Genomic DNA, 56478 nt, shown 5'->3' with positions numbered 1-56478 from the left:
CGCCGACGGCAAGACCGGCGATGGCGCCGGCATCCATGTCCAGGTGCCGCAGTCCTTCTTCCGCGAGCATGTCGGCCGCACCGGCCATCCCGAGCCGGCGGGCCTGATCGCCGTGGGGCAGGTGTTCCTGCCGCGCACCGACCTGGAGGCGCAGGAGCGCTGCCGCTCCATCGTCGAGACCGAGATCCTGAAGTGGGGCTACACCATCTACGGCTGGCGCCAGGTCCCCATCAACATCGGGGTGATCGGGGAGAAGGCGAACGCCTCCCGGCCGGAGATCGAGCAGATCATGATCGGCACGCCGCGGCCGGTCGCCGCCGGCGGCAAGGAGGCCGACCAGCTCGAACGCGACCTCTACATCATCCGCCGCCGGATCGAGAAGGCGGTGATCGCGGAGCAGGTGACCGGCTTCTACATCTGTTCGCTGTCCGCCCGCTCGATCATCTACAAGGGCATGTTCCTGGCGGAGCAGCTCACCGCCTTCTATCCGGACCTGCTGGACCCGCGCTTCGAGTCCAACTTCGCCATCTACCACCAGCGCTATTCGACCAACACCTTCCCGACCTGGTGGCTGGCGCAGCCCTTCCGCACCCTCGCCCACAACGGCGAGATCAACACGCTGAAGGGCAACGTCAACTGGATGAAGGCGCACGAGACGCGGATGGACAACGAGATCCTCGGCCCGCATGTCGAGGACGTGAAGCCCGTCATCCCGGCCGGCGGCTCCGACAGCGCGGCCCTCGATTCCGTGTTCGAACTGCTGGTGAAGGCCGGCCGCTCCGCCCCCATGGCGAAGACCATGCTGGTGCCGGAGGCGTGGTCGCACACCGAGACCATGCCGAAGGAGCACCAGGACCTCTACAGCTACGTCAACGCGGTGATGGAGCCGTGGGACGGCCCGGCGGCGCTGGCCATCTATGACGGCCGCTGGGTCATGGGCGGCATGGACCGCAACGGCCTGCGCCCGATGCGCTACGTCGTCACCGGCGACGGGCTGCTGATCGCCGGCTCCGAGGCGGGCATGGTCAAGGTCAACGAACCGACGGTGGTGGAAAAGGGCCGGCTGGGGCCGGGCCAGATGATCGCCGTCGATCTGGCCGAGGGCCGGCTCTACAAGGACCGGGAGATCAAGGACAAGCTGGCGGCGCAGCGGCCCTACGGCACCTGGGTGAAGAACATCACCGTGCTGGACGATCTGGTGAAGCAGGCCCCCGTGGAGCCCGCGGAGCTGACCAAGGAGGAACTGCGCCGGCGCCAGACCACCTATGGCGTCACCCTGGAGGATCTGGAGACGATCCTGCATCCGATGGTGGAGGACGCAAAGGAGGCGATCGGCTCCATGGGCGACGACGGCCCGCTGGCCGTGCTGTCGGAGAAGTACCGCGGCCTGCACCATTACTTCCGGCAGAACTTCAGCCAGGTGACGAACCCGCCCATCGACAGCCTGCGCGAGCGCCGGGTCATGACCCTGCGCACCCGGCTGGGCAATCTGGGCAACATCCTGGAGGAGGATGCGAGCCAGACCCGCCTGCTCCAGCTCGACAGCCCGGTGCTGACGACAGCCGAATTCCGCGCCATGCGCGGCTACATGGGCGACACCGCGGCGGAGGTGGACTGCACCTTCGACGCCAAGGGCGGCGAGACGGCCCTGCGCGACGCCCTGCGCCGGGTCCGCCAGGAGGCGGAGGACGCGGTGCGCGGCGGCGCCACCCACGTCATCCTGACCGACGAGCGCATGGGGCCGGCGCGCGCCGCCATCCCCATGATCCTGGCGACCGGCGCGGTCCACACCCACCTGATCCGGCAGCAGCTCCGCACCTTCACCTCGCTGAACGTGCGCTCGGGCGAATGCCTGGACACCCATTACTTCGCCGTGCTGATCGGCGTCGGCGCCACCACGGTGAACGCCTATGTCGCGCAGGAGGGCATCGCCGACCGGCACCGCCGCGGCCTGTTCGGCGAGCTGACCCTGGAGCAGTGCCTGCAACGCTACAAGCAGGCGGTGAACGACGGCCTGCTGAAGATCATGTCCAAGATGGGCATCTCGGTCATCAGCAGCTACCGCGGCGGCCTGAACTTCGAGGCGGTCGGCCTGTCGCGCAGCCTGGTCGCGGACTTCTTCCCCGGCATGGTCAGCCGCATCAGCGGCATCGGCCTGATCGGCATCCAGGAGGAGGTGCTGGAGCAGCACAAGCTCGCCTGGGACGAGGAGGTCGTGGCCCTGCCGGTCGGCGGCTTCTACAAGTTCCGCAAGGGGGGCGACCGCCACGCCTGGGAGGGCGGGCTGATCCACACCTTGCAGACCGCCGTCGCCACCGACAGCTATTCCACCTTCAAGAAGTACTCCGACGGCATCCACAAGCGCCCGCCGCTGGCCCTGCGCGACCTGCTGGACTTCAAGCCGTCGCAGGGCGCCGTGCCGCTGGACGAGGTGGAGAGCATCACCAGCCTGCGCAAGCGGCTGGTGACGCCGGGCATGTCGCTGGGGGCGCTCAGCCCCGAGGCGCACGGCACCCTGAACGTCGCCATGAACCGGATCGGCGCCAAGTCCGATTCCGGCGAGGGCGGCGAGGACCCGGCGCGCTTCAAGCCCGACCGCAACGGCGACAACTGGAACAGCGCGATCAAGCAGGTCGCCTCGGGCCGCTTCGGCGTTACGGCCGAGTACCTGAACCAGTGCCGCGAGATCGAGATCAAGGTCGCGCAAGGGGCGAAGCCCGGCGAGGGCGGCCAGCTTCCCGGCTTCAAGGTGACGGAGCTGATCGCCCGGCTGCGCCATTCCACCCCTGGCGTCACCCTCATCAGCCCGCCGCCGCACCATGACATCTACTCCATCGAGGATCTGGCGCAGCTCATCTACGACCTGAAGCAGATCAACCCCGACGCCAAGGTCTGCGTGAAGCTGGTCGCCCGCTCGGGCATCGGCACGGTGGCCGCCGGCGTCGCCAAGGCCGGCGCCGACGTGATCCTGGTGTCCGGCCACAACGGCGGCACCGGCGCCTCGCCGCAGACCTCCATCAAGTTCGCCGGCGTGCCGTGGGAGATGGGCCTGTCGGAGGTGCAGCAGGTGCTGGTGCTGAACCGGCTGCGCCACCGCGTCGTGCTGCGCACCGACGGCGGGCTGAAGACCGGCCGCGACATCGTGATGGCCGCCATGCTGGGGGCGGAGGAGTTCGGCATCGGCACCGCCGCCCTGATCGCCATGGGCTGCATCATGGTGCGCCAGTGCCATTCCAACACCTGCCCGGTCGGCGTCTGCGTGCAGGACGAGACGCTGCGGCAGAAGTTCACCGGCACGCCGGAGAAGGTCGTCAACCTGTTCAGCTTCATCGCCGAGGAGGTGCGCGAGATCCTGGCCTCGCTGGGCTTCCGCAGCCTGACGGAGGTGATCGGCCGGACCGACCTGCTGCATCAGGTCAGCCGCGGCGCCGCCCACCTGGACGATCTGGACCTCAACCCGCTGCTGGCCCAGGCGGACCCGGGCGAATACGCCCGCTACTGCACCCTGGTCGGCCGCAACGAGGTGCCGGACACGCTGGACGCCCAGATGATCAAGGACGCCCGCGCCCTGTTCGAGGACGGCGAGAAGACCCAGCTCCAGTACAATGTGCAGAACACGCACCGGGCGATCGGCACGCGGCTCAGCGCCATGATCACCCGCAAGTTCGGCATGACCGGGCTCCAGCCGGGCCACGCCACGGTGCGGCTGCGCGGCTCCGCCGGCCAGTCGCTGGGCGCCTTCGCCGTGCAGGGGCTGAAGATCGAGGTGTTCGGCGACGCCAACGACTATGTCGGCAAGGGCCTGTCGGGCGGCACCATCGTCGTCCGACCGCTGACCGCCAGCCCGCTGAAGTCGAACGAGAACACCATCATCGGCAACACGGTGCTGTACGGCGCCACGGCGGGCAAGCTGTTCGCCGCGGGCCAGGCGGGCGAGCGCTTCGCCGTCCGCAACTCCGGCGCCGTCGTGGTGGTGGAAGGCTGCGGCTCCAACGGCTGCGAGTACATGACCGGCGGCACCGCCGTGATCCTGGGCAAGGTCGGCGACAACTTCGCCGCCGGCATGACCGGGGGCATGGCCTTCGTCTATGACGAGGCGGGCGGCTTCCCGAAGTCGGTCAACGGCGACAGCGTGATCTACCAGCGCCTCCAGGTCTCCTACTACGAGTCCCTGCTGAAGGAACTGATCGAGGAGCATGTGGCCGAGACGGGCAGCCGCTGGGCCAGCCGCCTGCTGAACGACTGGGAACTGGTGCGCGGCCGCTTCTGGCAGGTGGTGCCGAAGGAGATGCTGAACCGGCTCAAGGTCCCCGTCGTCCCGCCCCAGGCGCTGAGCGCCGAATAGGCGGCGGCCGGGGGCGGTCCCGCGCGCAGAGCTGCCCCGACGGAGCCCGGCCCCGGGCTCCGTCGGGCGGCGCTCCCTTCAAGGCCCGTTACTGCATGGCGTTGTGGAAGCAGAACAGCGCCAGCAGCAGCTCGTCCAGGCCATCAGAGCTGGCCCGGTCCCGCACCGTGCCGAAATAGTTGCCGAAGTCGAAGGCGGTGCCGTAGACGCAGCAGCCGCGGAAGTAGCCGGCCAGCATCGCCAGATCCTCCGGCTTGTCGGACAGGTGGGGGTCGGTGACGATCGCCGTCAGGGCGGTCAGGTCGGTGACTACCTTCTCCCTGCCGGGAATGACCGGATAGGGCGTATAGGTGGTCTTCACGGACAGGTACGGTTTCGCCAGCATCTGAACCAGATTGGCGGTATTCGCCCCTTCCAGGATCACCGGGAAGCGGCTGATCTGGACAAGGATCTGGAAGACGGGCTGCGGCAGGGCCGGGGGCGTGTGGAAGACCACGGGCGAGTCCCCGGGTCCCTCCAGGATCTCCATGAGGATGGCCAGGGCCTGGGGGTCCGTGAGGGCGACGGGCCGGCCGCCGCACTGCTCGACCACCGGGGCCACGTCCATCTTGGAGATCACCAGCGGCACCGCCGGCGCCGGAAGTGCCGTCCCCTTCCCGGCTGCCGCCAGCCCGGCCAGGATGTTCGTCAGGGCGACGGCCGGGTCCGGCGCCTGATGGATGCCGTAGACCGTCATGGGGCAGATCGCCCCCTTCCCTGCCCCCTTCGCCGCCGCGGCCATGAAGGCGTCCAGGAACGCCGCCACGCCCTTGTCGGCCAGCCCGCCCAGGATGGCGGCATAGTCCTGCGGCTCGATGGGGTCGATCAGATAGGCCGCCTCCAGCGGCAGCGGCAGCGGCCAGGGGGGCCGCCCGTCGGCGCAGAGGCAGCGCAGGTGCGGATACCAGCAGTAGGGTTCCAGCAGCATCAGGGCGGGGGTCCGCAGGATCTCCCGGCGGTAGGCATCCGTTTCCGGGAAGGAGCGTTCCGCCGCCGCGATCAGGCCCAGGCAGGGCGTCGCGGCGGGATCGGTATCGAACGCCGGCTTCGCCACGAAGCTCGTGTTCTTGCCGTACAGGGGATTGGTGGCGTAGCCGGGATCGAGCAGGGCCACCTTGTCCCGCACGCTGATCTCCGCCACGCTCTCGATCCGGACGGTGAAGTGGACCCGGGCCGGGTCCAGGGGCGGGTTGTCCAGCGGGCGGTTCCAGCCGGACTTCTGCCCCGCCGGGGTCGTGCCCTCGAACCTGGAACAGGCAGGCAGGTTGGTGAAGATCGCCTGGAGGAACGGCTTGTCGTAATGCTCCTCGCCGTTCGTGTTGTCGGTGAAGACGACCTCCACCTGCAACGGATCGGTGCCGGTCTTCGTCTGCACCCGGGTCGGGACCAGCCCCGCCGCCGCGGCGCAGGCTTTGGCGACGGCGGTGCAGCAGCCCGCATCGTCGTTGCCCCGCGGCGTGGCGAGGATCGCCAGCCCGGTCAGCTCGAAATGGTCCAGGGTCGGGTCCGGGTCGAGCAGGACCTCGATCGGCCCGGCATAGCCCAGCCGGCGCAGGTTCCGCAGCAGCAGCAGGCCGGCGGCCTGGTTGCCCAGGTTGGGGCCGACATCGACGCCGACACGGATCAGCTTCTGCGCCGTCAGCACGCCGGCCGCCACGGCGGCGATGTCGCCCGGCAGCTTCGGCACCAGGGGGGCGAGACCGACGGTCAGGACGATGGCCTTCTCCAGCGGGGCCGCCACCGCGTCCGACAGGTACGGCCCCGGCACGAATCTCTCGCCCGTGACGTAGTAGCCCGGCAGATTGAAGGAGAGCTTGAACTGCACCGCCGCGAAGGTGCCGCGGCCCAGCACGGCCGTCCCCTCCGCGTCCGTGGTGACGCTCGCCGGCGCAAGCTTCGCCGAAACCCCGCCCGGGATCAGGGTGAGCACGACGCCGGGCAGGGGCGCGCCGCTGAACTCGTCCACCAGACGGATGCGGATATCCGCCGCCCCCTCGGCGTTCATCACCACGACCGTGACCGGCACCCGTCCCTCCGTCCCCGCCGGGGGCGGAACACCCCCCAGGAAAGACGCGCGCCCGGCCCGGCTGTGACGGACCCCGCCTACACCCCGGCCCACTGGCGCAGGGCGGCCAGGGGGCGGCGGAAGAGGGACCGTCTTCGCGCGTCCCGAAGGCGCCCCTGCCGCTCCCGCGGGAGGCGAGCGACCGGCATCAAGGGCAGGGCATGATCGGGATGGCTGGGGTCCTGGAAGCTTATAGAACTTTTATGGTGTGCTCGCCTGAAATGATAGGTCGCTTCTGGATCCGGTGCAGACACCGATGAGCCGAAACCACCTTGCCGCATCACCGCTCCATATGTAAAATACACAGAGGATGGAAATCGAATTCGACACCGTCAAAGATGCCGCCAATCGGGAAAAGCATGGGCTTTCCTTGGCCTTCGGAGCGCGGATTTTCGATGATCCTGACGTCTTGATTTTATCGACGATCCGTAAGAAAGACGAAGAGGAACGTCACAAGGCCATCGGGATGGTTGATGGCAAACTTTATACCGCCGTGCATGTCTGGCGCGGGGATGCAGTGCGCTTCATTTCGGTGAGACGGAGTAACGACCGTGAAGAAAGGGCCTATCATAGCGATTGAAGCCGATACTTCCGATTCGGAAGATCGCCCAGTCAGCGCTGAGGGCCTTGAAAAAGCCCTGCAAGGGCGGCGCATCAGGCGTCTGCGGCAGCAGCTTGGTGTGAGCCAGTCGGAATTCGCGGAACGCTACGGCATTCCCGTGGCTAATCTCCGCCAATATGAAATCGGCCGCACCATGCCGCCCCCCGCCGTGCGGGCCTATCTCGCCGTCATCGAACAGGAACCCGAGACGACCGCTGCGGCGTATCGGAAGTCGCAGGCGGCGTGACGGAAATGGGATCACTTATCTCCATCCTGTCGGCTGCTGGCGTCGGCGGCATCGTCGGCGGCATCGTGACCAGTTTTCTTCAATCGTGGCTGTCGCGCCGGGCGGCGCTCGACGAACGGCGATTCCGGGAGAAGAAGGAAGCGTACGTCAATTTGCTGAATGCATTGCATCGGTCAGAGGTGGAGAGAACCCCTGAAGCCGCCTTGTATGTCGGTCATTGTCGAAATGTATGCGATCTCGTCGCATCGGCTGCCGCCCAACGCCACATTGACCAATTATTCGAGACCAATCCCTTGAGTGACGGCTCCCCGCACCCTCAGCGGTCAAAAGTGCAGGCGGACCTGAAGGTCGCCATGCGCGCCGATCTGGGAATCGCCGTACCCAAGGGGGAGTGATCGTATTTCAACGTGAAGTTGGCTGGGGCGCCAGGATTCGAACCTGGGAATGGCGGTACCAAAAACCGCTGCCTTACCGCTTGGCGACGCCCCATCCGCGGCGGGAGGCGGGGGTTATACCCGGACTCGCCGGTCCGCGCAACGGCCCGCGCATGTCACGGAAATCCGCCGCTGCCGGGGCATCGGCAGAGTGGCCACCGGGAGCATTCATGCTAGGGTGCGGTCGACCCGCCCCCCGCAATCGTGGAGTACGCCGGCAATGCGCCGGACTCTGGCCGTTCTGATCTGCACCCTGCTGGCCGCCGCCCCGGCCCTGCCCGCCCGGGCGGAGACGGCGACGAAACCGTCCGGTCCCGCCAAGCCCGTCCCGCCGGCCCGACCGGCGGTGGCGAAGCCCCAGAAGCCCCAGGCCGCGAAGACGGCCCCGGCGAAGCCGCAAAACAAGGCCGCGAAGCCACAGAACAAGGCCGCCGCGGCGAAGGCGGCGGGCAAGCCGGCGGCGAAGACCCTGGCGAAGAAGCGGACTGTCGCGGCAGCCCCGGCGGCGGTGGCGACCGCCGCGGCCCTGGCCGCCGCCGGGGCGAGACCCCTGCCGGGCGGCACCGACTCCGCCCTGCTGGGCCTTGAGGAGCGCGCCCGCGCCGGGGACGCGGCGGCGCAGCTCGAACTGGCGGACCGGCTCTCCTCCGGCTCGCTGGAGGGCGAGGCCGACCTGCCGCGCGCGCTCTACTGGTACGAGAAGGCCGCCGCGGCGGGCGAGGCGGACGCCTGCTGGTCGCTGGCCGCGCTGAACCGCGGCGGGCTGGGCCTGCCGGTGGACATGGACCGGGCGCTGGACTGGTACGTGAAGGCGGCCGAACTGGGCCATGCCGAGGCCATGTACGATCTGGGCCTGCTGTTCGCCGAAGGCGCGGCGGTGGAGCGCGACCCGGCGCTGGCGGCGCAGTGGTTCGAGCTGGCGGCCGACGCCGGGGTGGACCGGGCGCGCTTCATGCTCGGCATCCTCTACGAACAGGGGGTGGACGGCGCCCCCGACCTGGAAACGGCCGCCGCCTGGTACGCCCAGGCCGCCGCCGAGGGCGACAGCACCGCCGTGGCGGCCCTGAAGCGGCTGGCCGACGGCGGCCGCAATGTCGAGGTCGCGGCCGCCCTGCCGGCGCTGTCCCCCGCCGCGCTCGGAACCGGGGTGGCCGGCGACGGCGGCCCCCGGGCGCTGGACCGTGCCGGGGTGGCAGAGGTGCAGCGCCGGCTCAAGGCCCTGGGCTATCCCATGGGGCGGCCCGACGGGCTGACCGGACCGCGCACCGAAGCGGCCATCCGCGCCTTCCAGAAGGACCGCCGCCTGCCGGTGGACGGCCGCGCCACGGCGGCCCTGCTGGACCAGATCCGGGCCGCGGACGGCACCCGCTCCTGACCGGTCAGAACAACGGGTCCAGCCGGGGGTCCAGCCGGGGGTCCAGCCGGGGGTCCGGCCGGGAGTCCAGCGGGGCGGCCTGCGGGTCGGGCGGGTCCGACGGCGCGGCGGCGGGTCCGTCCGGCGGCGCTTCCGGCGCGGGCCGGCCGGCGCGGTCGGGCGAGAGCCACCACGACGCCTCCGCCAGCTTGCCTTCGTACAGTTCCAGCACCGGCTTCTGCAAACGGTCCACCAGATACATGTCGTGGGTGGCGACGACGACCGTGGTGCCCAGCTTGTTCAGCTCGATGAACAGCCGCATGATCTTGTGCGACATCTCGCGGTCGATGTTGCCGGTCGGCTCGTCCGCGACGATGAGCTGGGGGCTGGTGACGACGGCGCGCGCGATGGCGACGAGCTGCTTCTGACCGCCCGACAGCACCGGCGGCAGCAGGTGCATGCGGTCGCCCAGCCCGACCCAGGACAGCAGGTCGGTCACCGCCTCCTGGATGCGGCGGTCGGCCGTGCCGGCGATGCGCAGCGGCAGCGCCACATTGTCGAACACGGTCATGTGGTCGAGCAGGCGGAAGTCCTGGAAGACCACGCCGATGCGCCGGCGCAGCTCCGGCAGGGCGCCGCGCGGCAGCTTGGAAAGCTGCTGCCCGAACAGCGTGACCAGCCCGCGCGACGGCCGCTCGGACAGGGTCAGCAGCTTCAGCAGGCTGGACTTGCCGGCCCCGGTGGGGCCGGTCAGGAAATGGAAGGAGCCGGCCGCCAGCTCGAAGCTGATGTCGCGCAGCACCTCGGGCCCCGTCCCGTAGCGCAGGCCCACATTCTCGAACCGGACCAAGGTTCCACATCCCCCCGGAAACGCGCCGTCCCCGCCCCGGACCTGTCGGTGGACCGGTCAGCGGGCGGGGACGGCGGAACAGGTACGGCGGACGGGGTGTTCCGCGCCCGGCCGGTCAGTTGCTGCCGATGCCCAGGGGCTCCGGCTGCGGGCTGAACGGGGCGGCGGCCGGCGCACCGAACTGGCCGCCGAGCTGGGCACCGGGCATCAGGCCGGCACGCTCGAAGGCGGCCAGCGTCTCCGCCGCCCAGGCCTTGAGGTCGGTCAGCCCGCCATGGCCGGTCCAGACATCGATGCCGTAGCGCTTCTCCAGATCGACCTCGTTCAGCTTCAGCGCGTCGCGGACGGAGATGAACTCCTTCTCCAGCAGGCCCCAGATGTCCGACTCGCAGCGCTTCATCTGGATCAGGCCGACGCCCATGCCCTGGAACGCCTTGAGGCGCTTGAAGGCGGGATCGTTCTCATAGCGGCTGAAGCCGCCGGCGACCTCGTTCAGCACGACGAAGCGGCGCGCGAACGGCAGCCACTCGTTCTTGTCGAAGCTGTACTGCAACAGCGCGCGGGCATCCTCGATCGCCTGCGACTCCGCCTTGGTGGCGACGATCAGGTCGAGCGGGGCGGTGTTGCGGCGGCGCAGCAGGGCGCCGGCGTTGCGCGCCTCGGCCCAGGCGAACAGCTCGGCCGCCACGTTGGCGCCGACATCGATGACGAAGCCGCCGTCCAGGAGCGTGCGGCCGAACTCGTCCCAGTACTTGATGGCGAGGTTCGGATCGGTCGAGCTTTTGACCTTCGTCAGGTCCTCGCCGATGCCCAGCTCCTTCACGTTGGGGAACAGCCGGCCGAACTTGGAGCGCTGGTTGAGGGTGTCGCTGTCGGCGGCGGCCAGCTTCACCGGCACGCCCTTGATCTCGTGTTGCAGCGCCAGCATCTGGGCCACCAGGGTCTTGCCCTGTCCGCCCGTCTTCGCCATCGAAATGAATGTGCGGGTCATTCCTCGTGTCTCCTGCTCGCGTGCGGGCGGCTGTCCGTCTTTCGTCCGCCGCGGGACCGTCGCCCCCTTCGACGGTGCGCGCGCCGATTTCCGGCGTACCCCGGTCGGCATAGGTCCCCCTCTGGTCGGCGGCGAATCGTTACCCGGATTCCAGCCCTGCATCAACGCCGCTGGTCGCCACAGGCAACAGCCAACCGGCAAATTTCACACGGCAGCCGCAGGGCCGGGGCCGTCGGCTACCCCCCTTGCGCCCGATCGGGTCTTGCGCCACTCCAGTTTTAGATATATCTATTCATCGTCATATCGAATGCTGGAACGATGAGGACCCCATGAGGGAGATGATGATGAAGGCTTTTGCGATGCATCGGCGGGCGGGCCGCTGTGGCCTGCCCGGCCGCCGCTTCGCCCACGGCTTCGGCGACGGGGACGGCGGACCTTACGAGGGTGGACCTTTGGGGGGTGGCCCTTTGGGGGGCGGGCGCCCTGGCGGCGGCGAGGGGGACGGCCCCTGGGGCGGGCCCCGGGGGGGCCGGCATGGCGGGCGGCAGGGCGGCGGGCGGCGCGGCCGGCTGCTGGACCAGGGCGACCCGCGCCTGCTGGCGCTGCACCTGCTGTCGGAGAAGCCGCGCCACGGCTATGAGCTGATCCGCGCCATGTCGGACCTGCTGGGCGGCGCCTACAACCCCAGCCCCGGCATGATGTACCCGACCCTGAGCCTGCTGGAGGATCTGGGCTATGTCGCCCGCGACGAGAGCGGGGGCGGCCGTAAGCCCTACACCCTGACCCCGGCCGGCGCGCTGTTCCTGGAGGAGAACCGCTCGCTGGTGGAAACGGCGTTGCAACGTGCCCGCCGCATCCGCGACCGCCACCGCGGCATCCCGGAGGTGGAGGCGGCCATGGACGGGCTGAAGCGCGCCCTGGCCAACCGCCTCTCCCGCCCGTCGCTGACGCCGCAGGAGATCGCCGCCGCCGCCGCCGCCCTGAACGCCGCCGCCGCGGCGATCGAGGCCCTGCCGACGGCCGTCCCGGAGGACACCGCCATGGTCCGCGCCACGACCAGCATCACGACGGCGACCGCCGAGCGTTATCTGGCCCAGCTCTGCAAGCACTGGAGCCACCGCTTCGATGTCCGCTTCGATGCCGGCAGCGGCCACATCCCCTTCGGCGACGGCAACACCTGCACGCTGACCGCCACGCCCGAGGCGCTGGGGATCACGATCGCGGCCCAGGATGCGGCCACGCTGGAGCGGCTCCAGCAGGTGGTGATCGACCATCTCCGGCGCTTCGCCTTCCGTGAGGAGCTGGGGACGCCGGACTGGCGCGCCCTGGACTGACCCGTGGACGGGCGGACCGGGCCGGGGCATATGGGGAGCATGTGCCCCGCTCCCCCCGCCCTGTCCGTGGTGATCCCGGCGCTGAACGCCGCGGTCGCCCTGCCGGCCACGCTGGACGCCCTGTCCGGCTGGCCGGGGGCGGAGATCGTCGTCGTGGACGGCGGCTCCACCGACGGCACGGCGGCGCTGGCCGCAGCCCGCGGGTGCCGGGTGCTGGCGGCGCCGCGGGGACGCGGCATCCAGCTTGCCGCCGGAGCCGCGGCGACGACGGGCGGCTGGCTGCTGTTCCTGCACGCCGACACGGTGCCCGCCCCCGGCTGGGCCGATGCCGTGGCGGCCTTTCTGGCCCGGCCGGACGCCGACGCCCGCGCCGGCTGGTTCCGCTTCGCCCTGGACGCGGCGGAGCCCCAGGCCCGCCGGCTGGAGCGGCTGGTGGCCTGGCGCTGCCGGGTCCTGGCCCTGCCCTACGGCGACCAGGGGCTGCTGCTGTCCCGCCGCCTGTACGACGCCGTCGGCGGCTACCGGCCGCTACCGCTGATGGAGGATGTGGACCTGGTGCGCCGGCTGGGCCGGCGGCGGCTGGTCCCGCTGGGGGCCGCGGCCGTCACCTCCGCCGCGCGCTGGCGGCGCGACGGCTGGTGGCGCCGCTCGGCCCGCAACCTGGGCTGCCTCGCCCTCTGGCACCTGGGCGTGCCGCCCCGACTGATCGCGCGGGTGTACGGATGAGGCCGCGGGTCGTCGTGCTGGCGAAGGCGCCGCGCATGGGCCGGGTGAAGCGCCGGCTGGCCCGCGGCATCGGGGAGGCGCAGGCGCTGCGCATCTACCGCGCCTGTCTGGCCGCGACGCTGCGCCGGCTGGGCCGCGACCCGCGCTGGGACTGCGTGCTGGCGGTGGCGCCCGACCGGGCGCTGACCGGCTGGCCGCGGCACTGCCAGACGCGGCACTGCCAGACGCGGCCCTGGCAGACGCGGCCCTGGCAGACGCAGCCGCAGGGGCGCGGCGACCTGGGCGAGCGGATGCTGCGCGGGCTCGCGGGCGGTCCCGGCGGGTGCCGGCGCGGACCGGCGGTGCTGGTGGGCAGCGACATCCCGGAGATCACGGCGGCGGCGGTGGCCCGGGCGCTGGCCCGGCTGCGGCGGGCGGACGCCGTGTTCGGCCCGTCCGAGGACGGCGGCTACTGGCTGATCGGCTTCCGCCGCCCGCCGCGGCGCACGGACCTGCTGGCCGGGGTGCGCTGGTCGAGCCCGCAGGCCCTGGCCGACAGCCGGGAACGGCTGGAGCGGGCGGGCCTGACCACGGCCCTGGCCGATCCGCTGGCCGACCTGGACGACCGGGACTCCCTGCGCCGCTGGCAGCGGACGGCGCGGCGAAGGCCCTAACCCAGATGCTCCTGCAACCGCGGCATCAGCTCCACCAGGTTGCAGGGGCGGTGGCGGCTGTCGAGCTGCCATTTCAGGATCAGGTCCCAGCCGTCGCGGCAGGCGCCGGGGCTGCCCGGCAGGGCGAACAGATAGGTGCCGCCGGCGACCCCGCCGACGGCCCGGCTCTGCATCGTGCTGGTGCCGATCTGTTCGTAGCTGAGCTGGCGGAACAGTTCCCCGAAGCCGTCGATGCGCTTCTCGAACAGGCTCTCGAACGCCTCCGGCGTCACGTCGCGGCCGGTCAGCCCGGTGCCGCCGGTGGAGATGACGACATCCACCGCCGGATCGGCGATCCAGCCGCGCAGCACGTCCACGATCGCCCGCACCTCGTCCTTCACGAGGGCGCGGGCGGCCAGCCGGTGCCCGGCCCCGGTCAGCCGCTCCACCAGCGTGTCGCCGGAGCGGTCGTCGGCAAGGTCGCGGCTGTCGGAGACGGTCAGCACGGCGATGTTGACCGGCAGGAAGGGACGGCTTTCGTCGATGCGGGCCATGGGCTCGGCTCCCGGGTCCGGGGGGATGGCGGATCGGCCGCCAGGGGTGGCACGGATCAGCGGCCGGCGTCCAGCGCCTCCAGCCGCTCCTGCAACGCCAGCAGGTCCTTCCACGCCTCCCGCTTGGCGGCGGGATTGCGCAGCAGATAGGCCGGATGCAGCATCGGCAGGGCCGGCAGCGGCCGGGACAGGCCGGGGCTGGCGTACTCGAACCAGCGGCCGCGCAGGCGGGTGATGCCCTCCGTCCGCTGCAACAGGGACTTGGCGCTGATGCCGCCGAGCAAGACCAGCACGGCCGGGTTCACCAGCTCGATATGGCGCTGCACGAAGGGCAGGCAGGCCGCCACCTCCCCGTCCGTCGGGCTGCGGTTTCCGGGGGGACGCCAGTTCACCACGTTCGTGATGTAGGCGGCGCGGTCGGGCGTGTCCGCCGTGCGGTCGAGCCCGATGGCGGCCAGCATCCGGTCCAGCAGCAGCCCGGCCGGCCCCACGAAGGGCAGGCCCTGCCGGTCCTCCTGCTCGCCCGGCGCCTCCCCCACCAGCATCACCCGGGCCGACGGATCGCCGGCGGCGAAGACGAGGTTGGTGGCGGTGTGGCGGAGCGCGCAGCCCTCGAACGCGGCCAGCGCCGCCTTCAGCTCCGGCAGGCTGGTGGCCGCGGCGGCCGCGGCGCGGGCGGTCTGCGAGGATTCCGCCGCCCCCAGCGGCGGCGGGGGCGCGCTGCCCGCGGCGGCCGGAGCGGAGCCGGCGGGGCGGGCGGACCCGGGCCGGGCCGGGGCGGGCGCCCGGGGAGGCACCGCACCGGACGGGACGGCGCCGGACGGGCGGGCCGTTTCCGCGGCGGCGGCACGGCTCCGGGAGGCGATCGCCGTCCAGTCCGTCGGCTGGTCGTTCACCGCTTCGTCGGCCCCGATCTCCGCCAGAAAACGGAGAGCCGCGACACTCTGCCCCAGTTCAATCATGGTTTGACCCTGCCATCGCTCCTATGCTTCTACATCAGCCGTTCACCATACCGAATCATTTACCGCCGGAGGCCAGGGTAACAGGGCCAGGGCAACGATAAATCCACGCTGGGGAGCGAAATGGAACGAGAATCGATGCAGTACGACGTCGTGATCGTGGGCGCCGGCGCAGCCGGTCTGTCCGCCGCGATCCGGCTCAAACAGCTCGCCGCGGAAACCGGACACGACGTCAGCGTCTGCGTTCTGGAGAAGGGCTCCGAAGTCGGAGCCCATATCGTATCCGGAGCGGTCCTGGACCCGCGGGCTCTCACGGAACTGATCCCCGACTGGAAGGAGAAGGGCGCCCCCCTCCACACCCCCGTCACGGACGACCGCTTCTACATCCTGAAGGAGACGGGCGGCTTCCGCATCCCGAACTTCATGTTGCCGCCGCTGATGCACAATGACGGCAACTACATCATCAGCCTGGGCTCCCTGTGCCGCTGGCTGGCGCAGCAGGCGGAAGCCCTGGGCGTGGAGATCTATCCCGGCTTCGCCGCGGCCGAGGTGGTCTACAACGAGGACGGCTCGGTCAAGGGCGTCGCCACCGGCGACATGGGCATCGGCAAGGACGGGGAGCCGACCGACCGCTACACCCCCGGCATGGAGCTGCACGGCACCTATACCCTGTTCGCCGAGGGGGTGCGCGGGAACCTGTCCAAGCAGTTGATGGAGCGCTTCGACCTGCGCCGCGACTGCGACGTGCAGAAGTACGGCATCGGCATCAAGGAGCTGTGGCAGGTCGATCCCGCCAAGCACAGGCCGGGGCGGGTCTCCCACACCCAGGGCTGGCCCCTGGACAAGAAGACCACCGGCGGGTCCTTCATGTACCACCTGGAGGACAATCTGGTCGCCATCGGCTTCGTGGTGAACCTGGACTACTGGAACCCCCACCTGTCGCCGTTCGAGGAGTTCCAGCGCTTCAAGCAGCACGCGTCGATCCGGGCCATCCTGGAGGGCGGCAAGCGGCTGTCCTACGGCGCCCGCGCGATCAACGAGGGCGGCCTCCAGTCGGTGCCGAAGCTGGCCTTCCCCGGCGGCGCGCTGATCGGCTGTTCCGCCGGCTTCGTCAACGTCCCCCGCATCAAGGGCACCCACAACGCCATGGAGACGGGCATGCTGGCGGCCGATGCCGCCTTCGCCCGGCTGAAGGCCGGCGTCGGCCCGGGCGACACGCTGGACGTCTACGAGAAGTCCTTCAAGGACAGCTGGGCCTACGAGGATCTGTACAAGGTCCGCAACGTGAAACCGGGCCTGCGCTGGGGCATGACCCTGGGCACCCTGCACGCCGGCTTCCAGATGTGGCTGCACGAGCTTAAGCTGAACTGGCTGCTGCCCTACACGCTGCACCACAAGAAGGCCGACCATGAAAGCCTGGTGCCGGCCGACCAGGCGCCGAAGATCAAGTATCCGAAGCCGGACGGCGTGATCAGCTTCGACCGCCTGTCCTCGGTCTACCTCTCCAACACGAACCATGAGGAAGACCAGCCGGCGCACCTGAAGCTGAAGGACCCCTCGATCCCGATCAGCTACAACCTGCCGACCTTCGACGAGCCGGCGCAGCGTTACTGCCCGGCCGGGGTCTACGAGGTGGTGCGCAACGAGGACGGCAGCAATCCGCGCTTCGTCATCAACTTCCAGAACTGCGTCCACTGCAAGACCTGCGATATCAAGGACCCGCAGCAGAACATCGTCTGGACCGTGCCGGAGGGCGGCGGGGGTCCGAACTATCCGAACATGTGATCCGGGCGGCCGCAGACGCGGAACCGGAAGACAGGACCGCCGCCGACGGCGGTCATGACGGGACGGGCCCGCCGGACGGCATCCGGCGGGCGTCCGGTCCGGCAAAGGTCACAGACACCTTTCCGGCAGGCGCCCCGCACGGGCGCAACCTTGTTGATCCCTTAAGTCCTTTCTGGATACGCTCCTTTCGCGCAGCGGATTTGGAGACGGTTCCGCCGCGCCCCCGCAGACGGGGTCCCGTAGAGAGGGCCCCCCGACCGGGGCCATGCGAACGGACGGCAGACGGATGGAACGGGCAGGGATGGGACAGACCGGGATCACGCGATCTGACCGACACGGGACCCGGACCGGCGGCCGGTCCGCGGCGGTGCTGGCCCTGCTGGCGGCGCTGGCGCTGCCGGCGATGGCCGGCGGGGCGCGGGCCGAACCGGGCAGGGCCGGGGCCCCGGGTGCGGAGGCGGCGGCCGAGCGGCTGTCCGGCGCCGCCATGTCCAGCTATCTGTCCGGCCGCGTCGCCCAGAACGCCGGCGACGGCAAGGCCGCGGCCCGGCTGCTGACCGAGGCGCTGGCCCACGACCCCGACAACCCGGAACTGCTCCGGCGCGCCTTCGTGCTGAACCTGTCCGAAGGCAACATCACCGAGGCGTTGCCCCTGGCCCGCCGTACCGTGGAAGCCGGCCGCGGCGCCTTCGCCGCGTATGGGCTGCTGCTGGCGGACGATATCGCCGCCGGCCGGATCAAGGACGCCCGCGAACGGCTGGCGACACTCCCGGCCGACGGGCCGGGGCGCCTCGTCATCCCCCTGGTGACCGCCTGGACGGAGGTCGCCGCCGGCAATCCCGACGCCGCCCTGGCCGCCCTGGACAAGCTGGACGGGGCGCCGGCTTTCGTCGCGCTGCGCCATTTCCAGACGGCCCTGATCGAGGATCTGCGCGGCAACGCCGAGGCCGCGGCCGCGGCCTATGCCCAGGCCCTGGCGGACGGGATGCCGCTGCGGCCCGTGCTGCTGGCCGGCAACTTCTACGAACGCCAGGGCCGGCCGGACCATGCCCGCGCCCTCTATGCCGCCTTCCTGGCGGAGAATCCGGAGTCCCCCGCCCTGGAGCGGACCCTGGCCCGGCTGGAGGCCGGCGGTACGCCCCCGCGCCTCATCACCGATGCCCGCGACGGGCTGGCGGGAGCGCTGTTCGACGTGGCCGCGGGCCTGCACCGGGAGGGGGTGGCGGACCCGGCGCTGGCCTTCGCCCGCATCTCCCTGCACCTGCGGCCGCAGCAGCCGTTCGCCCGGATGATGGTGGGCGACATCCTGTTGGACCGCGAGCGGCCGCAGGACGCGCTGGCCGAATACCGCGCCGTGGCCGGCGACCCGGTCGTGGGCTGGGGGGCACGCCTGCGCGAGGCGGACGCGCTGCACCGGGCCGGACAGGACGACGAGGCCCTGCGCATGCTGGAGACGATGGCCGCCGAACGGCCGGAGCGGACCGATGCGCTGATGGATCTGGGCGATATCCACCGCATGGCCGGCCGCCATGCGCTGGCGGTGGCTGCCTATGACCGCGCCGTCGCCCGTCTGCCCGGGGGAGAGCCCGGCCGACGCGGCTGGGTGCTGTACTTCGCCCGCGCCATGTCGCTGGAGGGGGAAGGACGCTGGCCGGAGGCGGAAGCCGACCTGCGCCGCGCCCTGGCGCTGAACCCCGACCATCCGTCGCTCCTGAACTTCCTGGGCTATGGCTGGGCCGAGCGCGGCATCCACCTGGAGGAGGCGCGGACGATGCTGGAGAAGGCCGTCGCCCTGCGCCCGGACAGCGGTCACATCATGGACAGCCTGGGCTGGGTGCTGTTCCGGCAGGGCGAAATCCCCGCTGCCGTGGAGAAACTGGAGCGCGCGGCCGAACTGGAGCCGTTCGAACCCACCATCAACGACCATCTGGGCGACGCCTACTGGGCCGCCGGCCGCCGCACCGAGGCGCGGTTCCAGTGGCGCCGGGCGGCGCAGCAGGCCGAGGACGACACGCTGCGGCGCACGGCGGAGGCGAAGCTGAAGGACGGCCTGCCCCTGCCCCGGACGGCGGGCACCGGTCCGGCGACGCCCTGACGCCGGGGGGCCGGGCGGGGGACCAGGGGCCGGCGGGACTGATACAGGGGGCCGCAGCCCGGGGGGCCTGATGCCGGCGGACTTGATTCCGGCGGTCGCCTCGGGAACTGTGGCGGCCGTCCCGTTCCCCGCCCCCGACCGTCCCGTGACCGTGCCCATGCCCGCTCCCACCATCACCACCGGCAGCACCGCCGTCCGCGCCGCCGCCCCGGCCAAGCTGAACCTCTACCTGCATGTGCTGGGCAGGCGGGCCGACGGCTATCACCTGCTGGACAGTCTGGTCGTCTTCGCCGGACTGTGGGACGTGGTGGAGGTGGCGCCGGCGGAGACGTTCCGGCTGGACATCGACGGGCCCTTCGCGGCGCCCCTGCGGGCGGAGGACCCGGAACGCAATCTGGTCACCCGCGCCTGCCGCCGGCTGGCCGAGGCCGTGGGCCGCGCGCCCGACGTGGCGGTGACGCTGCACAAGCGGCTGCCCGTGGCCGGCGGCATCGGCGGCGGCTCCAGCGACGCGGCGGCGGCCCTGCGGGCGCTGACCGCCCTCTGGGGGCTGGCCCCGGACGATCCCCGCCCGGCGGCCGTGGCGCCGGGCCTGGGCGCCGACGTGCCGGTCTGTCTGCACGGCCGCAGCGCCTATTTCGGCGGCATCGGCGACGTGATCGACCCCGCCCCCGCCCTGCCCCCGGTCTGGCTGGTGCTGGTCAATCCCGGTATCGGCCTGGGCACGAAGGAGGTGTTCGGCGCGCGCCAGGGCGGCTTCAGCGCTGCCGGCCGGCTGGAACGGGCGCCGACCGATCTTTCCGACTTCGTAACGATGCTGGAAGCGCGCGGCAACGACCTGATGGCCCCGGCCCTGTCCCTGGCCCCGGTGGTGGCGGAGATGCTGGACGCCCTGCGCGCCGCGGCCGGCTGCCGGCTCGCCCGCATGTCCGGCAGCGGCGCCACCTGCTTCGGTCTTTTCGGAAGCGAAACGGATGCGTGCGCGGCCGCGGCGGAACTGCGCGCGGCCCGGCCGGACTGGTGGGCGGAGGCGGCGCCGCTGCTGCCGCAGGTCCCGGCGGTGGAGATCGCGGGCTGATCCGCCCCCGGCCTGGGAACGCCCGGCAATGTTCTTGATATGTTCCGGCCGGCATGGCACCCTGCCGGCATGGTCGATGAACTGCCCGATCGCGCGGTCAAGGGCCGCGGCAGCCTGTCGAACCGGTCCGGCCGGTTCGAGGCGACCCGCCGCGTCGCCATCGACGACGGCTGGACGCGGCCCGGCCGGTCACAGTCCGGCCCCGGCCCGTCGGAGGCGGCGGACGAGGCGGCGGACGACGACGCCCTGCCGCCGCTGCGGACGGTGCTGCACGACGACACCAGCCGCAGCGTCATCGCCCGCAACGACAGCCCGGACATCCCCTACGACCGTTCGCTGAACCCCTACCGCGGCTGCGAGCATGGCTGCATCTACTGCTACGCCCGGCCGACGCATGCCTATCTGGGCCTGTCGCCGGGGCTGGATTTCGAGACGACGCTGTTCCGCAAGCCGCGCGCGGCCGAGCTGCTGGCGCGGGAACTACGGGCCCGGGGCTATGTGGCGAAGCCGCTGACCCTGGGCTCCAACACCGATCCCTACCAGCCGGTGGACCGGCAGGAGCGCATCACCCGCGGCGTGCTGGAGGTGCTGCGCGACTTCCGCCACCCGGTCGGCATCATCACCAAGTCGGCGCTGGTGACCCGCGACCTGGACATCCTGGCGCCGATGGCGGCGGAGGGGCTGGTCTCCGTCGCCGTCTCCGTCACCACGCTGGACCGCGACCTCTCCCGCCGGATGGAGCCGCGGGCCGCCACGCCGGCCCGGCGGCTGGAGACGGTGCGGGAGCTGGCGGCGGCCGGCATCCCCGTGGCCGTGCTGGCCAGCCCCATGATCCCCGGCCTGACCGACCACGAGCTGGAGGCGATCCTGGAGGAAGCGGCCGCGGCCGGGGCGAAGCGGGCCAGCTACATCCTGCTGCGGTTGCCGCTGGAGATCGCGGCCCTGTTCCAGGAATGGCTGCACGAGCACGCGCCCGACCGGGCGGCGCGGGTGCTGAGCCTGCTGCGCCAGTGCCGCGACGGCGGGCTGTACCAGGCCGCCTTCGGCACCCGGATGCGCGGCACCGGCCCCTATGCCGAGCTGCTGCGCCGCCGCTTCCATCTGGCCTGCGTGCGGCTGGGCCTGAACGAGCGGCGGCTGGAGCTGGACTGCACCCGCTTCCGCCCGCCGCCCGCACCGGGGGACCAGCTCGGCCTGTTCTGAGCGGTCCCCGCCTGCGTCCCGTCACGGCGTGGTGACGTCTGCCGTCACGGCGTGACGGCCCTTCCCGTCACTCGGTGACAGCGTCTTTCCGTCACTGCGTGACAGCGTCTTCCCGTCACTCGGTGACGAGGCCCCCCGACTTCGGTGCGGGGATCACGTTCAGCCAGATGCCGTACATCGGGTTCGGCAGGGTGATCCAGCGGGTGCGCCAGAGATCGGCGTGCCGGTCGGCCAGGGCGTTCAGGTCGGCCGGGGTGGAGCCGCGACTGACCGAGACGAAGTCCGTGAGCTGGTCGCCGAACATCATGACGATGCGGTAGCGGTCCGCCACCAGGGCGCGGCGGGTGGTCTTGTCCTTGGGGAAGGTGGCGGCGCCGACCACCGGCTGGAAGTCCGCCGGCACGGCATCCCCGGCCAGCCAGAGATCGTCGGGCTGCACGTCGCCGAAGCCCTTCTCCCGCAGGTTGGCCAGCGTGTCGGTCTTCTGCGGGCAGGCATCGGCCTCCCCGGCGCGCGGGCCGCCGCATTCGCGGTTGGTGATGAAGATCGGCCGGATGCCGAGGCGGCGCAGCAGCTCCACGAACTCGGCCGCCCCCGGCAGGGGCGTGGCGGCGCGGGCGGCGACCCAGGCATCCCAGGAGGCGGTGTTGAAGGATTCGTTCTTCAGGATGCTCTGCGCCTCGGCGATGCCGTTGCTCAGCACCGTCTCGTCCACGTCGAACACGGCGGCGGGCGGCTTGCCCTCGCCGCCGTCCTCCTGCTCCACCGCGGCCGAGCCGGGCAGGCGCAGCGCATCGGGCAGGCGCAGGGCGGCGAGATCATAGGCCTGGGCCAGGGCGTAGCGGTGCTCCGACGCCGTCTGCGCCCAGAGCGTCGCCGTCAGCCGCGGGTCCTTCTCCGGATCGAATGCCGGAGCGGGCGCCGGAGCGGGCGCCGGGGCAGGGCTGGCGGCCGGGGCCTCCGTCACCACGGTGCGGGGTGCCGCCTGCGGCGCCGGGGCCTCAGCCTGCGGTGCCGGAGCGGGGGCCGGCGTGGCAGCCGCGACGGTCGCGGCGGTCGGGGTGGCGACCTGCGCGTCCGGCGCCGGAGCGGTCACCGCCGGAACGGCGGCCTCTGTCGCGGGCGGCGGGGCCTTGCCTATGGGGCCCATGGGAATGATGAGGGCCGCCGCGATGACGACCACCGCCGACCCCGCCAACACACGCTCGATCCGAACCATCGACCTCTCCCGCACCGTCATGGACCTGCTGTCAGGTGGAATGATGCGGGGGGCGGCGGCCGCTTTCCGGACAGACGCCCCCCGGACAGACGGGCGGCGTGCCCGTCCTGCGACAGGCACGCCGCGCCGTGGAACTTCCGGGACGCCACCTCCGTGGCGCCTGCCGGCAAGGATCGCCCGGCCTCAGATGGCCAGGCCTCAGATCGCCCGGCTGTGGCGACCGCCCTCCGGATCGAGGTAGGCGTCGAACAGGGCGGCGACGCTGCGCACCAGCGGCCGCGCCTCGTCCACCACGCGCAGGCGGTTGCCCTCAAGCTCGATCAGCCCGTCGTCGCGCAGCCGCGCCAGATCGGCCCGCGGCGGCAGGACGGAGGCGACCGGGCGGCCGAACTCCTGGGCGATGGCGTCGATGTCCACCTCGAACTGGCACATCACCCGCTCGATCAGGCGGGCGCGCAGCCGGTCGTCGTCGCTGACCCGGAAGCCGCGGCCGACCGCCAGCCCCGACTCCGTCACCGCCTTCTGGTAGCCCGGCACGGGGACGATGTTGGCGACGAAGCCCTGCGGCATCCGGCCGATGGCCGAGGCGCCGAAGCCGATCAGCGCGTCGGCGCTGTCCGTCGTGTAGCCCTGGAAGTTGCGGCGCAGGCGTCCGTCCCGGGCGGCCACGGCGATGGGATCGTCGGGCTTGGCGAAGTGGTCCATGCCGATGCGGACATAGCCGGCCTCCTGCAAGGTGGCCTCGATGGCCAGCACCTGCCGGATGCGCTCCTCCGCGTCGGGCAGGTGGTCCTCCCCGATGCGCGACTGGTGCGACTTGAAGGACGGCATGTGCGCATAGCCGAACACCGACAGCCGGTCGGGGTCCATGGACAGCGCGGTCCGCACCGTCTCGATGCAGGACTCCACCGTCTGGTGGGGCAGGCCGTAGAGCAGGTCCAGATTGATGCCGGCGATGCCCGCGGCGCGCAGCCGCGTCACCGCCTCGGCCGTCATCTCCGGCGACTGGAAGCGGTTGATCGCCTTCTGCACCACCGGGTCGAAGCTCTGCACGCCCAGCGAGGCGCGGTTGATGCCGCCCGCGGCCAGCACCGCCGGCAGCGCCTCCGGCAGGGTTCGGGGATCGACCTCGATCGCCAGCTCGGCGTCGGCGTCGAAGCCGAACGCCTCGCGCATCGTCTCCATCAGCGCGGCGAAGGCGTCGGCCGGGATCAGCGTCGGCGTGCCGCCGCCGAAATGCAGGTGCGTCACCCGCGGGCCGGCCGGGAGCAGGGCCGAGACCGTCCGGATCTCACGGGTCAGCGCCTGGAGATAGGTGCGAATCGGATCGTCGTGCGGCACGACGACGGTGTGGCAGCCGCAGTACCAGCACATGCTGCGGCAGAACGGAATATGCAGGTACAGCGACAACGTGCCGTCCGCCGGCATCTCCGACAGCCACTGCCTGTAGGTATCCGCATCCACGTCGGACGAAAAGTGGGGGGAAGCGGGATAGCTGGTGTAGCGCGGCACCCGCTGGCTGCGATATTTGGCGACGAGGTCGGGACGCATCCTGGTCAGGCCTTTCCTGAATTTGCTCGGAGAGTGCGTCGGGGACCGAACATTCCGCTTTGACATGGGTCAAGCCGCCTGCTTGTCGCGGGGGGCCGGACCACCCCGCGGCGCGACCCTGGGGCCGGTCGCGCGCCCGGCTTCCCGTCCGGCGGGAAGCGGTCTAGGGTCGGCACTCCAACCGGAAGAACACCAACCGAAAGAACGGGGAGTTTCATGGGTACGGGCCTGATCGCACGGGGACTGTTCGGCGCCACCCTGCTGCTGGCCGCCTCGGCCACGGCACCGGCGGCGGCGCAAGGGGGAGCCGCGGCGGCGGCGACACCGCCGCCCTTCACCGACCGCGACGTGTTCGAACTGGAATATGCGCGCGATCCGCAGATCAGCCCCGACGGAAAGCAGATCGTCTATGCCCGCGTCGGCATGGACATCATGAAGGACCGGGCCGTCCCCACCCTCTGGGTCGTGGACTATGAGGGCCGCTCGCACCGGCCGCTGCTGCCCGGCCGGGTGCCGGCGTCGCTGGCCCGCTGGTCGCCCGACGGCGGCCGCATCGCCTATGTCCAGGCCGAGGGCGGCCAGCGCCAGATCCATGTGCGCTGGATGGATACGGGCCAGGTCGCCACCGTCACCCACCTGACGGAGGACCCGGACAATCTGGCCTGGTCGCCGGACGGCCGCTGGCTGGCCTTCACCATGCTGGTCAAGGCCGAGGGCAAGCCGCTGGGCAGCATGCCGCCCAAGCCGGAAGGGGCCGAGTGGGCGCCCAAGGTCAAGGTGGTGGACAGCATGGTCTACCGCGCCGACGGGGCAGGCTTCCTGGAGCAGGGCCGCCACCACCTGTTCGTCGTGCCGGCCGAGGGCGGCACCCCGCGCCAGCTCACCAGCGGGGATTTCGACCACAGGGGCCAGCCCGCCTGGCTGCCCGACGGCAGCGCCATCATCATCGCCGCCAACCGCAACCCCGACTGGGAGACGGACCCGCTGAACCAGGACCTGCACGAGGTCAGCGTGAAGGACGGCACGATCCGCACCCTGACCACGCGCAAGGGACCGGACAGCGATCCGGCCGTCTCCCCCGACGGGCGCTACATCGCCTTCACCGGCTTCGAGGACCAGCGCCGCGGCTACCACAATTCCCGTCTGTCCGTGCTGGACCGGCGCACGGGTGAGATCCGCACCCTGACCGAGGGGCTGGACCGGTCGGTGGACAACCCGGCCTGGACGGACGAGGGCAAGGCCATCCTGGTCAGCTACGAGAACCGCGGCAACATGGTGCTGGCCCGCATCGGGCTGGACGGCCGGCGCGAGGTGCTGGCCGAGGATGTCGGCGGCACGACGCTGGACCGGCCCTACACCTCGGGCAGCTTCACCGTGGCGCGGAACGGCCGCTTCGCCTACACCGCCGCCGGTCCCGACCGCCCGGCCGACGTGGCGGCGGGGGAGAAGGCCGGCGCGGCCCGGCGCCTGACCGACCTGAACGCCGACCTGCTGGGCAACCGCGCCCTGGGCCGGACCGAGGCGCTGACCTGGAAATCCTCCGCCGACGGGCGGGAGATCCAGGGCTGGCTGATCACGCCGCCGGGCTTCGACCCCGCCAAGGCCAAGGGCCGGCTGCCCCTGATCCTGGAGATCCACGGCGGCCCCTTCGCCAGCTACGGCCCGGTCTTCGGTGCGGAGCTGCAACTGTTCGCCACCGCGGGCTATGCCGTGCTCTACACCAACCCGCGCGGCAGCACCGGCTACGGCGACGACTTCGCCAACCAGATCCACCACAACTATCCCAGCGCCGACTATGACGACCTGATCTCCGGCGTGGACGCGGTGATCGCCAAGGGCTTCGTCGATCCCGAGCGGCTCTACGTCACCGGCGGATCGGGCGGCGGCGTGCTGACCGCCTGGATCGTCGGGAAGACCGACCGCTTCAAGGCGGCGGTGGTGGCGAAGCCGGTGATCAACTGGACCAGCTTCGCGCTGACGGCGGACATGCCGCCCTACTTCACCCGCTACTGGTTCTCCGGCATGCCCTGGGAGAAGCAGGAGGAGTACTGGCGCCGCTCGCCCCTGTCGCTGGTCGGCACCGTGAAGACCCCGACCATGCTGGTGACCGGCGAGGCCGACTACCGCACGCCGATGTCGGAGACGGAGCAGTACTATCAGGCGCTGAAGCTGCGCGGCATCCCCACCGCCATGGTCCGCATCCCCGAGGCGCCGCACGGCATCGCGCGGCGGCCGTCGAACCTGATCGCCAAGGCCAACACGACGCTGGCCTGGTTCGACCGCTACCGCCCCGAGGCGGCGAAGCCGGATACCGCGAAGCCCGACGCGGCGACGCCGGACGGGAAGTGAGCCCGACGATGCCGGACCTGACGCTGGAGCATCGCCACGGGCACGCCGCGGGCCGGATCGTCTGCGGCGTGGACGAGGCCGGGCGCGGCCCGCTGGCCGGGCCGGTGGTGGCCGCGGCGGTGGTGCTGCCCGGCGGGCCGCTGCCGGACTGGTGCGCCGGCATCGACGACAGCAAGCGCCTCTCCGCCGCCCGGCGGGAGGCGCTCTGCGGCCTGATCCGGACCCAGGCCCGGGTCGGGGTCGGCATCGCCGACGTGGCGGAGATCGACACGCTGAACATCCTGCGCGCCACCTTCCTGGCGATGCGGCGGGCGGTGGAGGGGCTGGGCACGCCCCTGCCCGCCGTGGCCCTGGTGGACGGCAACCAGCGCCCGCCCCTGCCCTGCGCCATGGTCGAGGCGATCGTGGACGGCGACGCGCTGTGCCTGTCCATCGCCGCGGCCAGCATCGTCGCCAAGGTCACGCGCGACCGCATCATGGCCGAGCTGGCCGAGCGCCATCCCGGCTACGGCTGGGAGCGCAACGCCGGCTACGGCACCGCGGCCCACCGCGAGGCGCTGCGCCGGCTGGGCGCCACGCCGGAGCACCGGCGCAGCTTCGCCCCGGTGGCGGCGCAACTCCGCCTCGCCCTGGTGCAGGACGGCAACGGCTAAGGCTGGGGCCCCTGACCGCAGAGCGGCCCCATATCTTGCAGCAGAGTCCGAAGAGTCTTAGTTAACCGTCTGACTCCACTGACTCTTCTGGAAAAATGACATTGACGTGGACTCGCGGACGACTCACCTTGGGCCGGCTCGATTCGCCAAAAAGCCAGAACAAGGGACGCCCCGCTCGCCATGACCAGGCCCACCGAGAACGCTGCCGCCAACCGCATCCTGGTCGGCGACTGCATCCAGTTGATGTCGCAGATGCCTGCCGGGTCGGTGGACATGGTGTTCGCCGATCCGCCCTATAATCTGCAACTCTCGGGCGATCTTCTTCGGCCGAACTACACCCGTGTGGACGGGGTGGACGAGGAGTGGGACCGTTTCAGCGACCTGCCGGCCTATGACCGCTTCACCCGCGACTGGCTGGGCGCGGCCCGTCACGCCCTGAAGGATGACGGCACGCTCTGGGTGATCGGCAGCTACCACAACATCTTCCGCGTCGGCTCCATCCTCCAGGATCTGGGCTTCTGGATCCTGAACGACATCGTCTGGCGCAAGTCCAACCCGATGCCGAACTTCAAGGGGCGGCGCTTCACCAACGCGCACGAGACCCTGATCTGGGTCGCCAAGTCGCGCGAGGCGAAATACTACTTCGCCTATGAGGCGATGAAGAACCTGAACGAGGAATTGCAGATGCGCAGCGACTGGACGCTGCCGCTCTGCACCGGCGCGGAACGGCTGCGCGGCGAGGACGGGCAGAAGGCGCACCCGACGCAGAAGCCGGAGGCGCTGCTGTACCGCGTGCTGCTGGCGGCGACGCGGCCAGACGATCTGGTGCTGGACCCGTTCTTCGGCACCGGCACGACGGGGGCGGTGGCGAAGCAGCTCCGCCGGCGCTGGATCGGCATCGAGCGGGAGCACGAGTACGCCCGCCTCGCCAACGCCCGCATCGCCGCGGTGGAGGAGCTGGCCGAGCCCGAGCTGGTGGACGTGCCGGCGCGGCGGACGCAGCCGCGGGTGCCGTTCGGCCATCTGGTGGAGCGCGGCCTGCTGAAGCCGGGCACGAACCTGTTCGACCAGCGCCGCCGCGTCATCGCCAAGGTGCGTGCCGACGGCACGCTGGTGGCGCAGAACCATCTGGGCCAGCACAGCGGCTCCATCCACAAGGTGGGGGCCGCCGTGCAGGGGCTGCCGGCCTGCAACGGCTGGACCTACTGGCACTTCCAGGAGGGCAAGAGCCTGGCCCCCATCGACGTGCTGCGGCAGAAGGTCATCGCCGAGATGCACTGACCGGGCCGGCCGCGGCGGACGCGGGGGGCGGATGCGGGGGGCGGACGGCCGGAGCGGACCCGGCCCGCACCCGTCGCACCCCTGCCTGTCCGGCGCCGGACCCCAACGCGCCCTTGAGCGGCTCTGCTGCGGATGCTAAATGCCCGCGGCCATGAACAAGCTCTTCGCCCAGGTCACCCGCCCGTCCGCGCGCGTCCTTCCCGGCCGCGCGCTCGCCCGCCTTTTCGTGCGCGACATGGAACTGCTCGCCGTCGTCGGCATCTACGACCACGAGAAGACGGAGCCGCAGCGCATCCGGGTCAGCCTGGACCTGCATGTGCTGGACCGGGTCGGCCCGAAGCGGGACGAGATCGCCGACGTCGTCTCCTACGAGGAGGCGGTGGAGATCGTCCGCGGCATCGTCGGCGCGGGCCACGTCAACCTGCTGGAGACGCTGGCCGAGCGGATCGCCGCGGCGCTGCTGGCCGATGTCCGGATCCGCGCCGTCACCGTGCGGGTCGAGAAGCTGGACGCCTTCGCCGAGGCCGCCAGCGTCGGCATCGAGATCACCCGCGGGCAGCCCTGACGGGCCGCCCGCGCCGTCCACCCCCCCTGGTTCCTCCCGCTCCCGTTCAGTCCGCCGCTCCGGCCGCGGCCAGGGTCGGCCGTGCCATTCCCTCCGGCGGAACGCCGACGATGTGGACGGTGCGCTGCGGGAACGGGATTTCGATTCCCAGCTCGCCGAAGCGGCGCTTCATGCGGCGGTTGAACTCCCGCCCCACGGTCCATTGCTGGATCGGCCGCGTCTTGAACCGGGCCTTGATCAGCACGGCGTTCTCCTGGAACCCGTCCACGCCGATGATCTCCAGCGGCGCCAGGATCAGGGGGGCGTAGCGCGGGTCGCGCATCATCTCCATCCCCAGATCCTCCAGCACCTTCACCACGCGGTCCGTGTCCTCCTGGTAGGCCACGTTCACGTCGAACAGGTAGAAGCTGAAGTCCTTGGTCAGGTTCTTCAGGCTGGTGACGGAGCTGAACGGCACGGCATGCACCGTGCCCGCCATGTCGCGCAGCCGGATGGTGCGGATGGAGATGGCCTCCACCAGCCCGCTGTGGCCGTTGCCCACATCCACCACGTCGCCCACGGCGATGGTGTCCTCGAACAGGATGAACATGCCGGTGATGACGTCCTTCACCAGCGTCTGCGAGCCGAAGCCGATGGCCAGACCGATGACACCGGCACCGGCCAGCAGCGGGGCGATGTCCATGCCCAGTTCCGACAGCACGGTCAGCGCCACCATGGTCAGCAGCAGGATCAGGAAGGCGTTGCGCAGCAGCGGCAGCAGGGTGCGGACGCGCGCGCTGCGCTCCACCGCCTTGCCGGTGGTGCGGTCGGTGGCGGTCAGGTAGCGCTCGATGCCGCTGCTGACCAGCTCCCAGGCGCCGATGGCGATCAGCAGCGTCACGCCGATGGAGATCGCGGCGGAGACGATGCGCTGGCCCGGCGGCGACTGCAACCAGGCCAGCCCGTCCACGCCCCAGGCCTGGAGCACGGCCAGCGTCGCGGTCACCAGGATGCCGGTGCGCAGCAGCCGGTGCAGGATCGGCAGGTAGCGGTGCGCCCGCGCCTCCAGCAGCGGGTACTGCGCCTTCATCTGCGGCGCCAGCGTGAAGGCGTGGTGGACGAGCTGGTCCAGCCCGCGGGTGAGCAGGGTGGCCAGCATCAGCGCCGCCCCCGAGATCAGCGTGGCCCGCAGCACGAACTCGAAGCCGCCCTGGATCTCCAGCGCCCAGATGCCGAAGATCACGACGATGTAGACGGACGCCAGGACGTGCCAGACATCGGCCAGCCGGTGCCGGGCCGCCGCCAGGGCGCGGCCCGCCGCACCGGACCCGGCGGGAAGGACGGGCGGCACCGGAGCGGCCGGGGTCGGGGCCGCTTCCCCCGCCACGGCGGCGGCCAGGGCGGCATCCGCCGGATCGGGGCCGGGCGGCACCGGCGTCTTGCGGTCATGGCGCAGCCAGTCGCCGACGATATGCCGCGTCTGGATGATGATGATCAGCAGCATCACCGTCACCACCAGCCCGACCAGCTTCAGCATCGCCTCGTAGGGCTGCTCGGGCAGGCCGAGCATCTTGCCCGCCTGGGCCACGAAGTAGCCGTAGACGGAGGTGAAGGCGATGCGCCGGGTCCAGGTGGCGAGGTACTGCGCCGTCTCGTCCGTCACCTTCAGCAGCCGCAGGTTCGGCGTCAGCGGCGACAGCAGCAGGCGGGTGGTCAGCATCACCGTCTGCACGAAGATGCTGGCGTTGAGGAAGGTCAGCGCCGCCAGCCGCACGGCCTTCTGCGTCTCGACCAGCGTCAGCACGCCATAGCCGGCCGCGGCGAAGGCCAGCACGGGCAACAGGTCCAGCAGCCCGCGCCCCAGCAGCAGCGGCACCTTGGCCCAGACCGTCGGGGCCGGCCGTTCCCCCAGCGCCGCGCGCGGTCCCCGCAGCAGCCAGCGCATGGTGAAGCGGGCGGAGACGCCGGCAACGATGACGATGGTCAGTTCCATCAGCAGCCGCAGCCAGGTCTCGCGCCGGGCGGGATCGTTGATCTGGCGGTTGACCCAGGCCATGGCGCGGGGCGTATCGACCAGCGCCTCGCCCGTGGTGGCAAGCTGGTCGCCCACCTTCTCCACCCGCTCCGACAGCGTGGTCAGCATCCGGGTGCCCAGCGTCTCCACCGGGCGCTCCCGCTTCTCGGCCTTCTGCGCCGCGATCATGGCCCGGAGCTGGCGCACCATGACCTCGCGCTGGGCGGGGTCCTCCAGCATCTTGACCGTCCGCTCCATCTCGTCGGTGGTGATGGGGGCGGCCGTCTGCTGCGGCTGGGGCATGGTCTGGGCCAGCGCCGGGCCCGCGAGCAGACCGCCGGCCAGCAGCCAGCCGGCGAGCAGCAGCAGGGCAAGGAGGAGGTGCTGCGCCGCGGGGCGCCGCAGGAGCCTGTGAGAAGCCATCAACGGGCTGTCCGAAGGTTGTGTCATGTCGGCGCGCAGACTAGCGGGGCCGGCGCGGGCTGCCAACCCGGCTACCCCCTTCGCACCGTCCGGCGACCCGGCCGCCCCGTCCCCGTGGGGGGGCCGGCGCGTCCGTTCCGCCTTGCTGTGCGCGGCCTCCCCGCCGCCGCCCCGCCCTGCCGGACCCCCGGTGACAAGTGTGGGCGGCCCCGGCCGGGCGGCAGGGCCGCGCCGGGCCGCGCATGGCCGGAAGGGCCGCCCTGCCGCCGCCCCCCTCGCCCTGCGCCGTGCCGGCCGCTATGTTATGTCCAGCGGAACCGTTGACGGGGATGGAAGGCGATGCCCGACGATCCGGGCCTGATCGGCCAGATCAAGCAGAAGCTGGTGGAGAGCAAGCAGCGCTGGGCGCGGGAGGGCCGGCACCTGACCGGCATCCAGGGCGAGCCCGGGCAGCGCCTGCCGCCCGGCCAGCGCGAGGTGAAGAACTGGCCGGTGCTGGATCTGGGCGTGCAGCCCGACATCCGGCCCGAGACCTGGCACCTGCGGGTGGACGGGCTGGTGGAGACCCCGACCGTCTGGAAGTGGGACGATTTCCGCGCCCAGCCGCGCTTCCAGGATGTCTCCGACATCCATTGCGTCACCGCCTGGTCGCGCTACGAGAATCTCTGGGAGGGCGTGTCGGCCCGGCACATCCTGTCGGTCGTGAAGCCGAAGCCGGAGGCGCGGCACATCCTGTTCCACAGCTTCGACGGCTACACCACCAACCTGCCGCTGGCCGCCTTCGACGATGACGACGTGCTGCTGGCCGACACCTGGGAGGGCAAGCCGATCACGCGGGAGCATGGCGGCCCCGTGCGCGTGGTGGTGCCGAAGCTCTATTTCTGGAAATCGGCCAAGTGGGTGAACCGCATGGAGTTCCTGGCCGAGGACCGGCCCGGCTTCTGGGAGGAGCGCGGCTACCACAACGAGGGCGACCCCTGGAAGGAGCAGCGCTACTCCTGACCGCGGCCTGAACCCGCGCGCCGCCCGCGCCACCAGACCGGCCCTGCCGGACCCGCCCTACCAGACCAGGGCCGGCAGGGCGCCGGTCGGCCGGGCCGGGGCGGCGGCCGCGATCTCCTCCAGCTTCGCCGGATCGCCGTGGCCGCCGGCCGCGGCGTCCAGCTCGTCCCGGTGGATGCCGCCGGTGACCAGGATGGCGTCGATCCCGGCGGCGCGGGCCCCGGCCACGTCGGTGCGCAGGCTGTCCCCGATGGCGACGATGCGGGCCGGGTCCAGCGGCGCCCCCGCCAGCCCGGCCAGCAGGTCGAAGCAGCGGCGGTAGACCGGCGGGTGCGGCTTGCCGTGGTAGCGCACCTCGCCCCCCATCTCCTCGTAGCGCTGGGCCAGCAGGCCGGCGCAGACCACCAGCTTCGGCCCGACATGTACGATCAGGTCGGGGTTGGCGCAGACCATGGGCAGGCGGCGGTCGGCGCAGCGGCGCAGCACCGGCTCGTAGTCGGCGACCGTCTCGTCGAAATCGTCCACCCCGGTGTTGACGACGAAGTCCGCCTCCTCCGGCGTCGCCACCCGGATGCGGCCGGGCAGTCCCTCGTACACGTCGGCGTCGCGCGGCGGCCCCAGATGGTAGAGCCGCGGCCCCAGGGCGGCGTGCCAGTCGTCCGGCGGGTCGCGCAGCGCGAGGTGCGCCGCCTCGCCCGAGGTCATCATGGCGTGCCAGAGATCGGGCGTCAGGCCCATCCCCTCCAGCCGCTTCAGCGTGCCGGGGAAGCGGCGCGGCGCGTTCGACAGCAGGCAGATCCACTTGCCCCGCGCCTTCAGCGCGCGCAGCGCCTCATGGACGCCGGGATAGGCCTGCTCGCCGTCGTGCAGCACGCCCCAGAGGTCCAGGATGTAGCCGTCATAGCGGTCGGCGACCTCGCGGAGGCCGTGATGGAGCGGGATCGGTGCGGTCATGCGGCAGGCCGGGGCTTGCGGGGCGGGAGGAACGGGTCTCCACCCCGGTGGTAGCCCAGGCACGGCCCCCGGCGCAACCCGCGGCGCCCCCGGCGGGTGCCGGTCAGCCGGTCGGCTTCTTCGCCAGCCGCGGCTCCCCGAACAGGTAGCCCTGGCCGAAGTCGATATAGAGGTCCAGCAGCTCCAGGAGCTGCTGGTCCGTCTCTACCTTCTCCACGATCAGGTCGATGGCGTTGCGGTCCAGCGTGTGCTTCAGCTCGCGCACGGCGCGGGGGTCGGCGAAGCGGCCGTCGGGGTCGAGCAGGCGGGCGGCGTCCAGCTTCACGTAGCGGATCTCGTGCCGGGCCATCTCGTCCCAGTCCACGTCCAGCCGCTCCACCTGGTCCATGGAGAAGCGGAAGCCCAGCCGCTTCAGCCCGTCCAGGAAGCCGGTGGCGAACAGCCCTCCCTGCATCAGGTCCGCCTGGGCCAGCTCGAACACCAGCTTGGCGGCGAGGTTCGGGTGCTGGCCCATGTACTGCACGAACTCGCCCATGAAGCCGCTGTCGTTCAGCGTGGCGGCGGAGATGTTGCACATGAAGCCGACCGTCTGGTGCCGCTTCTCCGTCTCGCGGATGAGCTGGATGCAGCGGAACAGCAGCATGTTGTCGATCGCCGCGATCAGCCCCGCCCGCTCGGCCACGGCCAGATAGCGGTCGGGCGTCAGGTAGCTTTCGCCCCCGCCGTCGCGGATGCGGGAGAAGACCTCGTAATAGCGGTGCTTGCGCTGCGGCAGGCTGACGATCGGTTGCAGGAAGATGTCCACCTGGTCGGCGCGCAGGGCGCGGCGGATGCTGTCCAGCACCGCGGCGTCGTCCGGGCCTGCCGGCGGCGGCGGGGCAGCCGTCAGCGGGGCCGTCAGCGGGGTCGGCGGCACCCGCAGGGCGGGGCGGGGCGTGAACAGGTCCCGCGGCGGCTCCGGTGCGGGATCGGCCGCGTCCCCGTCCGCCGCCGCTCCGGTGTCGGGCTCCGCGACGGGGGCCTCCGCGACAGGCTCCGGGGCGGGCGCCTCCACCACCGGGGCCGGCGCGGCCGGCTGCGGCGGAAGCTGTCCGGCCAGCCGCTCCAGCAGGCGCGCTTCGGAGACGATGCTCGCCACCTCCCCGCGCAGGGGGATGGTGCCGCTCAGCCGTTCGTCCAGCCGGGCCAGCAGGACGCGGATTTCGTCCTGCTGCCGTTGCAGACGCCACATCCGGGCCTCCAGCCGCTCCTGCGACTCGGTGCGGCTCCAGAACTCGTGCAGCAGGGCGCCGAAGACGAAGGTGAGAAGGCCGAACAGCACGGCCTCGTCCCGGTCCACCCCGGCGACGGTCAGCGACAGGGTCAGGGCCACGGCCAGCGCCAGCGCCGCATAGGCGAAGGCGAACACGGCGTGCCGCAGCCAGCTCACGGTGCGCAGGCGGTTCATGGCTCCCCCGGCAGATCGGCGCAGGACGGTCCGATGCCCAAGGGTGACGCCGCCGTCCGGCGCGGTCAACCGGATCGGGTTAACCCCGTTGCAATGTCCCGGACCGGCCCTACACCCCGCCGGTCAGGATCTTCACCCCGAAGCCGGCGTCGCGCAGGGCCTGCACGACCTTGGCGGCGTGGCGGGCGCTGCGGCACTCGATGGTCAGGTCGATGTCGGTGGACTTCACCGTGGCGGTGGTGAACAGGCGCTGGTGCATCGCCTCGATGATGTTGCCGCCGGCATCGCCCACCACGCTGGTGATGCGGCCCAGCCCGCCGGGCCGGTCGGGGATGGCGATGCGCAGGGCGATCAGCCGGCCCTCGCGCACAAGCTGGCGCATGATGACCTGGGCCAGCAGGCGGCTGTCGATGTTGCCGCCGCAGAGCACCAGCCCGACCTTGCGGCCCTGGAACCGCTCCGGATGGTTCAGCACCGCGGCCAGCCCGGCGGCCCCCGCCCCTTCCGCCACCGTCTTCTCGATGTTCAGGAACAGGGCGACGGCCCGCTCCACCTCCGCATCGGGGACCAGCATCACCTCGTCCACCAGGGCGCGGATGATCTGCAAGGTCAGGCGGCCGACATTCTTGACGGCGATGCCCTCGGCGATGGTGTCGCCGCCGACATGGGGCGGCTCGCCGCGCAGGGCCTGGGCCACGGCGGCATAGGCCTCGACCTCCACGCCCACCACCTCGATGTCGGGCTTCAGCGCCTTGGCCGCGGTGGCGATGCCGGAGATCAGGCCGCCGCCGCCGACCGGCACGACCAGCACCTCCAGGTCCGGCGCCGCCGCCAGCATCTCCAGCGCGACGGTGCCCTGGCCGGCGATCACCTCGGCATCGTCGTAGGGGTGGACCAGGACCAGCCCCTCCTCCTGCACCAGCCGCTCGGCCTCAAGCTGGCTCTCGCCCAGGTTGGCGCCCTTCAGCACGACGCGGGCGCCGAAGTTCTCGGTGTGCTCCACCTTCACGAAGGGCGTGCCCTCGGGCATCACGATGGTGGCCGGCACGCCCAGCCGCCCGGCATGGTAGGCCACGCCCTGGGCATGGTTGCCGGCCGACATGGCGACGACGCCGCGGCGGCGCTCCTCCTCCGTCAGCGTGCGCAGCTTGTTGAAGGCGCCGCGCTCCTTGAAGCTGGCGGTGAACTGGAGGTTCTCGAACTTGACCCAGATCTCCGCCCCCGTGATCTGCGACAGGGTGCGCGAGGGGATGCAGGGCGTTTCCACCACCTGCCCGCGCAGCGCCTCGGCGGCGGCGCGGATGTCGTCGAGCGAGACCGGCAGGGCGGTGGCGTCCGGGGAGGACGGGGGGCGCTGGCTCATGGGAACGGTTCCGGGCGAAACGGTTGGACCGTTCCGCTTAGCGCATCGCCGCGGCTTTGACCACAGCCCCGGCGGGACGGCAGGGCTGCACCGACGGGGCAGGCGGCGCCCCTTGCGGCCGGCCCGCCGTCCCCCCACGCCCCCGCCCCCGCGCTCCACCAGGAGACGGAACGGGGGCGGGGAACCGAGGTGGCGCCGGGCTCAGCGGGTGTAGACCGCCGTCAGTCTGGCCACGCCCAGGGCGTTGGCGCGGGTCATGAAGCCGATCAGGGCGGGGCTGGCCGCGGGGTCCACGTCGAGCCTCTCCACCCCCAGGGCGAAGACGCGGAACTCGTAGCGGTGGACCTCGCCGGGCGGCGGGCAGGCGCCGCCGAAGCCGGCGGTGCCGAAATCGTTGCGCGCCTGCACCGCCCCGGCCGGCAGCCCACGGCCTTCGGCCGCGTTCGCCGGCAGGCCGGTGGCGTCGGCCGGGATGTCGTAGACGACCCAGTGCCACCAGCCGGAGCCGGTGGGCGCGTCGGGATCGTAGGCGGTGACGACGAAGCTCTTCGTGCCCGCGGGCGCGCCGGACCAGCTCAACTGCGGGGAGATGTTCTGGCCGCTGCACCCGAAGCCGTTGAAGACCTGCTTCTGCGTCAGCGCCGCCCCCTCGGCCATGTCCGTGCTGGTCAGCCGGAACTCCCCGGCCAGCGCCGGCCCCGCCGCCGCCAACCCGCCCAGCATCCCCCCGGCCACCACCAGCCCGGCCGCGATCCGCGCCGCCGCTTTGCGCATCCTCATGGCTCCCTCTCTCCTCGTCTTCCGTCCCCGGGCGCCAGCACCCGGTCCTGGGGAGAGACCATACGGGAAGAGAGGGCGCCCTGCGAAGCCCGGGGGCGCTAATCCGGCCGTTCCAGAAAGCCGTGCTCGACCAGGGCATTGACGATCGGGTGCAGCAGGTCCCCGTCCGGCGTCCGCCCGGCCTCTTCCGCGCTTTCCAGATAGTCGGCGACGAGTCGGATCAGCAACCCCCCGAAGGCCGCCGGCACCGCCTGGAAATGCGGGAAGAGCAGGCGCAGGGCCTCGTCGGCGTCCGACAGGGCAGCGTCGTGCTGTCCCAGCGCCCGCCGGCAGTCGCGGCGAACGCTCAGCGACCGGGCAAGGTCCGGGTGGAAGGCATCCGGCCGCGCCGCCGCAAGCTCCCGCCAGATCGCCACCGCCTCCTCGACCGCCGCCAGCGCTGCCTCCCGATGGCCCAGCTCCGACAGGCAGGTCGACAGGTTGTTCAGCGACAGGGCAAGGTCCGGGCGGAAGGCATCCGGCCGCGCCGCCGCAAGCTCCCGGTAGACCGCCACCGCCTCCTCGACCGCCGCCAGCGCCGCCTCCCGATGGCCCAGGGCCGACAGGTGGTTGGACAGATTGTTCAGCGACAGGGCAAGGTCCGGGCGGAAGGCATCCGGCCGCGCCGCCGCAAGCTCCCGGTAGACCGCCACCGCCTCCTCGATAGCCGCCAGCGCCGCCTCCCGATGGCCCAGGTCCGACAGACGGTTGGACAGGTTGTTCAGCGACCGGGCAAGGTCCGGGCGGAAGGCATCCGGCCGCGCCGCCGCAAGCTCCCGGTAGACCGCCACCGCCTCCTCGACCGCCGCCAGCGCCGCCTCCCGATGGCCCAGGGCCGACAGGTGGTTGGACAGATTGTTCAGCGACAGGGCAAGGTCCGGGCGGAAGGCATCCGGCCGCGCCGCCGCAAGCTCCCGGTAGACCGCCACCGCCTCCTCGATCGCCGCCAGCGCCGCTTCCCGGTGACCCAGGGCCGACAGGTGGGTGGACAGGTTGTTCAGCGATCCGGCAAGGTCCGGGCGGAAGGCATCCGGCCGCGCCGCCGCAAGCTCCCGATAGATCGCCACCGCCTCCTCAATCGCCGCCAGCGCCGCCTCCCGGTGACCCAGGGCCGACAGGCAGGTCGACAGGTTGTCCAGCGACAGGGCAAGGTATGGGCGGAAGGCCTCCGGCCGCGCCGCCGCAAGCTCCCGGTAGACCGCCACCGCCTCCTCGATCGCCGCCAGCGCCGCCTCCCGGCGACCCAGGGCCGACAGGCAGGTCGACAGGTTGTTCAGCGATCCGGCAAGGTCCGGGCGGAAGGCATCCGGCCGCGCCGCCGCAAGCTCCCGCCGGATCACCACCGCCTCCTCGACCGCCGCCAGCGCCGCCTCCCGGCGACCCAGGGCCGACAGGCGGTTGGACAGGTTGTTCAGCGATCCGGCAAGGTCCGGGCGGAAGGCATCCGGCCGCGCCGCCGCAAGCTCCCGCCGGATCGCCACCGCCTCCTCGATCGCCGCCAGCGCCGCCTCCCGATGGCCCAGGTCCGACAGGCAGTTGGACAGATTGTTCAGCGACAGGGCAAGGTCCGAGCGGAAGGCATCCGGCTGCGCCGCCGCAAGCTCCCGGTAGACCGCCACCGCCTCCTCGACCGCCGCCAGCGCCGCCTCCCGGCGCCCCAGGGCCGACAGGTGGGTGGACAGGGTGTTCAGCGATACCGCAAGGTACGGGCGGAAGGCATCCGGCCGCGCCGCCGCAAGCTCCCGCCGGATCGCCACCGCCTCCTCGATCGCCGCCAGCGCCGCCTCCCGATGGCCCAGGTCCGACAGGCTGTTGGACAGGTTGTTCAATGTTGCCGCCAGCGCTGGAGAGGCGGTCCCCTGCCCCCTGAAGGCGGTAACCAGATGGTCAGTAACCGTATACGCGAGATCACGCAGCGCCGTCGTCTTCTCCGGTAACGCATCGTGGGCATGCATCAGCCGCTCCAGGGACAGGCGGTCCAGATGGCGCAGATAGACGTCCACGATCGGCGCGGGCTGTTCCACCGCGACCCGGAGTGCGGGCACGGCGATCCTGTCCATATGGCGTTCGGCAACGCGGTCCAGCCAGCGGACGGCCGCCGGACGGCGGGCGGCAAGGCGGTTCAGGACCGTCAGGGCGGTTTCAACCCGGTCGTCCGATGTCTCCCCGCCGAAAACGACGTCGATCAAGGACGCATCGCGGACCAGTTCGGCATTGACCAGGTCCTCCCCCAACGTGTCCGGGGTCAGCGGATTGACATAGAGCGGGTCGGACAGGTGCGTGTGGAGAAGATCGGCAAGGCGGTCGATCACGGCCCTGGGCTGCCCACCCAGAAGCGGCGTCCGGTCCAGCAGCTCACCCATGGCGGCGCGGGTTTCCGCCCCGCCGACGAGCGTCGCCAGGGCCGCCGCCTGGACGATCGCCGCTCCGAGCTGGGGGCGGTCATCTCCCAAAGCCTCTTTCCACAGGCCGGTTTCCCGGTCGAGGACGTACTGGAGCAGCGCGTCCGCGTCGGTCAGATCAATGGCCGACGATCCCGCCCGCGTCGCTTCGACCGCCACAAGGGCCGCCATCTGGACGAACAGGGCGGCGCCGAAGGGGTCGTCCTGTCCAGGGCGTGACGGCGGCGTGAAGTCCGGTGTCCGCAATGCCGGTGGCGGGACCTGCAAGGCCGTGGCGAACCGTTCCAGGCTTGCCTGGAAAACCCGGTCCCGCTCCTGCGGCTCCAGGCGGGGAACCCCCACCGCGTCGGGCCGGGTGATACGGAAATTGTTGAGTGCCGTCCGCAGATAGGAATCGGAACCCTGGCGCAGGTCGTCCCACCAGTCCCCCGTGTTCCGCGCCAGCAGCAGCACGCGGGTCACGGAATCCGGACGGCAATGCTGGCGGCGCTCAAGGGCTTCGAACAGGCGTGCCAGGGATTGCCGCCGGCGCTCTGCATAATCGACGACGATGAGAAGCGGGCGCTCTTCCTCGACAAGCACATCCCAGGTTCCCGAGGGAAGCACCGGCTCCTGGTGTCCAAGGAAGCCGCACCGCCATTGCTGCGGCCTGTCCCGACGCAAGGGAGCGAGGCGGCGGCACAGCTCGATGCCCAGCCGTGTCTTCCCGATGCCGCCGCGCCCGACGAAAAGCTGGATGCCCAGGAGCATCCCGGTGGCGCACCATTGCTCCAGTTCGTCCAGGATCGCATCGCGTCCCGTCAACGGAGCCAGGGCATGTTCCGGATCGAGCAGCCGTGCGGACAGAAGGGCGATGCGGGGATCATAGTCCGGCGCCACCGTGACGGGGCGAAGCAGCGCGTCCGCCAGGACCGCCGCCCCGGTCCTCCTGCTTCGGACATCCTCCACCAGATCAGTCAGCCGGGACAGGACCTCCCGCCGGAACTCCGCCTCCACCCGCGCAAGGTTGGGGGCCTGGACAAGGGCGTGCCCGCTGAGCAGGGTCAGCACCTCGCGCAGGGCTTCCGCTTCCCGCGGATGGCGCTGGTGCAGGGCGGCCAGCCCTTCGCCCCGTGCCAGCAGCAGGCCCGCGATCTCCCCCGGCCTGTAATCGCAGCCGACGATCTCCGCGGCGCGGAGCGGATGGCAGCGCAGGATGTCCGCGGCCGTCTTCCGCACACCGGCCTGCACGCCCCCGTCCAGCCGGACAAGGGAGTCGCATTCGCGGATTCCCTTTTCCGCGGCCCTGATCGCCGCGCGCACCTCGCCCGGGGCGCGCCTCAGGACGGCATCGAAGGTCCGTTCGATGACGTCGCCGGCACCCCCCAGCAGCCCGTCGGCAACCGTGTCCCCGGTAAAACAGGCGAAAGCCACCTTCGCCAGCAACCCCGCCGTGACACCCTCTCCCACGGAACACCTTCCGACGTTTCAACCGGAAGGTAAATCCGGGCGCCCCCGGTCGCAACAGGGTTTATCTCCGGGGCGGTACTACCCGCCCCGCCCCTACTCCGCCGCGCGGGCCAGGGCGGCGGCGGGGTTGCGCCAGGTGGCGAGGAGGGCGGCTTCCTCGGCCCTGGTCTTCTCCAGGTTCGCCTCCTTGACATGGCCGAAGCCGCGGATGCGGTCGGGAAGGGCGGCGATCTCCACGGCCAGCGCGTGGTTCTCCGCCGTCAGGCCGCGCAGCAGCTCCTCCACCGTGGCGCGGTACTCCACGATCAGGCGGCGCTCCGTCTGCCGTTCGGGCAGGCGGCCGAACGGGTCGAAGGCGGTGCCGCGCAGCCGCTTCATCCGGGCCAGCACGCGGAACAGGGTCAGCACCCAGGGGCCGTAGACCTGCTTCTTCATCCGCCCGGTCGCGGGATCGACCTTGGCCGTCGCCGGCGGGGAGAGATGGACGTTCAGGGTGTAGTCGCCCTCGAACTGGCTCTTCACCTGGGCCAGGAAGTCGGTGTCCACATAGAGCCGGGCCACCTCGTACTCGTCCTTGTAGGCCATCAGCCGGTGCAGGGTGCGGGCCACCGTCTCCGTCAGCTCCGTCCGGCCGGGGGCGGCGGCGGCCTCGGCCGTGCGCACCCGCTCCACCAGCGTGCGGTAGCTCTCGGCGTAGCGGGCGTCCTGGTAGCCGGTCAGGAAGGCGACGCGGCGGGCGATCACCTCGTCCAGCCCCTCCGACAGGCGGCGGTGGGCGAACAGCGCGTCCGTGCCGGCATCGGGCGGGAAGGCCGCCGCCAGCACCGCCGGCAGGTCGTGCGCGGCGCGGCGGCCCCAGCGGAAGGCGTCGGTGTTCATCGCCACCGCCGCCCCGTTCATCTCGATCGCCCTCTCGATGGCGGCGGCGGAGGTCGGCACCAGCCCCTTCTGGTAGGCGTAGCCCAGCATGAAGAGGTTGGTGGCGATGCTGTCGCCGCACAGCGCCGTGGCGATCTTCGTGGCGTCCAGCGCCATCACCTGGTCCGCCCCGCCGGCGGCGCGGGCGATGGTGGAGACGAGGTTGCCCGCCCCGATGCGGGCGTCGGGGTTGGTGACGAAGGCGGCGGTGACCGTCTCGGCCGTGTTGACGATGGCGCGGCTGTGCCCGGCGCGCAGCTTGGACAGGCTGTCGGCGTTGGCGGCCACCACCACGTCGCAGGCCAGCACCAGATCGGCCCCGCCGGCGACGATGCGGTTGGCGTGGATGCGGTCGGGCCGTTCGGCGATGCGCAGGTGGCTGGTGACGGCGCCGCCCTTCTGCGCCAGCCCGGCCATGTCCATGGCGGTGAAGCCGCGCCCCTCCAGGTGCGTGGCCATGCCCAGGATGGCGCCGATGGTGACGACGCCGGTGCCGCCGATGCCGGTGACCAGGATGTTCCAGGGCCGCTCCAGCACGGGGATCTCCGGCTCGGGCAGATCCATGGACGCGGCGGCGCTGCCGGCCTCGGCCGGGGCGGGCCGGCGCAGGCTGCCGCCCTCCACCGTCACGAAGCTGGGGCAGAAGCCCTTGAGGCAGGAGAAATCCTTGTTGCAGGAGGACTGGTCGATCTGCCGCTTGCGCCCGTACTCCGTCTCCACAGGGGTGACGGACAGGCAGTTGGACTGGACGGAGCAGTCGCCGCAGCCCTCGCACACCAGCTCGTTCACGACGACGCGGCGGGCCGGGTCCGGCATGCGGCCGCGCTTGCGCCGGCGGCGCTTCTCGGCGGCGCAGGTCTGTTCGTAGATCAGCACGCTGACGCCGGGCACGGCGCGCAGCTCCTGCTGCACCGTGTCCAGGGCGTCGCGGTGGTGGATGGCGGTGCCGGCCGGCAGGCCCTTGCCGGAGCCGTACTTCGCCGGATCGTCGGAGACGACGACGACGCGGGACACGCCCTCGGCGTCGAGCTGCTGGGCGATGTCGTGGACGGAGAGCGTGCCGTCCACCGGCTGGCCGCCGGTCATGGCGACGGCGTCATTGTAGAGGATCTTGTAGGTGATGTTCACCTTGGCGGCCACGGCGGCCCGCACCGCCAGGATGCCGCTGTGGAAATAGGTGCCGTCGCCCAGGTTGGCGAAGACATGCTCTTCCTTGGTGAAGGGCGCCTGCCCGATCCAGTGGACGCCCTCGCCGCCCATCTGGCTGAACACGTCCGTGTTGCGGCCCATCCAGGTGACCATGTAGTGGCAGCCGATGCCGGCCAGCCCGCGGCTGCCGTCGGGCAGCCGGGTCGAGGTGTTGTGCGGGCAGCCGGAGCAGTAGAAGGGCGCCCGGATCACCGTGGCGGCCGGGGTGGTGCGGCGGAGCTGCGCCTCGATCGCCTCCAGCCGGCGGGCGATCTCCTCGTCCGGCGCCAGCGCCAGCAGCCGTCGCGCCAGCACGCGGGCGATCTCCACCGGGTTCAGCTCGGCCTTGGCGGTGAACAGCGGCCGGCCCTCGGCGTCGGTCTTGCCCAGCACGCGGGGGCGGCGGTCCCAGTGGTAGAGCTGGTCCTTGATCTGCGCCTCCAGGACGGAGCGCTTCTCCTCCACCACCAGCAGCTCCTCCGCCCCGTCGGCGAAGGCACGGATGCCGTCGGGCTCCAGCGGCCAGGCCAGCGCCACCTTGTAGACGGCAAGGCCCAGGGCGGCGGCGCGGGCCGGGGTGATGCCCAGCTCGTCCAGCGCCTGACGGACGTCCAGATAGCTCTTGCCGATGGTGACGATGCCCAGCCGCGGCCGCTCCGCCCCCAGCACCACCCGGTCCAGCCGGTTGGCGCGGGCGAACGCCTTCGCCGCCTCCAGCTTCCAGGTGACCATGCGGTCCTCCTGGATCAGCGGCGTGTCGTGCAGCCGGATGTTCAGCCCGCCCGGCGGCATCTCGAAATCCGCCGGTTCCACGATCTCCAGGCCCAGCGGATCGATGTCCACGATGGCGGTGGTGTCGATCGTGTCCGCCACCGTGGTGAAGCCGACCCAGCAGCCGGAGAAGCGCGACAGCGCCCAGCCGACCAGCCCCATGTCCAGGAATTCCTGCACGCCCGCCGGATTGATGACCGGCATGAAGGCATGCATGAAGGCGTGGTCGGACTGGTGCGGCAGGGTGGAGGACTTGCAGGCGTGGTCGTCGCCGGCGAAGGCCAGCACCCCGCCATGGCGCGCGGTGCCGGCGAAGTTGGCGTGCTTCAGCGCGTCGATGGAGCGGTCGACGCCCGGCCCCTTGCCGTACCAGACGCCGAAGACGCCATCGACGGTGGCGCCCTGCCAGAGATTGACCTGCTGGCTGCCCCAGACGGCGGTGGCGCCCAGCTCCTCGTTCACGCCGGGCTGGAAGCGGATCGAGCCGGCCTCCAGGAACTTCCGCGCCTGCCACAGCGCCTGGTCGTAGCCGCCCAGCGGCGAGCCGCGGTAGCCCGAGATGAAGCCGGCCGTGTTCAGCCCGGCGGCGCGGTCGCGCTGGCGCTGGAGCATCGGCAGCCGGACCAGGGCCTGGGTGCCGGTCATGAACACCCGGCCCTTGTCGAGGGCGTACTTGTCGTCGAGTCCGACCTGCGCGAGTGCGCGCCGGTTCGCTGCGGACGTCATGGCGACCTCCTCCCGTGAATGCCCTGTTTCCCTGTCAGTTGGCGACAGACTGTCGCAGAGAATAGGTCATGTCTACTGACTTATTTTCTGACGGAAGCAGCGCAGCAACCGCATCGAATCGTACCGATCCGGGGTGGCGACACGGGGAATTGTTGCTACCGCGGTGCGGTGGTGCGGTGCGTCACGGATCGGGAGCCTGCGCTTGCGGCAGGGCGGGGCCCGCCCGCGACTCGTGCTATCCTCCGTCCCGTGACGGGGCCGGAAGCATGGAGCGGGAAGCAGGGGAGGCGGCGATGGCGGGCGAGGCGGCGCGGCGGAAGCTGACGCTGGACGAGTTCCTGGCCTGGGACGGGCCGGAACGCCGCTACCAGTTGTTCGACGGCGAGCCGGTGGCGAGACCCCTTGAGACGGGCGCGCACGGTACGTTGCAGGCCCGCCTCGGCGCCAGCCTGATCGCTGCCCTGGCGGGCCGGGAGCCGTGCCGGCCCGTCTCGGAGGCGGGCGTCGCCTCCGTCCGGCGGGCGCGCGACGTCTATGTGGCCGACATCGCCGTGACCTGCGCGCCCGACCGCCGCGGCGCCCGCCTGACGGAAGCGCCGCTGCTGCTGGTGGAGATCCTGTCGGAATCCACGGCGGAGGAGGTGCGCAAGCTGAAGCTGCCCGAATACCGCCTGATCCCGTCGGTGCGCGAGGTGCTGCTGCTGGACAGCCGCGACACCTATGCCGAGGTCCACCGGCGGCTGGACGAGACGCGCTGGCTGACCGACCTGGTGGTGGGGCCGGACGGGGTGCTGCGGCTGGAGTCGGTGCCGCTGGAGGTCCGCCTCGCCGATCTCTACCGCGGGCTGGACCTGCCCGGCGCTTCCCCGGCGACGGCGGAAGATGCAGGACCGGCGGGCGCCTGATCCCCTACAGCCCCAGCACGTCCTGCATGGAGTAGAATCCCGGCGGCTGCGCCGGGGCCCAGAGGGCGGCGCGGACGGCGCCGCGGGCGAAGATGGCGCGGCTGGCCGCCTTGTGGGTCAGCTCGATGCGCTCCCCCTCCGCGGCGAAGATCACGGTGTGGTCGCCCACCACGTCGCCGCCGCGCAGGGTGGCGAAGCCGATCTCCCCCGCCGGGCGCGGGCCGGTATGGCCGTCGCGCACGCTGCGCCGGACCGTCTCCAGCGCCACCGCGCGCCCCTCCGCCGCGGCGTGGCCGAGGGCGAGCGCCGTGCCGCTGGGCGCGTCCACCTTGTGCCGGTGGTGCATCTCCAGGATCTCGATGTCCCAGTCGGGGCCGAGGGTGGAGGCCACCTTGCGCACCAGCCCCAGCAGCAGGTTGACGCCCAGGCTCATGTTCGCGGCGAAGACGACGGGCGCCCGGGTCGCGCTGTCGGCCAGGGCCGCGCGATCCTGCTCCGACAGGCCGGTGGTGCCGACCACCAGCGCCGTGCCCGTCTCCGCCGCAAGCCGGGCATGGGCGACGCTGGCCGCAGGGGCGGTGAAGTCGATCACCGCGTCGGCGGCGCGGAACAGGGCGGCGGCATCGTCCGTCGCGGCGACGCCCAGCGGCTCCAGCCCCGCCAGGGTGCCGAGATCACGGCCCAGATTGGCGGAGCCCGGCCGTTCCGTTCCGCCGGCCAGGGTGCAGCCGGGCGTGGCCGCGACCTCCCGCACCAGCATCTGCCCCATCCGCCCCGCCGCCCCGACGATCCCGATCCGCATGCCCGTCTCCCTGGTTCCGGAGCGGGTGATAGCACAGTGCGGACCGCCCCTCACCAGTCCGGTGACCTCAGCCGCCCAGGCAGCCGGCGAGCGCGTCGGCGTTGAAGCGCAGCAGGGCGAAATAGAGGTCCGGCCCGTCCGGCAGGCTGGCGCCTTCGGGGTCCAGCACGCCGGTGCGGGCGCCCGTGCCCTCGGCCACCGTGCGGACGAGGGCGGGCTCGAACTGCGGCTCGGCGAAGACGCAGGCCGCCCCCAGCTCCCGGATGCGGGCGCGCAGCTCCCGCAGGCGGGAGGCCGAGGGGCGCAGCTCCGGGGTGACGGTGATCGCCCCCGCCGCCGCAAGGCCGTAGCGGTCCTCCAGGTAATGGTAGGCGTCGTGGAAGACGACGAAGGGCCGGCCGCGCACGGGGGCCAGCCGGGCCGCCACCTCCCGGTCCAGCTCCGCCAGGGCGGCGCGGGTGCGCTCGGCATTGGCGCGGTAGGTCGCGGCATTGGCCGGGTCCAGCGCCGTCAGGGCGTCGGCGACATGGGCGACGATGGCCTGGGCGTTGCGCGGGTCCAGCCAGATATGCCCGTCGGGCAGGCCGTCCGTGCCATGGCCGTCATGATCGTGGTCATGGTCATGGTCATGATCGTGGTCATGATCGTGGTCATGATCGTGGCCGTCCTCCCAGGCGCCGCCGGCGCGGCCGGGCAGGGTGCGGACCCCCGGCGCCTCCAGCAGCGGCAGCGACCGCGCCTTGCCGCCCAGGGCCTGCACCGGCTTCTCCAGGAACGCCTCCAGCCCCGGCCCGACCCAGACGATCAGGTCGGCCCGGTCCAGCGCCCGCGCGTCCGACGGCTTCAGCGCGAAGGCGTGCGGGCTGGCGGCGCCGCGCACCAGCAGGTGCGGCTCCCCCACCCCCGCCATCACCGCCGCGGTGAGGGAATGCAGCGGCTTGACGCTGGCGACGACCTGCGGCGCGCCCGTCCGCGCCGTCTCCGCCCCGGCAGTGGCGGGCAGGGCCAGGAGCCCCGTCAGGAGGAGCCCCGGCAGAAGGACGGCCGGCAGGAGACGGGCCGGCAGGCGGGGGAGGAACCGGCGTGGGCCGGGCCGGTTCGGAAGGCCGGAACCCCGGCGCAGGAAGGAACGGACCATGGCTGCCATCTCGGGAAACGGGCGTGGACGCCGTGCGTGCCGGACACAGATCGTTATATTATAACATTTGTCAAGCTTGGCGCGCTGGCGTACAACGCGCCGCCTTTCCCTGGAGCGTCCGCATGGACCTGACGGCCCCGAAGCTGGGTTCAGAGATGCCGGGTTCAGACGGCCCGGACGACCGCCCGGACACCCCCGCGGACATCCCCACGGCCAGCCTCCCGGCGGAGCCGCCGCTGCTGGACGCGCGCAGTCTGACGGTGGCCTATGGCGACCGCATCGTGCTGGACGGCGTGGACCTGACCGTGCGGCCGGGGGAGATCGTCACCCTGATCGGGCCCAACGGGGCCGGCAAGACGACACTGGTGAAGACCGTGCTGGGGCTGGTGCGGCCGCAGGCCGGACGGATCGCCCGCCGGCCGGGGCTGAGCATCGGCTACATGCCGCAGCGTCTGGCCGTGGACCCGACCCTGCCGCTGAGCGTCCGCCGCTTCCTGACCCTGTGGGGCAAGGCGACGCCGGCGGAACTGGCGTCCGTGCTGGCCGAGGTGGGGGCGCCGCATGTGCCGGACCGGGCCGTGCAGTCCCTGTCGGGGGGCGAGATGCAGCGCGTGCTGCTGGCCCGTGCGCTCCTGCGCCGGCCCGACCTGCTGGTGCTGGACGAGCCGGTGCAGGCGGTGGACGTGCATGGCCAGATCGCGCTGTTCGAGCTGATCGCGGACATCCGGCGCCGGCGCGGCTGCGGCGTGCTGCTGGTCAGCCACGACCTGCATCTGGTGATGGCCCGCACCGACACCGTGATCTGCCTGAACCGGCATGTCTGCTGCTCCGGCCGGCCGGAGGATGTGAGCCGCCACCCCGACTATGTCGCCCTGTTCGGCCGCCATGCCGAGGCGCTGGCCGTCTACCACCACCTGCACGACCACGGCCACGCCGCCGACGGCTGCGTCGTGCCCGTGGGGCAGGAGGCGGCACACCGGCACGGACACGGGCATGACCACCACCGGCCCGGCCGGCCGGACACGGGGGCACGGCGATGACCGGCGGCGCCGGAACGGGCGGGGGCAAGGTCGGGAGAAAGGGCGGCCGGCATGCTGGATGACTTCGTGCTGCGGGCGCTGCTGGGCGGTGTCGGTCTGGCCCTGGTGGCGGGGCCGCTGGGCTGCGTCGTCGTCTGGCGCCGCATGGCCTATTTCGGCGACACGCTGGCCCATTCCGCCCTGCTGGGCGTGGCGCTGGGCTTCCTGTTCGGGATCGGGCTGAATGTCGGGGTGGCGCTGGTCTGCGTCGGCATCGCCGTGCTGCTGACCGTGCTCCAGGAACAGCGCCGGCTGGCCAGCGACACGCTGCTGGGCATCGTCTCCCATTCCGCGCTGAGCGTCGGGCTGCTGGCGCTGGCGCTGATGGAGGCGCTGCGGGTGGACCTGATGGCCTATCTGTTCGGCGACGTGCTGGCGGTGACGCCGGCGGACCTGCTCTGGATCTGGGCGGGCGGGGCGCTGGTGCTGGCCGTGCTGGCGGCGATCTGGCGCCGGCTGCTGGCCCTGACGGTGGATGAGGATCTGGCGCGGGTGGAGGGCGTGCCGGTGCGCGCCGTGCGGCTGGTCTTCATGCTGCTGATCGCGGCCACCATCGCCTTCGCCATGAAGATCGTGGGCATCCTGCTGGTGACCTCGCTGCTGGTGATCCCGGCGGCGGCGGCGCGGCGCTTCGCCCGCACGCCCGAGATCATGGCCGTGGTCGCGGCCGGCATGGGGGCGGCGGCCGTGGGGCTGGGCATGGCGGGGTCGCTCTGGGCCGACCTGCCGACCGGGCCGGCCATCGTGGCCGCCGCGACCGGCCTGTTCGCCCTGAGCCACGCCGTGCCGGGCCCCCGCGCCGCCTGAAGGCCCCGGTCGGGCTGATGCCGGTCGGGGGCTGATGCCGGTCAGTCCGCGCCGGTCAGCCGGGGCCGGGCGGGCGGCGCACGCGGTCCAGGGCGCGGCGCAGGGCGTTGGCGAAGTCCAGCCGCTCCGGCGGCGACAGGAAGCTGCCGACGATCACCGTGGTGCCGCGCGAGCTGAGCGTGACATGGCTGTGGTGCTGCGGCGGGTCGTCCATGGCGACGCGCAGCCAGTAGGGCTGGAAGGTCCAGGTCCGCACCGGCCGCGCCGGCTCCACCCGCTGCACGGTCAGGCGCTCGGGCGTCAGCTCCACCGTCTCATAGAGCCGGCCACTGCGGTAGCTGGCCTGGAAGGCGAGCCAGACCAGCAGCACGTCCAGCCCGAAGAAGCCGACCACGGGCCACGCCCCGTTCGCCAGGAACAGGCCCCCGACGACGACGGAGACGGCGACGAGAGCCCCCATCAGGATGCGGAACCCCCGCGGCCCCAGGCTGCGGTGCGGGTGCAGCACGGCGCGGAAGACCGCCGGCTGGCTGGAGGGGACCCCGTCGGGCATGGCATCCTGCATGCACCGACGATAGGCGGGCCGCGCCGACCCGGCAAGCCGCACCCCCCATTTCCCACAGCTCCCCGCGGTTCCCGCCGGCTTGCGGGCGGGAGGGCAGCACCAGAAAGCTGAACCATATCAACACCCCCTGTCCGCCGGCGCCGACGACAGGTGCGGGGCCGGTGTCAGCCTGCGCACAGTCAGCGTCGAAAACGCTGGGCGGAAAGCCATAACTCATTGTTTAAAATGAATGAAATGATTGCCCTTGTCGGGTGTTTGCCGTAGTATCCGAAGTATCTGGAGGAGGCGATGCGCAAGCCCAGGACGGCGAAGCAACAGCTTGCGGAACTGGTAACCCGCTCGAACGACGACGTGTTCCTGCCGCGGGATTTCACCAGGGCCAGCCCCGACTCCGCCGAGTACGATACCGTGCTCCGCGCCGCCCGTGCGCTTGTCCGCGAGGGCACGCTGGTTCGTCTCGGCTATGGTGTCTACGCCAGGGCCCGCCAGAGTCCGATCACCGGCAAACCGATGCTCACCGCACCGGGGGGCCTGGAGGGGGCCGTCAGACAGGCGCTCGACAAGCTCAAGGTCGTCTGGCAGCCCGGGCAGGCCGCTCAGGACTACAACTCCGGTCGCAGTACGCAGATCCCTGTGAACGCCTCGTTCCGCGTGGCAAACCGATTCTCCCGCAAGATATCGTTCCGGGGCAAGGAGGTCGTTTTTGAGCGATCCGAGGTATGATCTCGGAGCTGTACAGGATTTCTTCGGCTTCTCCGGCGTCAGTGTCGTCGAGAAGGATCTGGAGATTGTCAAAGTCCTGAAAATATTCTCAGAACTGAAGACAGACGGTGTCCGGTTCGTCTTCGCCGGGGGAACCTGCCTTGCCCGTGCGCATGGCAGGATCAAGCGGATGTCCGAAGACCTGGACATCAAGCTCGTTCTTTCTCCCGGGCTTGCAGCCGCCGGCGCGACCAAGCAGAGGAAGGTGCTGAGCACCCTGAAGGAAGCTCTGATTCAGGAGTTCGGCAGGGTCGGCCTCCATCTCGACCACACGGAAGCCGAGGCGGACGAACCGCCCCTCCTCGCGCGGAACGAGAACAGGCATGTCTCGTACCGTCTCACCTATGACCGCGCCACGAAGGATGCCTCCATCCTCGATCCCCGGATCAGGATCGAAACGGTCGTTTCGGTGCTGCGCCGGGCGGCGGAACTCCGTCCGGTGTCGTCACTCGCCGCTGAGGCCTACGGCCAGCCCGCCGAAGTGGCCGGCATTGCCTGCGTCTCCATCGCCGAAACCGCCGCGGAGAAGATCGTATCGCTGACGCGACGGATCGCTGCCAGACTGGAAGGGGATGCCGGGCGGTTCGACAATCGGATCATCCGGCACGTCTACGACCTGCACATGATCCGCGATTCCATAGATCCCGGCGATGTGGGCAGCATGGCACGCGAAATCGCCGGACAGGATGCGGTGCAGTTCCGGAACCGGCACCCAGGCTACGCCGACGATCCCGAAGAGGCCACGCGCCGGGCGTTGGACGCACTTGTCAAAGATCCCGAGCATGGACGGCAGTACGACGCCTTCATGACGGACATGGTCTACGGAGACAGGATCGGCTTCGACGTCGCCATGCGGACAGTCGCCGAAATCGCCGCCGCCATGTGGGGATGGGATGCGACGAACACAGCGGGGTCGGGGCGGGGGCCATGAACACGGATGGACACGGATATCCGCGGATGACACGGATGAAGATCCCTCCCCTCCGCACCATCCGTGCGCCGACGCAGCCGGCATCCGCGGCCATCCGCGTTCCCTGCCCGCCCTGCCCGGCGGCCGTCAGTTCGCGCCGGGGACGCCCTTGCTGGTGCTGTACTGGAAGGACAGCGCCTCGCCCGGATGGACCAGCGGGTGGACGGCGTGGGCCGCCATGGCGGCCTCGCTGAAGCCGCAGAGGATCAGCTTCAGCTTGCCCGGATAGTGGGCGATGTCGCCGACGGCGTGGATGCCGGGCTGGCTGGTGGCCAGGGTGCGCGGGTCCACCTGGATGTGGCCCTTCTCCAGTTCCATGCCCCATTCCGCGATCGGGCCGAGATTCATGGCGAGGCCGAAGAAGGGCAGCAGCACGTCCGCCTCCAGCACCTTCTCCACCCCTTCCAGGTCGGCGACGCGGACGCCGGTCAGCCGGCCGTCCGCCCCTTCCAGGCCGGAGAGCTGGTAGGGGATCACCATCTCGATCCGGCCCTCGGCGGCCAGCGCCTCCATCCGGCCCACGCTCTCCGGGGCGGCGCGGAACTTCGGCCGGCGGTGGACGACCATGACCTTGGCGGCGACCTCGGCCAGGCTGATGGCCCAGTCCACGGCGCTGTCGCCGCCGCCGGCGATCACCACGCGCTGGCCGGCGAAGGCCTGGCGGCGGTGGACGAGGTAGAAGATGCTGCGGCCCTCATACGCCTCCAGCCCGTCGAGCGGCGGCTTGTTCGGGCCGAAGGCGCCGACGCCGGCGGCGACGATCACCGCCTTGCAGTCGATCTGCACGCCCTTGCTGGTGCCGACGCGCCAGCCGCCATCCTCCAGCCGGGTCAGCGTCTCCACCTGCTGGCCGAGATGGTAGGTCGGGGCGAAGGGCGCCGCCTGGGCCGCCAGCCGGTCGATCAGCTCCGCCGCCTCGATGGCGGGGTGGCCGGGGATGTCGTAGATCGGCTTCTCCGGATAGAGCGCCGTACACTGGCCGCCGAGCATGTCGAGCGCGTCCACCACATGGGTGCGCATCTTCAGCATGCCGCATTCGAACACGGCGAACAGGCCGACAGGACCGGCCCCGATGACGACGACGTCCGTCTTGTGAATCGTGGGAGACATGGCGCGTGCGGTTGGAAGGGAGGGAGGGGCCTTGATGTACCCTTTTCCGCCGGCACGCAAGGTTCCTGCCCGGCCTGCGGGCACCGGGGCGCCGGAATGTCGCCCCCTCGCCGGGTACGGGAGGGAGCGGCGCGGGAACGTCGGGCCCACGAAAAAGGCGCGGAAACGTCCCTTGCGGGCGGGCGGCGGGATTCGCAGAATGCGCCGCCCCGGTCCCCGCGGCCGGCCCCCTTGACGTTTCCGCCGCCATGATCCCCGATTTGCGCATCGACCTGCCCGACGAGGCCGCCACCGCCCGGCTGGCCGCCGCCCTGGGCGACCTGCTGCGGCCGGGCGACACGGTCTGCCTGTATGGCGGGCTGGGGGCGGGCAAGACCGCCTTCTCCCGCGCACTGATCCGGTCGCTGTCCGGCAACCCGGAGGAGGAGGTGCCGAGCCCCACCTTCACCCTGGTGCAGGTCTATCCCCTGCCCCGCTTCGACCTCTGGCACTTCGACCTCTACCGCCTGTCCGGGCCGGAGGAGGTGGCGGAGCTGGGCTGGGAGGAGGCGCAGGCCGGCGGCTGCGCGCTGGTGGAATGGCCCGAGCGGCTGGGCGACCTGCTGCCGGCAGACCGGCTGGACCTGACGCTGACTGTCACCGGCCCGGAGTCCCGCACCGCCACCCTGGCCGGATCGCCGTCCTGGACGCCGCGGCTGGAGAGCCTGTCATGCTGACGCCGGAGCGCGACGCCCGCATCGCCGCCTTCCTGGCCGACGCCGGCTGGGGGGCCGCGGCACGCGGGCCGATGGGGGCCGACTGGTCCGCCCGCCGCTACGAGCGGCTGCGGGCGGCGGACGGCCGGACCCGCATCCTGATGGACGCCCCCGGCCCGGCCGCGGCACAGGTGCCGCCCTTCGTCCGGATCTGCGGCATCCTGCGCGGCTGCGGCCTGTCCGCCCCGGTGACGGAGGCGGGCGACGATGCCGACGGGCTGCTGCTGCTGGAGGATCTGGGCGACGACAGTTTCGCCCGCCTGCTGGAGCGCGGCGACGATCCCCGGCCGCTCTACACCCTGGCGACGGACGTGCTGGTGGCGCTGCACCGCCGGTTCGACCCCGCCACGGCCGCCGGGCTGCCCCGTTACGACGCGGACCTGTTCACCCGGCAGGTGATGCTGTTCGCCGACGCCTACCTGCCGGCCGCCACGGGAGCCGCCCCGACGGCGGCGGCGCGCGGCGCGCTGGAGGCGGCGTGGCGGGCGGTGCTGCCGGCCGCCTTCGCCGTGCCGGACAGCCTGCTGCTGCGCGACTACCACCCCGGCAACCTGATGCTGCTGCCCGAGCGGCCGGGCGTGCGGGCCTGCGGCCTGCTGGACGTGCAGGATGCCGGCCTGGGGCCGGTCGCCTACGACCTGCTGTCGCTGCTGGAGGACGCCCGCCGCGACGTGCCGGCGGAGATCGCCGACGCCATGCGGGCGCGCTACCGGGACGCCTTCCCGGAGATCGACGCCGACGCCTTCGCTGCGGCCGATGCCGTGCTGGGCGCCGTGCGCCATGCCCGCATCCTGGGCCGGGTGGCCGAGCTGGCGGCGGGCCGGCCGGCCCGGCAGTTCGTCTTCCTGCCCCGCGTCTGGGGCCAGCTCGCGGCCAAGCTGCGGCACCCGGCCCTGGCGCCGGTGGCCGCCTGGATGCGCGACAGCCTGCCGGCCGACGGGGCCGTGGACCTTATCCTGCAAGGGGACGCCGCATGACCGACCAGTACCACCGCCTGCCCGGGGACGCGCCGCGCCGCGCCATGGTGCTGGCCGCCGGGCTGGGCCTGCGCATGCGGCCGCTGACCCTGACCCGGCCGAAGCCGCTGGTGCAGGTGGGCGGGCAGACGCTGCTGGACCATGCGCTGGACCGGCTGGCCAGCGCCGGGGTGGAGGACGCCGTCGTCAACGCCCACTGGCTGGCCGACCAGGTGGAGGCGCATCTGGCCGCCCGCACCCGGGCGCCGCGCACCCACCTGTCGCGCGAGGAGACGCTGCTGGAGACGGCGGGCGGCATCCGCAAGGCCCTGCCGCTGCTGGGCGACGCGCCGTTCTACGTGGTGAATTCCGACGTGCTCTGGCTGGACGGGCCGGTGCCCGCCCTGACCCGGCTGGCCCGCCGCTGGGACCCGGCGGAGATGGACTTCCTGCTGCTGCTGATGCCCACCGTCTGGGCCGTGGGCTATGAGGGGCGCGGCGACTATCACATGGACCCGGCCGGACGGCTGCGCTACCGCGGGGGCGACGACATCGCCCCCTTCGTCGCCGCCGGGGTGATGATCGCCAGACCGGACGCCTACCGCGACCTGCCGGAGGGACCGGCGGGCAACGCCGCGCTGTGGCACGCGGCGGAAGCCTCGGGCCGGCTCTATGGCCTGCGCCATGACGGCCCCTGGTTCCATGTCGGCACCCCCGACTCCCTGGCCGAGGTGGACGCCCAGGTCCGCCAGCCGCGGGTCCGCTGGGCCGAACCCTGAGCCCGCCCCGAGCCCTGCCCCGAGCCCTGCCCTGACCCTGTCGCCGGCCGGGCCGGACGGTGGACCGGAGCCGTGCAGAGACCGGAAAAGACGGAGGCCTGTTCCGGCGGGCGCGCTGGTCAGCGGATGACACCGCGGTCCCGTTCGCAATCCTCCAAAATTCATCACGCCTTCTCAAGGGAAGTCAGCGGCGCCTATACTCTAAGCGTGACGACATTCATGCCGAGGCCAACATGATTTTTGAAATTGATGACCCAGATTTTGATATTCTGGTTCGAGCGTTGGCAGCCCTCGAAAATATCACTCAAGGTGAAGCAATTCGGCGAGCTGTATTTTTCCGTCACCAGGTGTTTTTTGGCGACCCGAAGCGCGCTCCTGACAAAAGCCCAATTAGTTCAGTTGAAGAAACTTCGGAGAACAAAAATGCGGAATCCATGCTCAATGCTAAACTCATAGATTTGCCAGAAAAACCCCACAGGCTTCGGGTACATGAACTGATCCATATTGCGCGATTAATTCTTTGGCAAAGATTTAAGATCGAAACTCTTGAATACACCCTTGATTTTCTTGATTTCCAATCAACGGAAGTTGTGCTTTCATCAAAACAGAGCACGCTTCAAGAATACAGCCATATCCAAAGCTGCTACATCAAAATAGACGGCATAAGAACTAGAAGCGATAGATCAATAATGAACGCAGGAATATGCTTCATTTCAGCCTATGGATGGAGCAATGGGAAAACTCAGAAGTTGTTCGAATTCGGCATCAAACCTGGACCACACAAAAAGGCAACAATATTTGAGGCTGTCTGAATACCCAAACAGCCAGTTAGCTGACGCCAACATCATATTCGCGCCCATCGGCATCAAAGGGATCAGACAAGTAACGGCTCACTCCGGCCAGAAGTCCTCGTCCAGAATCTGCGCGACGGACCAGGGGCAGGTGGCGGGGAAGGTGTCCCGGCGCAGGCCGGTTTCGCCCGTGGCCAGGATGGCGGCCTTGCGGTAGGCGTCCGCCACGGCCCCGTCGAGGGTCGCTCGCAGGCTAGGATTGTCACGGAGGTGGTCGGCCAGATCGTCGCGCTGGACCCTGACCGTCGCCTCCCAACTCGCGGAACGGCGGGCGGGCTGGAACCGCCATTTCAGAAGATGCAGCAGGAGGACCGAAAGCCGGCTTACCAACTCGCGCTTCTCGGTCTTTCCCATGCTCTCGATCTCCTCCGCGATGTGCGCGATGTCCGCCTCCGCCAATCGCCCGGCCCGCAGAAGGGCCGCCTGTCGGGCCGTCCAGGCGTAGAAATCAGCATCGTAGAGGTCCTTCGCCATCTGGCACTCCCTCCGCCCCCGCACCCTGTTCGCCTCTCCCCGGAACATTGACCATAGCACGCGTCCGCCCGCCCTGTCGCCGGTCGGGCCGGGCGGCGGCACGGCTATCGCATTTGCCCGAGGATGGCGCGTGCATAGTCGTCGGACCATCCTGCGCGTT

General features: G+C 71.3%; 45 protein-coding genes and 1 tRNA gene (1 of these 46 only partly in view). 26 read left to right on the top strand and 20 right to left on the bottom strand.

Features of this window, described 5'->3' with window-relative positions; translation table 11 throughout:
• Window positions 1-4345, top strand: the 3' portion of a protein-coding gene (gene gltB / locus ACFQPS_RS15685; protein ID WP_377360161.1) for a glutamate synthase large subunit. The gene continues 212 nt to the left of window position 1, outside the view; the window shows 4345 of its 4557 coding nt (coding positions 213-4557); its start codon lies off the left edge, out of view; its stop codon occupies window positions 4343-4345.
• Between the two features lie 88 nt (window positions 4346-4433).
• Here gltB and ACFQPS_RS15680 read toward each other — a convergent pair whose 3' ends face one another.
• Entirely contained in the window at window positions 4434-6410 is a 1977-nt protein-coding gene (locus ACFQPS_RS15680; protein ID WP_377360160.1) for a hypothetical protein, read from the bottom strand.
• A gap of 349 nt (window positions 6411-6759) precedes the next feature.
• Between ACFQPS_RS15680 and ACFQPS_RS15675 the strand changes: the two genes are divergently transcribed.
• The 3 genes from ACFQPS_RS15675 to ACFQPS_RS15665 are packed head-to-tail and all read left to right on the top strand — an operon-like array spanning window position 6760 to window position 7692.
• Window positions 6760-7029: a BrnT family toxin gene (locus tag ACFQPS_RS15675; RefSeq protein WP_377360159.1), complete on the top strand. Its 270-nt coding sequence runs from the start codon at window positions 6760-6762 to the stop codon at window positions 7027-7029.
• On the top strand, window positions 7001-7297 hold the full coding sequence (locus ACFQPS_RS15670) for a helix-turn-helix domain-containing protein (protein WP_377360158.1): 297 nt from the start codon (window positions 7001-7003) through the stop codon (window positions 7295-7297). Before ACFQPS_RS15675 ends, ACFQPS_RS15670 begins: the two co-directional genes overlap by 29 nt.
• Window positions 7294-7692 (top strand): hypothetical protein, encoded by a 399-nt coding sequence (locus ACFQPS_RS15665; RefSeq protein WP_377360157.1) that lies wholly within the window; start codon window positions 7294-7296, stop codon window positions 7690-7692. The genes ACFQPS_RS15670 and ACFQPS_RS15665 overlap by 4 nt, the downstream gene beginning before the upstream one ends.
• Before the next feature lie 19 nt (window positions 7693-7711).
• Here ACFQPS_RS15665 and ACFQPS_RS15660 read toward each other — a convergent pair.
• A tRNA-Gln gene (locus ACFQPS_RS15660) sits at window positions 7712-7786 on the bottom strand.
• 165 nt (window positions 7787-7951) lie between these two features.
• On the opposite strand from ACFQPS_RS15660, the gene ACFQPS_RS15655 reads away from it, so the two are divergent.
• Window positions 7952-9106: a peptidoglycan-binding protein gene (locus ACFQPS_RS15655; RefSeq protein ID WP_377360156.1), complete on the top strand. Its 1155-nt coding sequence runs from the start codon at window positions 7952-7954 to the stop codon at window positions 9104-9106.
• Between the two features lie 4 nt (window positions 9107-9110).
• Here ACFQPS_RS15655 and ftsE read toward each other — a convergent pair whose 3' ends face one another.
• Window positions 9111-9935: a cell division ATP-binding protein FtsE gene (gene ftsE / locus ACFQPS_RS15650; RefSeq protein ID WP_377360155.1), complete on the bottom strand. Its 825-nt coding sequence runs from the start codon at window positions 9933-9935 to the stop codon at window positions 9111-9113.
• 115 nt (window positions 9936-10050) lie between these two features.
• A complete protein-coding gene (locus tag ACFQPS_RS15645; RefSeq protein WP_377360154.1) occupies window positions 10051-10926 on the bottom strand; it encodes a hypothetical protein in 876 nt (291 codons plus the stop codon).
• Window positions 10927-11255: 329 nt separating this feature from the next.
• On the opposite strand from ACFQPS_RS15645, the gene ACFQPS_RS15640 reads away from it, so the two are divergent.
• Genes ACFQPS_RS15640 through ACFQPS_RS15630 form a run of 3 tightly spaced genes read left to right on the top strand, consistent with a single transcriptional unit; the run spans window position 11256 to window position 13639 of the window.
• Window positions 11256-12260, top strand: coding sequence for a DUF2218 domain-containing protein (locus tag ACFQPS_RS15640; RefSeq protein ID WP_377360153.1), 1005 nt, complete (start codon window positions 11256-11258; stop codon window positions 12258-12260).
• A 39-nt stretch (window positions 12261-12299) separates the two neighbouring features.
• The gene (locus tag ACFQPS_RS15635; RefSeq protein WP_377360152.1) at window positions 12300-12986 is read left to right on the top strand and encodes a TIGR04283 family arsenosugar biosynthesis glycosyltransferase; all 687 of its coding nucleotides are present in this window, start codon (window positions 12300-12302) and stop codon (window positions 12984-12986) included.
• Complete coding sequence (locus ACFQPS_RS15630; RefSeq protein WP_377360151.1) at window positions 12983-13639, top strand: TIGR04282 family arsenosugar biosynthesis glycosyltransferase; 657 nt, start codon at window positions 12983-12985, stop codon at window positions 13637-13639. Before ACFQPS_RS15635 ends, ACFQPS_RS15630 begins: the two co-directional genes overlap by 4 nt.
• Here the strand turns inward: ACFQPS_RS15630 and moaB are convergent.
• Window positions 13636-14172, bottom strand: a complete 537-nt coding sequence (gene moaB, locus ACFQPS_RS15625) for a molybdenum cofactor biosynthesis protein B (RefSeq protein WP_377360150.1) — start codon at window positions 14170-14172, stop codon at window positions 13636-13638. The two genes, ACFQPS_RS15630 and moaB, sit on opposite strands and share 4 nt — an antisense overlap.
• 56 nt (window positions 14173-14228) lie before the next feature.
• On the bottom strand, window positions 14229-15134 hold the full coding sequence (locus tag ACFQPS_RS15620; protein WP_377360149.1) for a uracil-DNA glycosylase: 906 nt from the start codon (window positions 15132-15134) through the stop codon (window positions 14229-14231).
• Window positions 15135-15254: 120 nt separating this feature from the next.
• Between ACFQPS_RS15620 and ACFQPS_RS15615 the strand changes: the two genes are divergently transcribed.
• The 4 genes from ACFQPS_RS15615 (at window position 15255) to ACFQPS_RS15600 (ending at window position 21292) form a co-directional block, all read left to right on the top strand.
• Window positions 15255-16916 carry an electron transfer flavoprotein-ubiquinone oxidoreductase gene (locus ACFQPS_RS15615; protein WP_377360148.1) on the top strand — a complete coding sequence of 554 codons (1662 nt, stop codon included), beginning with the start codon at window positions 15255-15257 and terminating at the stop codon, window positions 16914-16916.
• Window positions 16917-17217: 301 nt separating this feature from the next.
• Window positions 17218-19011 (top strand): tetratricopeptide repeat protein, encoded by a 1794-nt coding sequence (locus ACFQPS_RS15610; RefSeq protein ID WP_377360147.1) that lies wholly within the window; start codon window positions 17218-17220, stop codon window positions 19009-19011.
• A gap of 157 nt (window positions 19012-19168) precedes the next feature.
• Window positions 19169-20089: a 4-(cytidine 5'-diphospho)-2-C-methyl-D-erythritol kinase gene (locus ACFQPS_RS15605; protein WP_377360146.1), complete on the top strand. Its 921-nt coding sequence runs from the start codon at window positions 19169-19171 to the stop codon at window positions 20087-20089.
• 69 nt (window positions 20090-20158) lie between these two features.
• Window positions 20159-21292: a PA0069 family radical SAM protein gene (locus ACFQPS_RS15600; protein ID WP_377360145.1), complete on the top strand. Its 1134-nt coding sequence runs from the start codon at window positions 20159-20161 to the stop codon at window positions 21290-21292.
• Between the two features lie 115 nt (window positions 21293-21407).
• On the opposite strand, the gene ACFQPS_RS15595 is transcribed toward ACFQPS_RS15600, so the two are convergent.
• Together ACFQPS_RS15595 and hemN are read right to left on the bottom strand one after the other, a co-directional pair.
• Entirely contained in the window at window positions 21408-22511 is a 1104-nt protein-coding gene (locus ACFQPS_RS15595) for a 5'-nucleotidase, lipoprotein e(P4) family (protein WP_377360144.1), read from the bottom strand.
• 198 nt (window positions 22512-22709) lie between these two features.
• Window positions 22710-24062, bottom strand: coding sequence for an oxygen-independent coproporphyrinogen III oxidase (gene hemN, locus ACFQPS_RS15590; RefSeq protein ID WP_377360143.1), 1353 nt, complete (start codon window positions 24060-24062; stop codon window positions 22710-22712).
• A gap of 216 nt (window positions 24063-24278) precedes the next feature.
• On the opposite strand from hemN, the gene ACFQPS_RS15585 reads away from it, so the two are divergent.
• From ACFQPS_RS15585 to folB, 4 genes are all read left to right on the top strand, one after another.
• A complete protein-coding gene (locus tag ACFQPS_RS15585; RefSeq protein ID WP_377360142.1) occupies window positions 24279-26411 on the top strand; it encodes a S9 family peptidase in 2133 nt (710 codons plus the stop codon).
• A gap of 8 nt (window positions 26412-26419) precedes the next feature.
• Window positions 26420-27064 carry a ribonuclease HII gene (locus ACFQPS_RS15580; protein ID WP_377360303.1) on the top strand — a complete coding sequence of 215 codons (645 nt, stop codon included), beginning with the start codon at window positions 26420-26422 and terminating at the stop codon, window positions 27062-27064.
• Between the two features lie 180 nt (window positions 27065-27244).
• Window positions 27245-28345, top strand: coding sequence for a site-specific DNA-methyltransferase (locus ACFQPS_RS15575; RefSeq protein ID WP_377360141.1), 1101 nt, complete (start codon window positions 27245-27247; stop codon window positions 28343-28345).
• A 139-nt stretch (window positions 28346-28484) separates the two neighbouring features.
• A complete protein-coding gene (gene folB, locus ACFQPS_RS15570; RefSeq protein WP_377360140.1) occupies window positions 28485-28910 on the top strand; it encodes a dihydroneopterin aldolase in 426 nt (141 codons plus the stop codon).
• A gap of 46 nt (window positions 28911-28956) precedes the next feature.
• Here the strand turns inward: folB and ACFQPS_RS15565 are convergent, their stop codons facing one another.
• Window positions 28957-31326 (bottom strand): mechanosensitive ion channel domain-containing protein, encoded by a 2370-nt coding sequence (locus ACFQPS_RS15565; RefSeq protein ID WP_377360139.1) that lies wholly within the window; start codon window positions 31324-31326, stop codon window positions 28957-28959.
• Between the two features lie 339 nt (window positions 31327-31665).
• Between ACFQPS_RS15565 and ACFQPS_RS15560 the strand changes: the two genes are divergently transcribed.
• The gene (locus tag ACFQPS_RS15560; protein WP_377360138.1) at window positions 31666-32328 is read left to right on the top strand and encodes a sulfite oxidase-like oxidoreductase; all 663 of its coding nucleotides are present in this window, start codon (window positions 31666-31668) and stop codon (window positions 32326-32328) included.
• 57 nt (window positions 32329-32385) lie between these two features.
• On the opposite strand, the gene ACFQPS_RS15555 is transcribed toward ACFQPS_RS15560, so the two are convergent.
• The 6 genes from ACFQPS_RS15555 to ACFQPS_RS15530 form a co-directional block, all read right to left on the bottom strand.
• Window positions 32386-33282, bottom strand: a complete 897-nt coding sequence (locus ACFQPS_RS15555; RefSeq protein WP_377360137.1) for a TIGR01459 family HAD-type hydrolase — start codon at window positions 33280-33282, stop codon at window positions 32386-32388.
• Between the two features lie 103 nt (window positions 33283-33385).
• Complete coding sequence (locus ACFQPS_RS15550) at window positions 33386-34729, bottom strand: EAL domain-containing protein (RefSeq protein ID WP_377360136.1); 1344 nt, start codon at window positions 34727-34729, stop codon at window positions 33386-33388.
• A gap of 109 nt (window positions 34730-34838) precedes the next feature.
• Complete coding sequence (locus ACFQPS_RS15545; protein WP_377360135.1) at window positions 34839-36092, bottom strand: threonine ammonia-lyase; 1254 nt, start codon at window positions 36090-36092, stop codon at window positions 34839-34841.
• Window positions 36093-36293: 201 nt separating this feature from the next.
• Window positions 36294-36872, bottom strand: a complete 579-nt coding sequence (locus tag ACFQPS_RS15540; RefSeq protein WP_417715209.1) for a YbhB/YbcL family Raf kinase inhibitor-like protein — start codon at window positions 36870-36872, stop codon at window positions 36294-36296.
• A gap of 98 nt (window positions 36873-36970) precedes the next feature.
• Window positions 36971-40762 (bottom strand): tetratricopeptide repeat protein, encoded by a 3792-nt coding sequence (locus tag ACFQPS_RS15535; RefSeq protein ID WP_377360134.1) that lies wholly within the window; start codon window positions 40760-40762, stop codon window positions 36971-36973.
• Between the two features lie 93 nt (window positions 40763-40855).
• Window positions 40856-44365, bottom strand: a complete 3510-nt coding sequence (locus tag ACFQPS_RS15530) for an indolepyruvate ferredoxin oxidoreductase family protein (RefSeq protein WP_377360133.1) — start codon at window positions 44363-44365, stop codon at window positions 40856-40858.
• 266 nt (window positions 44366-44631) lie between these two features.
• On the opposite strand from ACFQPS_RS15530, the gene ACFQPS_RS15525 reads away from it, so the two are divergent.
• The gene (locus tag ACFQPS_RS15525) at window positions 44632-45270 is read left to right on the top strand and encodes a Uma2 family endonuclease (protein ID WP_377360132.1); all 639 of its coding nucleotides are present in this window, start codon (window positions 44632-44634) and stop codon (window positions 45268-45270) included.
• Window positions 45271-45274: 4 nt separating this feature from the next.
• Here the strand turns inward: ACFQPS_RS15525 and dapB are convergent, their stop codons facing one another.
• Both dapB and znuA read right to left on the bottom strand, forming a co-directional pair.
• A complete protein-coding gene (gene dapB / locus ACFQPS_RS15520) occupies window positions 45275-46072 on the bottom strand; it encodes a 4-hydroxy-tetrahydrodipicolinate reductase (protein ID WP_377360131.1) in 798 nt (265 codons plus the stop codon).
• Between the two features lie 67 nt (window positions 46073-46139).
• Window positions 46140-47210: a zinc ABC transporter substrate-binding protein ZnuA gene (gene znuA / locus ACFQPS_RS15515; protein ID WP_377360130.1), complete on the bottom strand. Its 1071-nt coding sequence runs from the start codon at window positions 47208-47210 to the stop codon at window positions 46140-46142.
• Between the two features lie 122 nt (window positions 47211-47332).
• Between znuA and znuC the strand changes: the two genes are divergently transcribed.
• Both znuC and ACFQPS_RS15505 read left to right on the top strand, forming a co-directional pair.
• Window positions 47333-48250, top strand: coding sequence for a zinc ABC transporter ATP-binding protein ZnuC (gene znuC / locus ACFQPS_RS15510; RefSeq protein WP_377360129.1), 918 nt, complete (start codon window positions 47333-47335; stop codon window positions 48248-48250).
• A 51-nt stretch (window positions 48251-48301) separates the two neighbouring features.
• The gene (locus ACFQPS_RS15505; protein ID WP_377360128.1) at window positions 48302-49096 is read left to right on the top strand and encodes a metal ABC transporter permease; all 795 of its coding nucleotides are present in this window, start codon (window positions 48302-48304) and stop codon (window positions 49094-49096) included.
• A gap of 55 nt (window positions 49097-49151) precedes the next feature.
• Here ACFQPS_RS15505 and ACFQPS_RS15500 read toward each other — a convergent pair whose 3' ends face one another.
• The gene (locus ACFQPS_RS15500) at window positions 49152-49649 is read right to left on the bottom strand and encodes a DUF2244 domain-containing protein (RefSeq protein WP_377360127.1); all 498 of its coding nucleotides are present in this window, start codon (window positions 49647-49649) and stop codon (window positions 49152-49154) included.
• A gap of 300 nt (window positions 49650-49949) precedes the next feature.
• On the opposite strand from ACFQPS_RS15500, the gene ACFQPS_RS15495 reads away from it, so the two are divergent.
• Both ACFQPS_RS15495 and ACFQPS_RS15490 read left to right on the top strand, forming a co-directional pair.
• The gene (locus ACFQPS_RS15495) at window positions 49950-50384 is read left to right on the top strand and encodes a hypothetical protein (protein ID WP_377360126.1); all 435 of its coding nucleotides are present in this window, start codon (window positions 49950-49952) and stop codon (window positions 50382-50384) included.
• Entirely contained in the window at window positions 50365-51354 is a 990-nt protein-coding gene (locus ACFQPS_RS15490; protein WP_377360125.1) for a nucleotidyl transferase AbiEii/AbiGii toxin family protein, read from the top strand. Before ACFQPS_RS15495 ends, ACFQPS_RS15490 begins: the two co-directional genes overlap by 20 nt.
• A gap of 126 nt (window positions 51355-51480) precedes the next feature.
• Here the strand turns inward: ACFQPS_RS15490 and ACFQPS_RS15485 are convergent, their stop codons facing one another.
• Window positions 51481-52503, bottom strand: coding sequence for an NAD(P)/FAD-dependent oxidoreductase (locus tag ACFQPS_RS15485; protein ID WP_377360124.1), 1023 nt, complete (start codon window positions 52501-52503; stop codon window positions 51481-51483).
• Between the two features lie 248 nt (window positions 52504-52751).
• On the opposite strand from ACFQPS_RS15485, the gene tsaE reads away from it, so the two are divergent.
• From tsaE to ACFQPS_RS15465, 4 genes are all read left to right on the top strand, one after another.
• Window positions 52752-53219, top strand: coding sequence for a tRNA (adenosine(37)-N6)-threonylcarbamoyltransferase complex ATPase subunit type 1 TsaE (tsaE, locus tag ACFQPS_RS15480; RefSeq protein WP_377360123.1), 468 nt, complete (start codon window positions 52752-52754; stop codon window positions 53217-53219).
• The gene (locus ACFQPS_RS15475; protein WP_377360122.1) at window positions 53213-54235 is read left to right on the top strand and encodes an aminoglycoside phosphotransferase family protein; all 1023 of its coding nucleotides are present in this window, start codon (window positions 53213-53215) and stop codon (window positions 54233-54235) included. Before tsaE ends, ACFQPS_RS15475 begins: the two co-directional genes overlap by 7 nt.
• Window positions 54232-54993 carry a nucleotidyltransferase family protein gene (locus tag ACFQPS_RS15470; RefSeq protein ID WP_377360121.1) on the top strand — a complete coding sequence of 254 codons (762 nt, stop codon included), beginning with the start codon at window positions 54232-54234 and terminating at the stop codon, window positions 54991-54993. The genes ACFQPS_RS15475 and ACFQPS_RS15470 overlap by 4 nt, the downstream gene beginning before the upstream one ends.
• 233 nt (window positions 54994-55226) lie before the next feature.
• A complete protein-coding gene (locus ACFQPS_RS15465) occupies window positions 55227-55805 on the top strand; it encodes a hypothetical protein (RefSeq protein WP_377360120.1) in 579 nt (192 codons plus the stop codon).
• 78 nt (window positions 55806-55883) lie between these two features.
• Here the strand turns inward: ACFQPS_RS15465 and ACFQPS_RS15460 are convergent, their stop codons facing one another.
• Window positions 55884-56318, bottom strand: coding sequence for a DUF29 domain-containing protein (locus tag ACFQPS_RS15460; protein WP_377360119.1), 435 nt, complete (start codon window positions 56316-56318; stop codon window positions 55884-55886).
• Window positions 56319-56478 lie beyond the last annotated feature (160 nt).

The organism is Rhodocista pekingensis, from assembly GCF_042665545.1.
Lineage (GTDB): Bacteria > Pseudomonadota > Alphaproteobacteria > Azospirillales > Azospirillaceae > Rhodocista > Rhodocista pekingensis.
The sequence above is the reverse complement of the archived record's forward strand: the minus strand, read 5'-3'. Positions and strand labels throughout refer to the sequence as shown.

Coding starts and splice junctions, on each gene's coding strand:
- dapB (WP_377360131.1), bottom strand. CDS start 46,072: ATGCGGATCGGGATCGTCGGGGCGGCGGGGCGGATGGGGCAGATGCTG.
- folB (WP_377360140.1), top strand. CDS start 28,485: ATGCCCGCGGCCATGAACAAGCTCTTCGCCCAGGTCACCCGCCCGTCC.
- hemN (WP_377360143.1), bottom strand. CDS start 24,062: ATGCGTCCCGACCTCGTCGCCAAATATCGCAGCCAGCGGGTGCCGCGC.
- znuC (WP_377360129.1), top strand. CDS start 47,333: ATGGACCTGACGGCCCCGAAGCTGGGTTCAGAGATGCCGGGTTCAGAC.
- ACFQPS_RS15655 (WP_377360156.1), top strand. CDS start 7,952: ATGCGCCGGACTCTGGCCGTTCTGATCTGCACCCTGCTGGCCGCCGCC.
- ACFQPS_RS15540 (WP_417715209.1), bottom strand. CDS start 36,872: ATGAGGATGCGCAAAGCGGCGGCGCGGATCGCGGCCGGGCTGGTGGTG.
- ACFQPS_RS15675 (WP_377360159.1), top strand. CDS start 6,760: ATGGAAATCGAATTCGACACCGTCAAAGATGCCGCCAATCGGGAAAAG.
- ACFQPS_RS15645 (WP_377360154.1), bottom strand. CDS start 10,926: ATGACCCGCACATTCATTTCGATGGCGAAGACGGGCGGACAGGGCAAG.
- ACFQPS_RS15470 (WP_377360121.1), top strand. CDS start 54,232: ATGACCGACCAGTACCACCGCCTGCCCGGGGACGCGCCGCGCCGCGCC.
- ACFQPS_RS15505 (WP_377360128.1), top strand. CDS start 48,302: ATGCTGGATGACTTCGTGCTGCGGGCGCTGCTGGGCGGTGTCGGTCTG.
- ACFQPS_RS15475 (WP_377360122.1), top strand. CDS start 53,213: ATGCTGACGCCGGAGCGCGACGCCCGCATCGCCGCCTTCCTGGCCGAC.
- ACFQPS_RS15635 (WP_377360152.1), top strand. CDS start 12,300: ATGTGCCCCGCTCCCCCCGCCCTGTCCGTGGTGATCCCGGCGCTGAAC.
- ACFQPS_RS15525 (WP_377360132.1), top strand. CDS start 44,632: ATGGAGCGGGAAGCAGGGGAGGCGGCGATGGCGGGCGAGGCGGCGCGG.
- ACFQPS_RS15465 (WP_377360120.1), top strand. CDS start 55,227: ATGATTTTTGAAATTGATGACCCAGATTTTGATATTCTGGTTCGAGCG.
- ACFQPS_RS15500 (WP_377360127.1), bottom strand. CDS start 49,649: ATGCCCGACGGGGTCCCCTCCAGCCAGCCGGCGGTCTTCCGCGCCGTG.
- ACFQPS_RS15585 (WP_377360142.1), top strand. CDS start 24,279: ATGGGTACGGGCCTGATCGCACGGGGACTGTTCGGCGCCACCCTGCTG.
- ACFQPS_RS15530 (WP_377360133.1), bottom strand. CDS start 44,365: ATGACGTCCGCAGCGAACCGGCGCGCACTCGCGCAGGTCGGACTCGAC.
- ACFQPS_RS15565 (WP_377360139.1), bottom strand. CDS start 31,326: ATGGCTTCTCACAGGCTCCTGCGGCGCCCCGCGGCGCAGCACCTCCTC.
- moaB (WP_377360150.1), bottom strand. CDS start 14,172: ATGGCCCGCATCGACGAAAGCCGTCCCTTCCTGCCGGTCAACATCGCC.
- ACFQPS_RS15495 (WP_377360126.1), top strand. CDS start 49,950: ATGCGCAAGCCCAGGACGGCGAAGCAACAGCTTGCGGAACTGGTAACC.
- ACFQPS_RS15580 (WP_377360303.1), top strand. CDS start 26,420: ATGCCGGACCTGACGCTGGAGCATCGCCACGGGCACGCCGCGGGCCGG.
- ACFQPS_RS15620 (WP_377360149.1), bottom strand. CDS start 15,134: ATGATTGAACTGGGGCAGAGTGTCGCGGCTCTCCGTTTTCTGGCGGAG.
- ACFQPS_RS15615 (WP_377360148.1), top strand. CDS start 15,255: ATGGAACGAGAATCGATGCAGTACGACGTCGTGATCGTGGGCGCCGGC.
- ACFQPS_RS15460 (WP_377360119.1), bottom strand. CDS start 56,318: ATGGCGAAGGACCTCTACGATGCTGATTTCTACGCCTGGACGGCCCGA.
- ACFQPS_RS15605 (WP_377360146.1), top strand. CDS start 19,169: ATGCCCGCTCCCACCATCACCACCGGCAGCACCGCCGTCCGCGCCGCC.
- ACFQPS_RS15545 (WP_377360135.1), bottom strand. CDS start 36,092: ATGAGCCAGCGCCCCCCGTCCTCCCCGGACGCCACCGCCCTGCCGGTC.
- ACFQPS_RS15560 (WP_377360138.1), top strand. CDS start 31,666: ATGCCCGACGATCCGGGCCTGATCGGCCAGATCAAGCAGAAGCTGGTG.
- ACFQPS_RS15595 (WP_377360144.1), bottom strand. CDS start 22,511: ATGGTTCGGATCGAGCGTGTGTTGGCGGGGTCGGCGGTGGTCGTCATC.
- ACFQPS_RS15630 (WP_377360151.1), top strand. CDS start 12,983: ATGAGGCCGCGGGTCGTCGTGCTGGCGAAGGCGCCGCGCATGGGCCGG.
- znuA (WP_377360130.1), bottom strand. CDS start 47,210: ATGGTCCGTTCCTTCCTGCGCCGGGGTTCCGGCCTTCCGAACCGGCCC.
- ACFQPS_RS15550 (WP_377360136.1), bottom strand. CDS start 34,729: ATGAACCGCCTGCGCACCGTGAGCTGGCTGCGGCACGCCGTGTTCGCC.
- ACFQPS_RS15555 (WP_377360137.1), bottom strand. CDS start 33,282: ATGACCGCACCGATCCCGCTCCATCACGGCCTCCGCGAGGTCGCCGAC.
- ACFQPS_RS15485 (WP_377360124.1), bottom strand. CDS start 52,503: ATGTCTCCCACGATTCACAAGACGGACGTCGTCGTCATCGGGGCCGGT.
- ACFQPS_RS15575 (WP_377360141.1), top strand. CDS start 27,245: ATGACCAGGCCCACCGAGAACGCTGCCGCCAACCGCATCCTGGTCGGC.
- ACFQPS_RS15600 (WP_377360145.1), top strand. CDS start 20,159: ATGGTCGATGAACTGCCCGATCGCGCGGTCAAGGGCCGCGGCAGCCTG.
- ACFQPS_RS15640 (WP_377360153.1), top strand. CDS start 11,256: ATGAGGGAGATGATGATGAAGGCTTTTGCGATGCATCGGCGGGCGGGC.
- tsaE (WP_377360123.1), top strand. CDS start 52,752: ATGATCCCCGATTTGCGCATCGACCTGCCCGACGAGGCCGCCACCGCC.
- ACFQPS_RS15610 (WP_377360147.1), top strand. CDS start 17,218: ATGGGACAGACCGGGATCACGCGATCTGACCGACACGGGACCCGGACC.